Origin of the sequence: Bartonella sp. AP88HLJMH (genome assembly GCF_042195605.1) — a bacterium.
Lineage (GTDB): Bacteria > Pseudomonadota > Alphaproteobacteria > Rhizobiales > Rhizobiaceae > Bartonella.
In genome coordinates this window covers 1-57,671 of the sequence record NZ_JBHIOR010000001.1, presented here as the reverse complement: position 1 = coordinate 57,671, position 57,671 = coordinate 1, and the positions used below count along the sequence as shown (strand labels likewise).

Genomic DNA, 57,671 nt, shown 5'->3' with positions numbered 1-57,671 from the left:
TGCTCTATTCGTTGCCCTCACGTGAAATCATTGCTGATTCTGTAGAGTATATGGTTAATGCACACTGTGCAGATGCACTTGTTTGTATTTCTAATTGTGACAAAATTACACCTGGTATGTTAATGGCTGCTTTACGGTTGAATATTCCGACAATCTTTGTTTCAGGCGGTCCTATGGAAGCAGGTAAGATTAAATGGAAGGATCAAGATCTAACGGTTGATTTGGTCGATGCCATGGTTGCAGCAGCTTCAGAACAAAATTCAGAAGAAGAAGTTGCTGAAATGGAGCGTGCTGCTTGTCCTACATGTGGTTCTTGTTCAGGAATGTTTACGGCCAATTCTATGAATTGCTTAACGGAAGCATTGGGGCTTTCTCTTCCCGGAAATGGATCAATGTTAGCAACACATGCAGATCGACGAATGCTTTTTGAAGAAGCTGGAAAACAGATTGTTGCATTGGTTAAACGTTATTATGAAGAAGATGATGAAACAGTTTTGCCGCGCTCTATTGCTTCACGCAAGGCTTTTGAAAATGCAATGACCGTTGATATTGCCATGGGGGGATCAACCAATACAGTACTGCATCTTTTAGCTGCAGCGCAAGAAGGTGAGGTGGATTTTACCATGACGGATATTGATCATCTTTCACGTTGTGTTCCTGTTTTATGTAAGGTTGCTCCTGCTGTTGCAAATGTACATATGGAAGATGTTCATCGCGCTGGTGGTATTATGGGGCTTTTAGGTGAACTGGATGCGGCAGGACTCATTGATACATCAACTTATACGGTTCACGCAAAAACAATGAAAGAAGCTCTTTACCGCTGGGATGTAAAGCAAACTAATGAGCCAACAGTTCATGCATTTTATCGTGCCGCTCCAGGTGGTATTCCAACACAGACAGCTTTTAGTCAATCTTGTCGCTATGAGACCCTTGACCTTGATCGTGAAAAAGGTGTGATTCGCGATAGGGAACACGCATATTCACAAGATGGAGGATTGGCAGTTCTTTATGGGAATCTTGCAAAAGATGGCTGCATTGTAAAAACAGCAGGCGTTGATCAATCAATTTTAACTTTTAAAGGTCCGGCAAGAATTTTTGAAAGCCAAGATTCAGCTGTTTCAGCTATATTAACTGATAAGATTAAAACAGGTGAAATTGTTTTAATCCGTTATGAAGGCCCACGTGGTGGACCTGGAATGCAAGAAATGCTTTATCCAACGAGTTATCTCAAATCTAAAGGATTAGGCAAGGTTTGTGCACTTGTTACAGATGGACGTTTTTCAGGGGGAAGTTCAGGGCTCTCAATAGGACATATTTCACCAGAAGCTGCTGAAGGAGGAGAAATTGCGTTGGTGGAAGAGGGGGATATCATAGAAATTGATATTCCAAATCGTAGAATTCATATGTTGGTGGATGACGTTGAGATGAAGCAGCGCCGTTCTAAGATGGAAGCAAAAGGAAAAGGCGCTTGGCAACCGATTGAGAAGCGTCAGCGTAAAGTTTCAAAGGCTCTCAAAGCCTATGCAGCGATGACCACATCTGCTGCAAAGGGTGCAGTACGTAATATTTGATGAGTTGAATAGAGATAGTGCTCTGATTTTTTGCATCTTTTGCACGATATTCTAAGCTAATTATTTTATGAGTTTATGAACTTTTATCAGAATATTTCGAGTCATGATGAGTATGATTAAAAAGCTATCAATACAACTAAAAACTGCGGTAGATTGCTTATTTTAGCAGCTATGTAAGACAGATACAGTATAATTACTTTTCATATCATATTCCAATCTTATATGAGATTATGATTTCTTATTACTCATAATTTATGAAAGATATTTATTGTACTGGTGGCATTATCTTGTTGTACCGTAAAAACACTGTCATTTAGAGCTGTGATATACGGCATCTTCCTTAAATATTAAGTGTGTTTTTAGTGTGTGGTGAATATTCTTAGACTTGTTTGTAAAGCTTTGAGTTTAAGAGAAGCGCATGATTAGGAAGTCAAGGAAAATCCGTTAGAAGCTGGACTATTTGCAGACTTTATTCGAATGAAAATCCTTATCCATTAAGGTGTGGGAAGGAGTTGAAGGATGTTTATGAAAATAAAGTACAGCTGTGATATATCTGATTATATGTTTCATATGAAAACAGTAAAAGAGCTCTTTATAACTTAAAATGTGAAGAAAATACGAGACCCATTATCTATGAATTTATTATGCAAAATGGGATGGTATTCCAACACTGACAGTTTTAAACTAAAAATATTGCTATGATAACAATAATATTGATCGTGAAAAAGCACAATTCATTAAATATGGCGTATTTGCAAGGTGGAGGAGATTTCATGACAATCTTTACAAAAAACGACTATCTTGTAAAAATAGCCGATCTTGACCAATTTTTTGTATAAGAGCTAATATTAATCTAAGGGAATATGAAATATAATGCATAGGGTTTTGCCTATAGGCAATTACACTTATCAAAATATATTATGTAGAAAAGCGATGGGAATACGATAAATAACTGTTTATGCTGTGGTATATCAAAAATGGTTACGTTATCTCCTATTAAGAAGGTTTTTTAATAAAAAATAACATCTGTTTTCTATAAAGGGTTACTCTTTTCAAGCTGTTTGAGGTGGTAAATTGCTTCTAAAGCTTGTTTAGGAGAGAGTTCATCGGGATGAATATTTTTTAAAGCTTCGTGAAGTATACAATGTTTGTTTTTTGCTTCATTGACGGGAGATGTTGCTTTAAGAGAAAAGAGTGGTAAATCATCAATGAGTTTATGTCCTTTTCCAGCCATTTCGCCTTGTTCTAATTGATGGAGTACATCTGTTGCTCGTGTAATAACGGCTGGGGGAAGTCCAGCAAGCTTTGCGACTTGTACACCATAGGAACGGTCAGCGGCTCCTGGTGTGACCTCATGAAGAAAAACTACATCACCATCCCAATTTTTGACTTTCATGGTTACATTATGCAGTCTGTCAAGTTTTTCGGTAAGTGCAGTCATTTCATGAAAATGGGTAGCAAGAATAGCACGACAATGGTTAACTTCATGGAGATATTCAACAGCAGCCCAAGCAATAGAAAGTCCATCAAAGGTTGATGTTCCACGTCCTATTTCATCAAGAATAACAAGGGAATGGTGGCTAGCATGATTGAGAATCGTTGCTGTTTCAACCATTTCCATCATAAAGGTTGAGCGCCCTCGTGCAAGATCATCGGAAGCCCCAACGCGACTAAATAGGCGATCAACGACACCAATATGTGCTGAAGTTGCTGGAACGAAGGACCCCATTTGCGCCATAATAGCAATAAGAGCATTTTGCCGCAAAAAAGTTGATTTTCCTCCCATATTAGGCCCTGTCAACAGCCAGATTGCTGCATATTGCTGATTTTCTTGCACAGAGAGATCACAATTATTGGCAATAAAGGGTTCTGCGGCTTGTTTGCGGAGTGCTTGCTCGACGACAGGATGGCGTCCTGCTGTAATATGAAAGGTAAGTGAAAGATCAATTTTAGGGCGGCAATATCCTTGTTCTTCAGCAAGATGTGCTAGAGCGACAGAGACATCTAAAATGGCAAGTGCTTCAGAGGCTTTACGAATAAAGTCAACTTGTTCGGTAATTTCCTGAACGAGAATATCAAAAATCTCTAGTTCAAGTGTCAATGCGTGATTGGCAGCATGGGCAATACGGCTTTCAAGGTCAGCAAGCTCTGTTGTCGTAAAACGCATAGCGTTTGCCATTGTTTGCCGATGAATAAAACGTGCTTTAGCTTCTGGATTATTTGTAAGAGCAGATGCTTGTGTGCTGGTTACTTCAATGAAATAACCTAGAATATTATTATGCTTTATTTTAAGCGTCTTAATATCTGTTTCTTGGGCATATTGCGCTTGAAGTTCAGCAATGACACGGCGAGATTCATCACGTAAAGCACGCATTTCATCGAGCTCTTTATGATAATTGGAACGAATAAAACCACCATCACGTTTAAGGAGTGGGAGATCATCAGCTAATGCCTGTTCTAAATGAAAGTATAACGCTGTGGGTAATTTTGAGAACACCTGTTGTACATCACTTATTTCTTGAGGCAGAAGCTCATTATCAAGAAGTTGATGCAATTCACGAATGATTTCAAAGCCACGCTGGATTGTCGCCATATCACGGGGACCTCCTCGTCCAAGAGCCAAACGTGAAACGGCGCGGGGCATATCTGGTCCCCCCTTTAAAATAAGCTTTATCGCTTCTGCAAGAGAAGGATTACGTAGAAAAAAATCGATAGAATCCAAACGCGTATCAATAGCTGAAGGAGTGGTGAGGGGAGCAATAAGGCGGTCAATAAGAAGGCGTGATCCTCCTCCTGTTACAGTGCGATCAATAGCTTTTAATAAACTTCCATCCCGTTGACCTGATGTCGTTCGAATAAGTTCAAGGCTTAGTCTGGTTGCGGCATCAATAAAAAGAGTTGCACTTTCATTTTGGCGTTCAGGCTGCATGAGGGGAGGGCGATGCGTGATTTGTGTTTTTTCGATATAACGAATAGCAGCTACAATTGCAGAGAGTTCACAGCGTGAATAATCGGCAACGCCTTCAAGAGTTGAGAGTTTAAAATAATTGCAAATATCGCGTTCAGCGGTGAGTGCATCAAAGAGACAAGCAGGTTGAGGTGAAACGATACGATCAAGAACACTAAAAAGTGACTTGTGAGATTTATCATGAAAAAATGAATCAGAAACAATGATTTCTTGTGGATCCACACGCATAATATCTGCTAAAAGTTTTTCTTGGCGGCTCTCTGTTACACGAAATATGCCTGTTGAGATATCAATCCAAGAAAGAGCAAATTCCTCTCCATCGCTAGTTTTTATACGGGAAAGTGTCATCAAATAATTTGCGCGTGTTGGATCAAGGAGTTTTTCTTCTGTTATTGTTCCAGGTGTTACAAGACGAACAACATCACGCCGAACAACAGATTTTGAGCCACGTTTTTTTGCTTCAGCAGGATCTTCTATTTGTTCACAAACAGCAACTCGGTAACCACAAGCAATCAGTTTTTGTAAATAATCATCTGCAGCATGAACGGGAACACCACACATAGGAATATCTTGTCCTAAATGTTTTCCGCGTGCTGTGAGTGTGATTCCTAAAGCCTGAGCAGCTTCAATCGCATCATTAAAAAATAATTCATAAAAATCCCCCATTCGGTAAAAGAGAAGGGAATCATGATGGACGGCTTTGATTTCTATGTACTGCTCCATCATAGGTGTAAGACGTTCTTGAGAGGAAGCAGATGGGGAGGCAGGCTGTGGAATTAAATTATTTATATGATTGTTTTTTTTATCCATTTGTACGAGGCCTGTTTCCTTTAAGTGAAGTTTTTACTCTTTTTTGTTTACTTCAATATCTATTTATCTCTAAATTGCAACGCATCATCAGATTTGCTAAGGCAAGAATAGCGATTTCTAATATATGAATCAAATTTAATGACTATACGCATTATCAAGCAAAATTTACACTGTTTTTGGAGAAAATAAAGTGAGATGAAAAAGAGCGAGCAAGATCAGAAAATGTCTCAAACTGTTTACAGTGCGAGCGAAAGAGAAGCTCTAGATTTTCATAGTCGTGGTCGACCAGGAAAGCTTGAGATTGTTGCAACAAAGTCTATGGCAACACAGCATGATTTAGCACTTGCTTATTCACCAGGTGTTGCAGTTCCAGTTAAGGCAATTGCTCAAAATCCAGCGCTAGCTTATGATTATACAGCAAAAGGTAATCTTGTTGCTGTTATTTCAAATGGAACCGCTATTTTAGGGTTAGGCAATTTAGGTGCACTTGCCTCTAAGCCGGTCATGGAAGGCAAAGCAGTGCTGTTTAAGCGTTTTGCGGATATTGATTCCATTGATTTAGAAATTGATATAAACGATACAGAAAGTTTTATCAATTTGGTGCGCCATTTAGAACCTTCTTTTGGTGGAATTAATCTTGAAGACATTAAGGCGCCAGAATGCTTTATGATTGAAAGCCGCCTACGCGAGGTGATGAATATACCTGTTTTTCACGATGATCAACACGGTACAGCGATTATTGTTGCTGCGGGTGTTCTCAATGCTTTGACTTTAACAGGGCGTGATATGCAAAATACGCGGTTAGTTTGTAATGGTGCTGGTTCTGCAGGGATTGCTTGTATTGAATTGATTAAAGCGATGGGCTTTCGTTCCGAAAATATCATATTATGTGACACAAAGGGTGTGGTCTATGAAGGCCGCAAAGAGGGAATGAATCAGTGGAAATCTGCGCATGCTATTCAAACAGATAAACGTACGCTTATGGAAGCAATGGAAGGTGCAGATATATTTTTTGGGGTTTCTGCTAAAGGTGCTCTTACTCCTGAAATGGTAAGATCCATGGCACCCCAGCCGATCATTTTTGCTATGGCTAATCCCGATCCAGAAATTACGCCGGAAGAGGTTATGCAAGTGCGTCATGATGCCATTGTCGCAACAGGACGTTCCGATTATCCAAATCAGATTAATAATGTTCTTTGTTTTCCTTATATATTTCGTGGTGCGCTTGATGTGCGTGCAAGAGTTATTAATGAAGACATGAAGATTGCTGCGGCAAAGGCTCTTGCTAATTTAGCGCATGAAGAAGTGCCTGACAGCGTTGCAGAAGCTTATCATGGAAAGCGATTAAAGTTTGGTCCTAACTATATCATCCCTGTTCCTTTTGATCCGCGTTTATTTACGGTTGTTTCAATAGCGGTAGCAAAAGCAGCAATGGAAAGCGGTGTTGCGCAAAAGAACATAAATGATTTAGAGTCCTATGAGCGCGATTTGAATGCGAGACGTGATCCTACTTCCTCGATGATGCGTGGGGTTTATAACCATGTTCGTCAAGCGCCAAAACAAATTGTCTTTGCAGAAGGTGAAGAAGAGCAAGTTATGCGGGCAGCCGTTTCCTATGTTCATCAAAAATTAGGACAAGCAATTTTGGTTGGTCGTGAAGAGCAAGTAAGAGAAGCGGCTGTTATCGCTGGAATTGATCTGGAGCGTGAAGGTATTTCTATTATGAATGCTAAGCTTTCTTGCCGTACAGATGCTTATGCGAATTATCTTTATAAAAAAATGCAGCGTCAAGGTTGGCTGTTGCGTGATTGTCATCGTCGTATCAATAATGATCGCAATTATTTTGCTGCGTGTATGGTGGCACTAGGAGATGCTGATGCAATGGTTACAGGGGTGACACGCAATTATGAAACAGCGTTGATCGATATACGTCGTGCAATTGATGAAAAACCAAAAGAACGATTGATTGGTATTTCAATGGCTATTTGCCGTGGACGAATTGTGTTTATTACGGATACAGCCGTTTATGAAAATCCTAATGCTGAAGAACTTGCAGATATAGCTGAACAAGCAGCTTCATTTGTGCGAGGATTTGGATATCAACCACGGGTAGCATTTTTAGCATTTTCTACATTTGGTTATATGAAAGGGAAGACGACGCAGCAAATTCAGGATGCGATTAATATTTTGCATGAACGCAAAGTTGATTTTGAGTTTGATGGAGAAATGAGTGCTGATGTGGCACTCAATTCCAAATTGATGCAGCAATATCCATTTATGGGATTAACGGAGCCTGCTAACATTTTGGTTATGCCTGGATATCACGCATCTTCCATTGCAAGCAAAATGTTACAAGAACTCGGTGAAGCAACTATCATTGGTCCTATTTTAATTGGATTGGAAAAATCTGTCCAAATTGTACCGTTTAGTGGGAGCGATACAGATGTTGTCAATATTGCAATGCTTGCGGCTTATCATGCCGCAAAAGTCGTCTAAAGGAAAAAAGCCCCTAATATACCAATAATATATCAAGGGGCTTTTTGATAGCAAAAAAAATAAATTTTTTAAGAGGGCTGTATTTGATTGTCTTTTTGCTCTTCAGAAAGACGCTTTTGGAAGAGTGCTGCAAAATCAATAGGATCAATCCACAAAGGTGGAAAACCACCACTTTGAGTAGCATCAGATATAATTTGGCGAGCAAATGGAAATAAAAGACGGGGACATTCAATAAAGACCAGTGGCATAACATGTTCTTGTGGAATGTTTTTAAGGTGAAAAACACCACCGTAAATAAGTTCTACATGAAATAAGGTTTCAGTTTCATCATTGGCTTTGACGGAGAGAGACAAAACGACATCATAATTGTCATCACCAATTGGGTTAGCATTGACGTTAATATTGATATCAATTTGTGGTGATTTTTCACGTGTACGTAATGAACGAGGAGCACCAGGGTTTTCGAATGATAAATCTTTTAAATATTGAGTTAATACAGCAAAAACCGGCTCTCCACCACTGTTATTCATTTCATCTTCGGCCATACGACAAACCTCTTCCATTATAATATGTATATTTATTCTAGATCTAAAGACCAGATTGGTTATCACGCCTTGCAAAAGGTTGCAAGAAATGCGCTCTTTATCTTGAATATTTTTTTAGTTTGTTACAGATTTTTTAGGCATTTCAATGGTTATCATCATTTTTGCGCCATGGAGATTCTGTCGTATCATGAATTGTGTAATCTTCTGCTTTAAGATCAATTATTTTTTCAGAGTTATTTTTTCTTTTAGTATTGGGATTCATTTTGTTTTTTAATGATGCAAAGAAATGCCAAGCAACAGAGCGAATTGGTTTAATAAGAAGTAATATTCCCAAGAGATCAGTGACAAAGCCGGGAAGAATAAGTAAAATTGCACTAAACATGATGAAAGCATCATTAATAATATTATTCTCTAATGTGCGTCCTTGGATAAGTTCATTTTGTATATTTTTTAAAAGGCTAATCCCTTGAATTCGCAATAAAACAACCCCAACTATGGTTGTGAGAATAACCAAACTCAAGGTTGCCAAAATACCAATTTCTTGACCAACAAAGATAAAACCAGCAATCTCGATTAAAAGAATGCAAAGAAAGATAACAACAAAAAAACGAGGATTTATAGAATAAAGTTTTATCACATGAAAGTTTCCTTCTAGATGAGTAGGGGGAGAAATTCTTAAGAGAACTCCGTTTAAATACAAAATCTATAAAAATATTTGAATGATAAGATTCCTTATTTTACATATTTATTGATAAATGGTATTGACTGCAATGTTTATTAGAGACTTAAGCTTTGGAGATTGACAGCGCCTATGGAATTTGACGTTATACTTGTCATAGCTCTTGTTGTTATGGTTGTTATTTTTGTGCAACTCCGTAATGTATTAGGGAAACGAATTGGGTTTGAAAAGCCACCCTTTGATCCTTATTCACGACGTTCTAAAAAACAAGTTGAAGCAGAAACGGCTGATAATATTGTTTCGTTCCCTCATCAGAAAAATTCACAAAAAGACGACTTTAGTGAAATTGATAAAATTTCACCGGAGGGGAGTGTTTTGAATAAAAATTTGCGGGAATTTCATAGAATTGATCCTCATTTTTCTCCTCAACTTTTTATAAAAGGTGCACAAATTGCGTATGAAATGATTGTAACAGCTTTTGCCAAAGGTGATCGCAATAAACTTAAAAGCTTGCTTTGTCAGGATGTTTTTGAGAGCTTTTGTATGGCTATTGAGCAACGAGAAAAAAATAAAGAAAGAATAGAATTCACTTTTGTTGGAATTAATAAGGCCGAATTTGTTGCGGCGGCAATACAAGAAAAAGATGAACTTTTAACGATACGTATTGTCAGTGAGATGATTTCTGTTACTTATAATGAACAGGGCGAGCGTATAGACGGTGATCCTGATGCTATTGTAGAAATCAGGGATATTTGGACTTTTGTTCGCAATAGTTTATCGTCAGATCCCAACTGGAAGCTTTTTGCTACAGAAAATGAAAATTAAAATACTTTTTGTTTTTCTTCCATAAGCATTCAATGATTTATGAGAAATTAAAATGTCCTCAAGTAAATGGAGACAAAAAAGAGATTTATTGGCTCCACAAGATCGTCTTTTATGGGAGATGGTTTGTCGTACGATAACACCGCTTCACGGTAAGATGCTCTCTTCTACTTCAGAAACTATTGCAAATATTAATGATAAAAAACAGCCTGTAACTCAAATCTCCTCATTGTCTCAGGAAAATCAACAACCCTCGACAATTATTAAAAGAGAAAAGAGGTCAGTTACACAAGCACAAAAGATTCATTTCTTTGATCATGTTGCATATCGTAAAATTTCCCAAGGTCGTTGTCCTCTTGAGGCGCGTCTTGATCTCCATGGTTATATGCAGGAAGAAGCTTATTTTTTCTTAAAAAAATTTCTACAATCCTCTCAGCAGAGAGGATTGCGTTATGTCCTTGTGATTACAGGAAAAGGACGATCCGTTGGGAGCGATGGAGCTTTGTATAGATTTGTTCCGTATTGGTTATCAACACCAGCTTTTCGATATTATGTCCACGCGTTTGAGCAAGCAGCACGTCAGCATGGCGGAGAAGGTGCGCTTTATGTTTGGTTGCGCCGTTTTGTGTCGGGAGAAGGAATGTGATGTCATTATGGTCGTTTCAGGTTTAATATTTATTTATACTTATAATTTATTGTTTTCGTATATTTCGTAAGAGCCTTGAATACAATATTCCCTTCTTTATAATTTTTTATAAAGAATTATAAAGATATTATTTTACATTCTACGTATTGCTTCACGCTTTTGTTTATAGCATTCGTTAACGGGGCACATCCCTCACGCAAAACAGAACGACATTGAATTGAATATATCCACAGGCTTGTTTTAAAGAAACATCTTTCAACGCTCTCAAGCTTATTTTGCGACAGTATCCGTGAAGGGTATAATGATAAATCCATGAAGCACCCCCCCTATCTTTATGCTTAGTAAAAGAGTAAGCTGGCATCATCATACACTTTGCCATCTCCCAATGTTGCAACAACCCTTTAAGTCTTTGGTATTTTAAAGCGTTTATACAGAGGTATGCTTTTCTTTAAGTGTTTTTACTCTCCGCAGTTCTCATCTCGCTCGTGACGCCCAAACGAAAGATTTTGATCGATTCAATATAAGAGGATTTAAAATGAGAGAGATATAGATGGATCTCATTCAGGTTGCAAAGCGATAAATTATTTTTATAAACCACAGCATTACTCTATTAAACACAGGAAGAATAAAAACATGAGAAATTGAGAACTGTATTACTCAAAAGACATTGCTATGGATAGTGTTAACAGCAGTACAACTAAATTAAAGAGAATCGTGAAAATAAACAAGAATATAACTTTACAACACATAGCTGCGCAGTAGCATCAAAAGATACAGTTTCGTTGAATAATTTCATGAAGAAATTTTTTCATTCATTAAAAGCTCCATCAAATTTCGTTCTCATAATAATTCGATAATTAAAATTTAATAACGAAGCGCAGAAGACGTAAAATACGAGATTCAATTGAGGATATTACACTCTTATCCGACGTCTTTCAGATATTGGTTGAAATGCTAGCTTAGCATGAAAGGCACAATAGGGGCTACTTTCATCAGAATCTGCACCACAAAAATGAAAATCTGCTGATAATGGATCGCCAACCGGCCATCTACATGTATTTTCACTCAATTGTAGAAGATTAAGTTGACGTGATATAGGCACCACTACATTGGATTTTGTGGACATATCAACTTCTTTTACATCTTCCACTACAAATTCTGTCTTTAAAGCTGTTTCTTCAATACTTACAGATGATGTGTTTATTGGCGATACTGTGGATGTGTTGCGACGCACACGTGGAGATGATGGGCTGCTGCTTCCCACGGGAGTTTTTTGCGCACGCGTGCTTCCTTGTGCTGTCTTACCACGTCCTGGTAACTTTAATCGATGTACTTTGCCGATGACTGCATTTCTGCTGACCCCACCTAATTGAGCAGCAATTTGACTTGCACTTAACCCTTCACTCCAAAGCTTTTTAAGAAGCTCAACGCGTTCACATGTCCAACCCATACCAGCACTCCATTCCGATTACGTCACTAAGATGCTCTCCCCCGTTGCATCTTCAAATGTTTAAATAATGTTTTCATTACGCTGAATGAAAGAACTTTACACTCTAAACGAGCATAAGAAAATCATCCAGCCTGTGGACTTACAAATCAAAACACATCATCTTGCTTATTATATTGTAAATTACAATATGCACTCACTCTATGACAAGAGTCTTTACCTCTTGAAGAGTTTATTTAGAATGTTTTCCCCAACTTGCAAATCAATCATAGGTTAAACTTTCACTTTTGTTTAAGGCTTTTCCCCAAAATGCTTATTTGTAGAACCTTCATTGACTTTTTTTCAATTGGTGTAATGATCTATTCTATAGGTGTAATCACTAATCGTAATGAAATGTTGAAAGCACCGTAACGAAATGTACCATGCTGTTTTATTTGTAGTGTTGCTTTGTATATATATTGAAAAGGTTAAAATATAAAGGGAATTATGATGGATGCTGTCTCTATACAACCACTTTATGAATGCTTCGCACGACGAAATTTGCATTTTGAACAGGGGCATGGTGTATGGCTTATTTCCGATAAAGGAGAACATTATCTTGATTTCACATCTGGCATTGCTGTTAATGCATTAGGGTATTCACATCCAAAATTGGTTGATACGCTCAAAATGCAAGCTGAAAAACTTTGGCATGTTTCTAATATTTTTCAATCTCCTGAACAAGCATCTCTTGCCACGCGGCTTTGTGCAAATAGTTTTGCGGATAAGGTTTTTTTCTGCAATTCAGGTACTGAAGCATTGGAGTGCGCATTCAAAACGGCACGTCATTATTACTATGCTGCTGGTCATTCAGAACGCATTGAAATAATTACTTTTGAAGGGGCATTTCATGGACGTACACTTGCAGCACTTGCTGCGACTGGGCATGAAAAATATCTTGAAGGCTTTGGACCTAAAGCTGGTGGATTTATTCAAGTACCTTTTTGTGATGAAATCGCTTTGTGTAACGCTATTAATAAAAATACCGCCGCTATTCTTATTGAACCTATTCAAGGAGAAGGAGGAATACGAACGGTTCCTCATGAATATTTAAGATTTTTGCGCAAAATATGCGATGATAATGGTCTGTTATTGATTTTAGATGAAGTCCAAACGGGTATAGGACGAACAGGAAAGCTTTTTGCTTATGAATGGAGTGATGTCACGCCTGATATTCTTACCCTCGCAAAAGGATTAGGAGGGGGATTTCCATTAGGCGCTTGCCTTGCAACGGATAAAGTTGCAAAAAGCATGACACTTGGGACACATGGTTCAACCTTTGGAGGAAATCTTCTTGGAATGGCTGTAGGAAATAGTGTTCTTGATATTTTGTTAGAGCCAAGTTTTCTCAACCATGTTCAGCGCATGGGGGATAAACTAAAAAGTGGACTTTTGCATATTCTCAATATCTATCCTGATATTATCTATGCAGTTCAGGGGATGGGGCTAATGTTGGGTATTCAGTGTGTTGTGTCTTCAAATCTTGTCGTTAATGCTTTAGAAAATGAACATCTCTTAAGTGTTGCTGCCAACAACAACGTTGTGCGCTTATTGCCTCCTCTTATCATTAGAGAAGAAGAAATAGATGAAAGTTTGCATCGTATTGAAAAAGCAATAGCTTATCTTTCGCAAGTAAACAAAGAAAGACAAATATCACACACATGACAAATGCTCTTCGTCATTTCACGGACTTATCCATTTTAACGCCAGCAATAGCACGCGCACTGATCGATTATGCGAAGATCCTTAAAGCATCTTTTAAAGCAGGAAAAGGTTCAAAACCTTTTATAGGTAAAACACTTGCGATGATTTTTGAAAAACCATCCACACGAACCCGTATTTCATTCGATATCAGTATGCGCCAGCTTGGCGGAGATACAATCATGCTCACGGGTTCAGAGATGCAGCTTGGTCACAGTGAAACTATAGCTGATACGGCTCGTGTTTTATCTCGTTTTGTGGATATCGTGATATTACGAACAACAAAACATCAACGTATGCTCGAATTGGCACAATATGCACAAATTCCTGTCATTAATGCCCTTACAGATGATACACATCCTTGCCAAATTCTAGCAGATATATTAACCTATGAGGAGCATCGGGGGCCTATTTCTGGTAAAATATTTGCGTGGATGGGGGATGGTAATAATGTACTCCATTCCTTAATTGAAGCTGCTGCTCTTTTTGATTTTCATTTGCGTATTGCTACTCCAAAGGGAAGTGAGCCACAGGAAAAATTTATCCATTGGGCACGTGAACGAGGAGCGCATCTTACACTAACCCATAATCCCCAAAAAGCAGCTCAAGATGCTGATTGTATTATGACCGACACATGGGTCTCCATGGGACAAGAATTTCGTGCTCGCAGTCGTTCTACTTTTCAGCCTTATCAAGTCAATGAATCTCTCATGAAATTAGCAAAATCTGATGCTCTTTTTATGCATTGTCTTCCCGCTCATCGCGGTGAAGAAGTTGTTGATTCTGTGATTGATGGACCGCACTCCGTTGTTTTCGATGAGGCTGAAAATCGTCTTCATGTTCAAAAAGCAATTCTTTCTTGGTGTTTACAAGATGCGTTTTTCTCTCCACAATAGCCTCCCTACAACAAATTATATAAAAAAGGCAAAGCTATGAGTGAACAAGCTAAAGATGAAGCCTCTCTCAACAACAACTTCTTGCATGAAGATGATAGTGTTATTCCCTTTCAAGTTGAAGAACTTGATATCCGTGGACGTGCCGTACAACTTGGGGAAACTTTAAATTCTATTCTTAACAGACATCAATATCCTGAACCGGTTTCTTATCTTCTAGCAGAAGCTTTACTTTTAACGGTTCTGCTTGGAACTTCTCTAAAACTTACGGGAAAATTTATTCTACAAACCCATTCCGATGGACCGGTTAATATGTTGGTGTGCGATTTTTCGCCTCCTTCCAGTTTACGTGGATACGCTCGTTTTGATAAAGAACAGCTGAAACAAGCCATAGACAATGGTCAAACCTCTTCAGAAACACTTTTAGGAAAAGGCACTTTAGCCTTCACCATTGATCAAGGTTCCCATATGCAACCCTATCAAGGGATAGTTGCATTAGATGGATCAAATTTACAAGAAGCTTCTCGTATTTATTTTGATCAATCAGAACAAATTCCTACCGATATCCGTCTGGCTGTTGCTATATTAATTAATCGTGACCAACAAGGAAAACCGCAGAAAAGCTGGCGAGCTGGAGGTATTTTGATCCAACTTTTACCCCAAGAATCGTCTCATCATAAAATAGAAGCCCTTCATCAAAAGCGAGAAGAAACGAAAACTCATACCCAATTGGATAACCAATGGCAGGAATCTAAAATACTCATGAAAACGATTGAAAGTTCAGAATTAACAGATCCCCAAGTCGGTAGTAAACAGCTCTTGTTCCGTCTTTTTCATGAACAAGGTGTTAGAGTTTTTAATCCTTTTTCTCTTGTCGATCAATGTTCTTGTTCACACGAAAAAATTAAAGGAATCCTAGAAGGTTTTTCTATTGATGAACGCAATAAAATGGTTAAAAATAAATATATTTCAGTCACATGTGAGTTTTGCTCAAAAACATATTGTTTTACACCGCAAGAATTTTTAGAAGAAAAAACATAATCAAATATTTTTCATAAAAAATGATGATTGCAACAAAAGCCTATTTTATTTGCGTTATAAAAGTTTACGCATAAGCTCGTATGAACTTCTAGAATATTTCTTGTCTTAGAGTTTTTTAATGTATACGAGTGATCTTTCTGTTGAAATCAGTAATCACGTCATAGAGTGCTTAAAAAAGAGTTCTCTGTAAAATATATTTTCTCCTCTCGAAAAAGCTTCTTTTATACTTTTTACATCTCAAAAGTTTATTTCTTACAATGAATTCTTTTATAATGTTCATTGATAGATTGATTATGTATTCATAACTTATCTTCTCTGTTAAATGAGACTTTTTGATTTTAGTCATATTTTCTTACTCGAATTTATCTTATTAAGAGTCAAAAAAGCTCATTAGTTATAATCATAAGAGAAATTATCGATAGAATAAGAATGTATAGACTCAATATGGACTTTATAGAGTCTATTACGAACAGATAGTGTAATGGGAATAAATGTAACAATGACGCTGCGAAGGAACGGGTTTGTTATTTTATAAAAAAGATGAGAATAGTGGTGAAGTCCCCTCATAACAATGTGCATTTTAGATAAAAAGCGAAGACAAAATACTATATGACTTTGAAAATAATAGTTGGTTGCTGTCACTAATCTAACGATGGTTCTATAGCAATATTGTTTTTGTCCAAGTAATCAAAAATAAAGCTCCCAAACAGATATTTCTTTACACATGTTTTTGAATCAATAATGGTAATGCTCTTGTAAAATTTTTCTAAGAAGAATGATGGTCCGTATAAATAAAATAGCATACATAGCATGATAAAACGTTATGTTTTTACAAACCTGCATTATTTTTCTTCTGTCATAATCGCTTGTTCAATTTTTGGTAGAATTTTTTTTTGATAAATTTGCCATGTTAAGGGACCAACATGTTTGGCAATAATGATGCTCTCTTTATTCAAGAGAAAGGTTTCTGGAGGTCCATATATTCCCCAATCAATGGCTGTATATCCTGAATCATCAAAGCCAATAAATTTAAAAGGATTACCAAAACTGTTTAAAAAGCGCAGGGCGTTTGTTTTATTGTCTTTGTAATTAATACCAATCAGATCAAAACGTTTATCTTGTGCAATTTGCATAAGAATAGGATGCTCTTCGCGACAGGGCAAACACCAAGAACCCCAAAAATTGACCAATGTGACACGTCCTTTAAACTGTTTTGAATTGAGATAACTTTCTTTATCAAGAAGAGGAAGATAAATATTGGGAGCAGGTTTTTCAGCTAATGCGTTTGGGAGAAGAGAAGAATCTTGAAGGTGTTTTTTATCCATAAAGTTGAAAAAAAACATCATGAGAAGAAGAAAAAGCACAAATGGTCCAAAAAAAACAAGCAGAACAGGCAAAGATATATTTTTTTTAAGTTTTGGAGGGATGTTTTTCATTATACTTTTCTTTTTGTGACAGCTCTTTTTTGTTTAGCTGTTGGAGAATTTTTTTTTGGTAGAGGGCTTTGCAAAGAATATATCCAATAAGACATAAGAGGGATATTGCAGAAAGCACATAGCTTAAAACAACAATTTGCTCGTGTTTAAGGGTGCTCAGGAAAAAATCAATTTTCTGAGATAGATTTCCTAAAAGTCCGCCGTGGATGCCATTTAGGTCGAGCATGATGAAGCGTCCTGTTGTTGTGCACGACGGGATTTTTTAATCTGAAGTATTCGGATATAATGACGATTGATTTCATTTCGCATAGCCATCAAATAAAGAGCAATAAACATAAAGATGAAACAAAAGAGCATTGTTATAAGGGGCCATAACATAGCATTGTCGATTGTTGATCCTCCAGCACGTAACAATGATGCTGGTTGATGCAATGTATTCCACCAATTAACGGAAAATTTAATAACAGGGATATTAACAAATCCAACAAGTGTAAGAATTGCAGTAGCGCGAGCGGCTTTTACTTGGTTGTCAAAAGCACGCCCAAGCAGGATAATGGAGAGATAGATAAAAAGCAGAATTAAAACTGATGTTAATCGTGCATCCCAGACCCACCATGTTCCCCATGTAGGTCGCCCCCAAAGCGCTCCTGTCATGAGAGCCAAGGCGGTAAAAATTGCCCCAATAGGCGCTCCACATTTAAGTGCTACATCAGCAAGATGATATTTCCAAATCAGATTTCCTAAAGCCGCTGCACTCATCGTTACATAGCAGAATGTAGACAACCACGCAAAGGGTACATGAAGGTACATAATCTTAACAGTAATGCCTTGTTGATAGTCATCAGGGGAATGCATCACTAGAATAAGCCCTAAGATAAGGAAACACAATGTTATGCCGGCCAACCAAGGTAAGACGACTCTGCTTATTTTCATGAAAAGGGTGAAACTTGCAGGGAGTAACCTGATTTTATATGTACGAGATAGTTCATTCATAAAATTCATAATAGGCAGAGTTTTGCTATGCGGCAATCATCTTTTATTATTCTGATAAAAGTTTAAGCGTTATCGCAGCAACAAAAGAGCTAAAGAGACTCAAAAGAAGTGAAAAAGCGCCAAGAAGAGCTAGGGATGTGAGAAAAGAGGCATTTGGGTTTGTTGGAGCTGTAGCAGCTGAAACACCAAAAATCATAATTGGAATGATCCATGGCAAGATAATGATGAAAATAAGAAGGGTACTTTGCAACAATGAGGTTGCCAGTGCTGCTCCTATAGCACCAATAAAAATAATAGCTGGTGTTCCGCATAAAAGGGTAAGTATTGTTGTAAAAGTTATTACTACATCTAAATGGAGCATGAGGGCTAAAATAGGTGTGGCAAAAATAAGAGGCAGCATTGTTCCTACCCAATGGGCAAGACATTTTGTAAAGACAATTAGTGTAAAACTTTGTCTTTTTCCTGAAAGGATAAATTGGTCGAGATTACCATCATCGCGATCGATTTGGAAAAGTTTGTTCAGATTGAGGAGTCCTGCAAGAAGGGCTCCAAACCACAATATACCTGGTCCTATTTGTGCAAGAGTTTTGGGATCTGGTCCAATGGCAAAGGGGGTTATGACAACAACAGCGATAAAAAACAATAATCCTGTTAGTGAAGTGGCTTGTAGCGCTAATAATAGTTTAAGATCACGCCAGAACAGTGCTTTCATTTTATTCTCTCCTAGAGAGGTAAAAATTTTTCCAGAGCGATTTTATGGTTTTCTGGAATGCCTATGGAATTATGAGTTGCAGCGATAATCATACCACCTTGATTGAGATGACGCTGGAAAATACGAGCAAGGAGTTTTTGAGCATGGTTATCAAGCCCAGATATTGGTTCATCTAAAATCCAAAGAGGACGATAGGAGAGCAAAAGGCGGGCAATAGCTACGCGTCTTTGTTGTCCAGTTGACAGAGCGTTAAAGGGTAAATGTTCAAGGTTAGAAAGACCAATATCGGCAAGAGCTTCATGCGCAAAACGTAAATGTTGACCGTAAAAATCTGCCCAAAATTGCAAATTATCAATGACAGATAAGAGAGGTTTCATAGCATTTTGAGGACCAAGATAATGACAAGCAGTTGCAACAGGGTATATTTGATCATGGTCTTTAAGTATTATATGACCTTCAGCAGCCTCAAGAAGACCGACAATGATTCGGAGTAATGTAGACTTTCCGATACCATTAGGACCGGTGATTGTCATAAGTTGCTGTGAAAATAAACAAAAAGAAAGACCTTGAAACAGAATTTCCTCGTTTCTGTAAGCGGCTAAATCTTTGCCTGATAACACCATGTGATTGCCTATTTTATTTTTATTTTCATATTCTTTATTGCATTATAGAATAAAAAACACATTTTTTATGCAATTGTACCTAGAATAGTTCTAGAAATAGTTCTATAAGGGATACCTTACATCAATATCTGGTGTAAAATGGTTTCTGGCGCTGATTTCCGCATTATGCCTAGAGGGTGGAGGGGGAAATGGATGGCGGAGGTAATTGCGTCTGCGCTCAAGCTGCGACCTTGACTCGTAGTTTGTGTTGTTCATTCCTGGAAATTGGGTGGTTATAGTATGAGGGTGGACAGTCATGACTCAAATTGATAGCTTTAATTGTCGTAGAGTATTAAATGTTGGTGGCAAAGAATATACTTATTATAGCTTGATTGAAGCGGAGAAGAACGGACTTGAAGGTGTTTCTCGTTTACCGTTTTCGATGAAAGTTATTCTCGAAAATTTATTGCGATTCGAAGATGGTCGCACAGTTAAAAAAGAGGATATCTTCAATGTTGCTAAGTGGTTAAACGACAAAGGGAGCGCTGGGGCAGAAATTGCTTACCGTCCTGCACGTGTTCTTATGCAGGATTTTACAGGTGTTCCAGCAGTTGTTGATCTTTCTGCAATGCGTGATGCTATGGTTAAACTTGGCGGTAACGCTGAAAAAATCAATCCTCTCATTCCCGTTGATCTCATCATTGATCACTCAGTTATTGTTGATGCTTTTGGCAATTCCATGGCTTTTAAGGAAAACGTTGAGCATGAATATGAACGCAATGGTGAACGCTATCGTTTCCTTAAATGGGGGCAACAAGCCTTTCAAAATTTTCGCGTTGTTCCTCCAGGAACAGGGATTTGTCATCAGGTTAACTTAGAATATTTAGCACAATGTGTATGGATGAAGAATGAAGAGGGCTGTGAGACGATTTATCCTGACACCTGTGTGGGAACTGATTCGCATACGACTATGGTAAATGGTTTAGGGGTTTTAGGTTGGGGTGTGGGTGGTATTGAAGCAGAAGCAGCAATGTTAGGTCAACCTGTTTCTATGTTGTTACCTGAAGTGATTGGTTTTCGTCTAACAGGTAAACTTAAGGAAGGTGTAACAGCCACCGATCTCGTATTAACGGTGACCCAAATGCTACGTCGGAAGGGTGTTGTCGGTAAATTTGTTGAGTTTTTTGGTCCTGGTTTGGAGCATATGACGCTTGCTGATCGGGCAACGATTGGAAATATGGCACCTGAATATGGAGCAACGTGTGGTTTTTTCCCAATTGATAAGGAGACAGTGCGTTATCTCAATATGACAGGGCGTGATGAAAGTCGGATTGCCTTAGTGGAGGCTTACACCAAAGCACAAGGGATGTGGCATGATGAAATGGTGGCTCATCCCATTTTTAGTGATACAATTGAATTAGATATGGGAACCGTTGTCCCTTCTATGGCTGGTCCTAAACGTCCTGAAGGACGTATTGCATTGGAAAATGTTGGGCAGGGTTTTGAGAAGGCATTGGTCGAAGACTATAAGAAGACTTCTGGACAAGATAAGCGTTATCAGGTTGAGGGTGAAGAATATATGCTTGGTCACGGTGATGTGGTGATCGCTGCGATTACGTCGTGTACGAATACATCGAATCCAAGTGTTCTTATTGCTGCGGGTCTTTTGGCACGAAATGCTGTGGCAAAGGGTCTTAAGAGTAAACCATGGGTAAAAACTTCTCTTGCACCTGGTTCACAAGTCGTTGAAGCTTACCTTCAAAATTCGGGTCTGCAAAAAGATTTAGATGCATTAGGATTTAACTTAGTAGGATTTGGGTGCACAACATGTATTGGTAATTCTGGTCCTTTGCATCCAGCTATTTCCAAAACGATTAATGACAATGGTATAATTGCATCTGCGGTTCTTTCAGGAAATCGTAATTTTGAAGGGCGTGTTTCCCCTGATGTGCAAGCGAATTATTTAGCTTCACCACCGTTAGTTGTTGCACATGCGCTCATCGGGACGGTGTGTAAAGATTTAACCAAGGAGCCTCTAGGTGAAGATTCAAATGGCCACCCCATTTATTTGAGAGATATTTGGCCAACTTCTCAAGAAATACAGGAGTTTATCGAAAAAAATGTCACGCGGAAGGTTTTTGCCGAAAAGTATGCAGATGTTTTTAAGGGAGATGAAAATTGGCAAAAAGTTCAGATTCCTAGGGGTTCTACCTATTCTTGGGATGAGCAATCCACCTATGTACGCAATCCACCTTATTTCGATGATATGCAGAAAACACCTGATATCTTACCAGATATTAAAGATGCACGGATTTTAGGTTTATTTGGTGATAAAATCACGACGGATCATATTTCTCCTGCTGGTTCTATTAAAGCAGCTTCTCCTGCCGGAAAATATTTAATGGATCATGGTGTTAAAGTGGCTGATTTTAATCAGTATGGAACGCGCCGTGGGAATCATGAAGTTATGGTGCGTGGGACCTTTGCCAATATTCGCATTCGTAATTTCATGTTAGGGGAAAATGGTCGAGAAGGAGGTTATACGGTTCATTATCCGTCAGCGGTAGAACAAACCATTTACGATGCAGCAATGGCGTATAAACAAGAAGGTATTCCACTCGTTGTTTTTGCAGGTATTGAATATGGTAATGGATCATCCCGCGATTGGGCTGCCAAGGGGACCAATCTTCTTGGTGTCAAAGCAGTGATTGTGCAGTCTTTTGAAAGGATTCATCGCTCTAATCTTGTTGGTATGGGCATTGTCCCTTTTGTTTTTGAGGAGGGGCTAAGTTGGAAATCTTTAGGCTTAAAGGGAGATGAAAAGGTGACAATTGAAGGGATTCATAACTTGAAACCTCGTCAAAAGACTGTAGCGAAAATTACTTTTTCTGATGGTACGGTAAAAACCGTTCCATTATTATGCCGTGTTGATACTGAAGATGAGCTAGATTATTTGCATCATGGTGGAATTTTGCAATATGTCTTGCGTAAGTTAGCCGTTTAAATTCTTTTGTTTGTTAAGGAATATCTATTATTAAGCTATAAAGTTGCGGATCAAAGAGTTTGGCTTCGTTTTTTTATGGCTATCTTTGAAAATCTAATTGACGTTAGCTTTAGGATTGCGCTATAATCCACACGGTTATAGGCAGCTTTATAGTTTTGCTTGGGTTGGATTTATTTATATTGGTAGAGTTGTTGTTGAGACTCATTTTACCAAGGTGTTGAAAGAGAGATTATATTTATGGCGAATACACCTTCTGCTCGAAAAGCGGTGCGCAAGGTTGCGGCGCGCACACAGGTTAATAAGGCCCGCCGTTCACGCGTTCGTACTTTTATACGTAAGTTTGATGATGCTTTAGCGGGTGGCGATAAGGCATCTGCAGAGATTGCATTTAAGAATTTTGAGCCTGAAATTATGCGTGCAGTTTCTAAAGGGGTTTTTCATAAAAATGCTGCTGCGAGGAAAGTATCGCGTTTAGCTAAACGTTTGAAGGCTCTCAGCGTTTAAGCTTTTTCTCCTTTAATTGAGAACAAAGCCAGTATCCATGAGGATGCTGGCTTTTTGTTTATTATTTCAAAAAGTTTCTATTGAAAATAAGAATCGATAATGATTCTCCACTTGAAAAAGGAGAGAAAGTTTATAGAGGGAGGTATGGTTATCCACAAGCTTTGTGGATTTGTACAGAGTCTTTTTTGTCAAGCATTTTATTTTTTTTTTTAAATCTGAAGAGATTCTTTAATTATTGGTAAATTTAGAGAAAAAAAATGAATTGAATCAATATTTTTTTTCAGTCCTCATTAATATAAGCATTTTTTTCGGGTTTTTTGATTTTATTTTGACCTCTTGCATTTTACCTCTGCTGTTTTGTATGGTTCTTATGAAGACTAAGAAGCATGAAGGGGTCACATCAGCGCATTATTCTGTATTTTGTTGAATACAAGATGTTTTGATTTAGGCTTTTCGAAACTTTTGTGTTGGAGAGGTTTTCTGACGGTTTTTTAGTTTTCTTAATGGATATGTTTACCATTTTAGAAGGGTGGGTCATATCATGAGTGCAAGTAAATCTTATTGGTCATCTTTGTTAGTAGGGTTGTGATGAGGCTATCCTAGGGGAGGGTGAGTAATCTTATTTGGGGTAGGGCGTTTTGCCTTCGCTAGATTTATTTTAGTTGTTTGGCAGGACAAAATTTTATTTTTATCAGGATGGAAGATGGTGGATAAATTGAACTCTAAAGCTAGTTCCTTTAAAAGGGTTTCGGTAAATATCCTGTCGGCAGAGAACATAATAAAGAATAGGATGACGGAAAGTGATGAGAACGTTTGTAGAAATGCTTCTATAGGGCATTCTATTGTTTCAGAGGAGGAAAGTGCGGCGGCTTTTATACGTGTTATGGCGCAATTAAAGGTGCAGGTTGGTGTTGAGGCTTATACCAGTTGGTTTGGACGTGTGAAGCTTGCTGAATATAGTCATACTCTTGTAAAGCTTTCTGTTCCTACTGCTTTTTTACGTTCATGGATTAATAATCACTATGGTTCTCTTTTGACTCATTTATGGAAACAAGAGAATTCAGCAATTCTTCGTGTTGAAGTTATTGTTCGTGGTATGGAACGCGTTTCAAGAGATGTCGTTTGTAAAAGAAGTGTTCCTCCTGTTGTGCTAGAGGAGCAGGCGACTTCATCTTTTGTTGAAAGTTGCGCAGAGCATTCAGTTAAGAATTCTCAAACGGGAGTTTTTGGATCTCCACTTGATTCTCGCTATACTTTTGAAAGTTTTGTTGAGGGGGCTTCTAATCGTGTTGCTTTAGCAGCTGCGCGTTCCATTGCAGAGGGGCATAAAAGTGCCTTACGTTTTAATCCTCTTTTTATTCACGCATCTGTTGGCTTAGGAAAAACACATTTGCTTCAAGCGATTGCTGCTTCTGCATTGAAGCGTTTAACGTCTGCGCGCGTTATTTATTTAACTGCTGAATATTTTATGTGGCGTTTTGCAACAGCTATTCGTGATAATGATGCTCTTTCTTTTAAAGAACAGCTTCGTGATATCGACCTTTTGATTATTGATGATATGCAGTTTTTGCAGGGTAAGTCGATACAACACGAGTTTTGCCATTTGCTTAATATGTTGCTTGATAGTGCAAAACAGGTTGTTGTCGCTGCAGATCGTCCACCAGCAGAATTAGAATCGCTTGATCTTCGCGTTCGCTCTCGTCTTCAGGGAGGGGTAGCTCTTGAAATTGAAGCACCAGATTATGAAATGCGTTTGCAAATGTTGCGCCAGCGGTTGAAGGTGGCACAACAAGATGATGGCATGGTATCAATTTCTGATGATATCTTGGAATATATTGCGAAAACGGTTTTAGGGTCGGGGCGTGATATTGAAGGTGCGTTTAATCAGCTCTTGTTTCGTCAATCTTTTGAGTCTGATTTATCTTTAGAGCGGATTGATGAGTTATTAGGTCATTTGACACGTCCTGGTGAACCTAAGCGTATTCGGATTGAAGAAATTCAGCGTACGGTAGCACGCCATTATAATGTTTCTAAACAGGATTTGTTATCTAATCGTCGAACACGTACGGTTGTGAAGCCACGGCAAGTTGCAATGTATTTAGCAAAAGTATTAACTCCTCGCTCATTACCAGAAATTGGGCGCCGTTTTGGTGGGCGTGATCATACAACAGTTTTACACGCTGTGCGTAAAATTGAAGATTTGGTTTGTGGTGATCAGACCTTGGCTAAGGAACTTGAGTTGCTTAAGCGGTTGATTGGAGAACAGGCTGTATAGTGTTTATCGTTTCTTTCTTTGGAGAGACTTTAAAGAATTTAATGAAAAGATTTATTTTTTCTTATGCAGGAGTGACTTGCCATTTTAAGAGAGGTTTAATAAACTCTAGCAGGCGATTCTCTAAAGGGATCTATTCTTTAATTCTAAGGAATTCTTATAGTTTTTAGTAAATCATACGGGGCTTTTATGCGTATTACAGTTGATCGCAGTCAATTTCTCAAGTCTCTTGGTCGGGTTCACCGTGTGGTAGAGCGCCGTAATACTGTTCCTATTTTATCGAATGTGTTGATTGATGCAGAAAATGGCCGTGTACAGTTAAAAGCAACAGACCTTGATTTAGAGGTTATGGAATCTTTTGCAGTTAATGTTAAACAAGCTGGAGCAACAACTGTTCCGGCACATTTGCTCTATGATATCATTCGAAAACTTCCTGATAGCAATGAAGTTGTATTATCCCTCGATGAGAATCAAGCAGGTACAATGTCCGTTGTTTCGGGTTGTGCACATTTTCAGCTTCAATGTCTTCCGAAGGCAGACTTTCCAGAGTCGCTTCCTGGGCAATTTGGTTATCGTTTTTCTTTATCGGCATCAGGCTTAAAACATTTACTTGATTGTACACAATTTGCCATTTCTACTGAAGAAACCCGTTATTATCTTAATGGTATTTATTTCCATATTATTAATGATGGTGTTTTGAAATTGCGTTTGGTTGCAACTGATGGTCATCGTTTGGCACAAGTTGAGATGGAAGCTCCTTCGGGAGTTGAGGGAATGCCTGGTGTTATTGTTCCCCGTAAAGCTGTAGGAGAATTGCAAAAACTTCTTTCAGAAGAAAATGATAGCGATGTATGTATAGAGCTTTCGGAGACAAAAATTCGTTTTTCTATAGGCTCTGTGATTTTTACATCAAAATTAATTGATGGAACATTTCCAGATTATCAACGTGTTATCCCTCTTGGAAATGATAAAGAATTAATTGTTAATAGGCAGGACTTTTCTTCTGCAGTTGATCGTGTTTCAACGATTTCAAGTGATCGGGGGCGTGCAGTTAAATTAACGATTGAGCATGGACAGTTAAGGCTTGTTGTTAATAGCCCAGATTCGGGCAGTGCAGAAGATCAATTATCAGTAACTTATGCATCTGAACCGCTTGAGATAGGATTTAATTCACGTTATCTTTTGGATATTGCTGGGCAGCTTTCAAGTGATGAGATGGTTTTTATGTTGGCTGAGGCTGGAGCACCAGCTCTGATTCGTGATAATGATGATGCGGATGTGCTCTATGTACTGATGCCTATTCGCGTTTAGGGGCCGTTGTTTTGCAATGCATGGCCAGTCATGTGCACAAAGTGGCAGTGAGGCAGCTGAAGCTTTTACGTTATCGCAATTATTCTTTTTTCAATATTCATTTTTCTGGTCAGCATGTGGTTTTTACTGGCCATAATGGTGCTGGTAAGACGAATCTTTTAGAGGCGTTATCTTTTCTTTCTCCTGGTCGTGGTTTGCGGCGTGCTGTTTATTCTGACGTTAGTTTTGTAGATGGTGGTGGTGGAGGATTTGTTGTATTTGCGCGTCTTGAATGCGCTCTTTATGGTGAAGTAAAGATTGGTACAGCTTTTGAGGTTAGCGATAACAGTCGAAAGGTCCATATTAATGGTGTGAATGAGTCGAGTGATTGCCTAACAGATTATTGTCATATTAGTGTCCTAACACCGTCTATGGATGGTCTTTTTACAGGTCCTTCACTTGAGCGCCGTAGTTTTTTGGACCGTATGGTTTTGGCGATTGATCCCTTGCATAGGCGCCGCATAGCCGATTATGATAGAGCTATGCGCGCACGTAATCGTTTGTTTTTAGATGGAAATGAAGATTGTGCTTGGTTTGATGCTTTAGAAAAGCAAATGGCAGAATTGGCGACAGCTATTTCTGCGGCGCGTGTTGATGTTATTCGTCTTTTAAATGACATGTTTACACAAATGCCCTCACAGATACCTTTTCCACGAGCTTTTTTGCAAATTGATGGTTTTTTAGAAACAGCTCTTAGTGAAATATCAGCAACTGAAGTTGAAGAACAATTTTGTGATCGATTGCGGCATAATCGCGCAATGGATCGTGCTGCTGGTCGGACGTTAGAAGGACCACATCGTGCAGATTTGCAGGTTTTTTATGCTGATAAAAATAGAGCAGCAACATCTTGTTCAACAGGTGAACAAAAAGCGCTGCTAACAGGTTTAGTTTTGTGTCATGCACGTCTAACAGGTATGATGTCGGAAAGATCTCCCATTCTTCTTCTTGATGAAATGGCTGCCCATCTTGATTCGCATCGACGTGCTGCTCTATTTGATATTCTTGATGATTTAGCTGTACAAACATTTATGACAGGAACAGATCGTCTTTTATTTGATGACTTAAAAGGACGCGCAGAATTCTTTGAGATTAAGGATGGAGCTTTATTGCCGTAAAAACATGCTAAATATTTTTTTAATAAGTGATAGGTCTGAAAGAAAAGGCTTGCTATGTCAGAGATAATAACGATTTTAAATGGTCCTAATTTAAATTTTCTAGGTCAACGTGAGCCAGAAATTTATGGAACTGAAACTCTAGAAGATATTGAAAAAAGATGCAGAGAATGGGCAAAAAAAAATGATATTATAATAAATTTTTATCAAAGTAACTATGAAGGGCAATTAGTGGCATGGATACAAGAAGCAATAGAGGCAAGTTCTGGATTGATCATTAACCCAGCGGCTTACAGTCATACATCTGTTGCACTTCTTGATGCCCTAAAAATGTTTTCAGGGCTGAAAGTAGAAGTTCATTTATCTCATATTTATCAGCGTGAAGCTTTTCGTCACCATTCTTATACATCTGCAGGTGTAGACGCTATCATAATTGGGTGTGGAGGTGATGGATATCGGTTTGCACTTGAGTATATTGCAAAACAATTAAGCAAAACAATTAAATTGTGATAGGTAAAGAGTAAGCGTTTAATAAGAGTAATATAGGCATTTAATTCTCTTGATAATTATTTTCAAATCTGTACAATGTGAGGTATATATTTATGACAGTTTTTAGTGCGTATGACGGGGGTAAATAGAGATGAAAAGCTTTGTTAGACAATTAGAAATGCTTGTGATTTTAGGGGGAGCACTGCTTTTGTCTGGTTGTAAAATTGATGTTATGCAGCCATCAGGTTATGTTGCACGTCAACAGCTCATTTTGATCGTTGTTTGTGTGGTGGTGATGCTTTGTATTGTTATCCCAGTTATGGTGAGTGTGGTATTTTTAGCTATAAAATATCGTGCATCGAATATGAAAGCGGACTATTCTCCTGATTGGGCACATTCAAATAAAATTGAAGCATTGATGTGGGGTATTCCAGTTGTAATTGTAATGGTTTTAGGTTCATTAACAGCTTATTATACCTATAAGCTTGAACCTACAAATCCTCTTCCAGTGGAAGTTGTAGGTGAAGGAAAGCCATTACAGATTGATGCTGTTGCTCTTGATTGGAAATGGCTTTTTATTTATCCTGAATACGGTGTTGCATCGATTAATGAGATTTATGCGCCTGAAGGACGTCAAGTTTTATTGCAATTGACGTCAGAGAATTCTGTCAATGCTTTTTGGGTTCCCAAATTGGGTACAGTTCTTTACGCTATGCCGCAGATGAATGCTAAGTTGCATTTGGTCGCTGAAGAGCAAGGAGTATTCAAAGGAGCCTCAGCAAATTATAGTGGTGATGGTTTTTCGGGTATGCGGTTTAAGTGGCATTCTGTGTCTTTGCAGGATTTTGAGGATTGGATTGTAAAAGCTCGGGCTAATGGTCGAGTACTTGATCGTTCATCTTATCGTCAACTTTCTATTGCGCCTCGTATGGGTGATATTGCTGCGAAGGAAAAAGATGCTGAAGTTCGTTATTTTGCACCTGTTGAGAAGCGGCTTTACTATCGTGTTGTTAATCGATGTGTCGATGAAAAGACGGTATGTAATGAAGATTTAATGAAACGTGCTGCTGCTCAGACGCTATGGGGTGCACTATGTTCAGTATTTGATCCTGATGTTATTTAACAGAGTCAATAAAGTAAAGAGCCCTTTTAACAAAGGTTTCTTTTAAACTTGAATTTCATTTGAAATGGGTTGAGAAATGTTTGGAAGACTTACAGATCCTACGGCAGGTGCTTTTCATGCGCTTGCACATGAACCGATCGTTTTGTATACATGTATTGCGATTGTTTTGGTTGGTTTAATTGCTGTTATTGCTCTAACAGTACTTGGGTGGTGGGGGATTCTATGGCGAAATTGGATTACAACGGTTGACCATAAACGCATAGGTATTATGTACATCGTTCTTGGAATTATTATGCTTGTTCGCGGTTTTGCGGACGCACTTATGATGCGAACGCATCAAGCTTTAGCTCTTGGGAGTGAAACAGCAGGTTATTTGCCCCCTGAGCATTTTGATCAAATTTTTTCGGCGCATGGTACGATCATGATTTTTTTCATGGCCACGCCTATTTTATTTGGTCTTTTTAATTATCTTATACCACTTCAAATTGGTGCGCGTGATGTTGCTTTTCCCTTTGCAAATAATCTAGGTTTTTGGATTACGGCTGCAGGGGCGATATTGATTAACATATCCCTAGGTGTTGGGAATTTTGGTCGTGGTGGTTGGTTGATGTATCCACCTTTTACAGAATTGCAAACGAGTCCAGATACAGGGGTAGATTATTATTTATGGTCACTTCAGCTTTCTGGTATTGCAACAACAATGGGATCAGTGAATTTTATTGCAACGATGATTAAAATGCGTGCTCCTGGAATGACAATGATGAGAATGCCTATTTTTTGTTGGAGTGCTTTTGTCAGCAATGTTCTTATTGTAGTCATTTATCCTGTTTTGGCTGTAGCATTTGCACTCTTGGCATGTGATCGTTATTTGAACATGAATTTCTTTACCAATGTTGGTGGCGGAAATCCGATGGTATGGATTAACTATGTTTGGGTTTTTGGTCATCCTGAGGTTTATGTTTTGGTTGTTCCTGCTTTTGGAATTGTTTCTGAAGTTGTATCAACTTTTTCTTCAAAACGCCTCTTTGGTTATACTTCAATGATATGGGCCATGTTGGTTATTTTGATTCTTTCGCTTCTTGTTTGGGGCCATCATTTCTTCACAATGGGTGGGGGTGAAGCTGTAAATACCTTCTTTAGTATTGCTACGATGATTATTGCAGTTCCAACCGGTGTAAAAGTTTTTAATTGGCTGCTTACGATGTATAGAGGTCGGATTCGCTTTGAGCCTCCTATGCTTTGGTGCATGGGTATGATCTTTACATTTGTTGGTGGCGGATTAACAGGTGTTTTATTATCTATTGTTCCTGCTGATTGGCAGTTTCATAATTCGCTCTTTTTGATAGCACATTTCCATCATACAATTATTGGAGGTGTGGTTTTTGCGTACTTAGCGGGGATTGCATTTTGGTTTCCAAAAGTTTTTGGTTATAAACCAAATCGCATACTAGGTATTACATCTTTTTGGTGTTGGTTTATTGGTTTTTACCTTGCCTTTTTCCCCGTTTATGCGCTTGGTTTAATGGGGGCGACGCGTCGTCTTCAGCATTACATGGAACCTAGTTGGCAGCCGATGTTTATTATTGCTGCATTGGGTGCTTGTATTATCTTACTTGGTATCCTTTGTTTTGTGCTACAGGTTGTTTTGGCGATTTGGTACGGTATTAAGCATAAAGGGCACTTACCGGTAACATTAAATGATTCTTGGGGTGATGCACGTACACTTGAATGGTTTACCTCTTCACCGCCTCCTTCTTATAATTTTGCCCTCCTTCCAAAGATACAGTCTGATGATGCTTATTGGAATATGAAGAAAAGTGGTTATCAACGGCCAACAAGTGGATTTACAAAAATTCATATGCCATCGAATACATCGGCTGGAATTATTGCTGGCTTCTTCTCATTAGTTGTTGGTTTTGCGCTTGTTTGGCATATTTGGTGGCTTGTTGCGGTTGGACTGGTTGGTTTTATTGCAACGCTTGTGTGTCATTCATTAACAGGTGATCATCATGGTTACTATATTCCAGCTGAAGAAGTGCAAAAAACTGAAGATGCCTTTACGGCTGTTCTTAAAGAACAAGGAGTGACAGTATGAGTGCTGTAACAATGAATAACGCGAGTACTATAGATGAACTTCACCACGATAGTAGCTCGGTAATGACGTTTGGTTTTTGGGTCTATATTCTTTCAGACTTAATCCTGTTTTCGACACTGTTTTCAAGTTTTGCTGTATTTTCTGCTTCTTATGGTGGTGGTAAAGCGGGCAGTGAGTTTATAGATTTAAAGTTTGTTTTGGTTGAGACTGCTTTCTTGTTGTTTTCATCCGTCACTTATGGCTTTGCAATGGTACAAGCACATAAAAATAACATCAGTGGTGTGCGTTTATGGATGGCTGTTACCTTTGTATTGGGGTGTTGCTTCATTGGTATGGAACTTTACGAATTTCATGAACTTTTGAGTGAGGTTTTTTATTTCGATCCAAATGCTTATGCGGGTATTGATCCTGCAACAGGTTTACAGCTTTTTGGACGGGAAATTCTCTCTGCTTATTGGTCAGCATTTTTTGCTTTGGTTGGCACTCATGGACTTCACGTAAGTGTTGGCCTTCTTTGGATGGTTGTGATGTTTTTTCATCTTCGTCGTAATGGCTTGGATCAGAACAATAAAACACGTTTAGCATGTCTTTCCATTTTTTGGCATTTACTTGATATTGTATGGATTGGTGTTTTCACCATGGTTTATCTATTAGGAGCGTTGTGATGAGCGTGCAAAATGAAACACATGGTCCCAGTACTGGTTCCTATTTGGTTGGTTTTATTCTGGCTGTATTTTTCACTTTGGGTTCTTTTATTCCTGTGATGTATGGAATGATGGAAAGTTGGGCAGTTAGTACAAAGGTTGCGTATCTTATTGGGATGGCGATTATTCAGATTATAGTACAAATTGTTTTCTTTTTGCACTTGAATTCTGGTCCAGACGCCAAGTGGAATTTAAGCGCGTTGTGGTTTGCTGCTATTTGCGTTTTTGTTATTATTGGGGGAACTTGGTGGGCTATTTCTCATTTGAATTATAATATGATGGGTGGTTCAGGACGTGTTATTGAACCGGAAATATCAAGTAGAGATGATTCTTCAGTGTCTGAGCAGTTATCAAACAAAGATATATCCGTAAGAAAACAGCCAGAAAAGATACAGGGCTCAGAGGTTTCGATGGAGCAAGGTGCAAGTACGCAAACTCCTGTAGATCAAGCACCTAGTTCAGAAATGCCTATGGGGCAGGGTCTAAGTACGCAAACTCCTGTAGATCAAGCACCTGGTTCAGAAATGCCTATGGGGCAGGGTCTAAGTACGCAAACTCCTGTAGATCAAGCACCTGGTTCAGAAATGCCTATGGGGCAGGGTCTAAGTACGCAAACTCCTGTAGATCAAGCACCTGGTTCAGAAATGCCTATGGGGCAGGGTCTAAGTACGCAAACTCCTGTAGATCAAGCACCTGGTTCAGAAATGCCCATGGGGCAGGGTCTAAGTACGCAAACTCCTGTAGATCAAGCACCTGGTTCAGAAATGCCTATGGGGCAGGGTCTAAGTACGCAAACTCCTGTAGATCAAGCACCTGTTTCAGAAATGCCTATGGGGCAGGGTCTAAGTACGCAAACTCCTGTAGATCAAGCACCTGGTTCAGAAATGCCCATGGAGCAAGGTCCAAATACGCAGTTTCCTGTGGAGTAGTTGTTAGAAATATCTACGGAGCTGATGCGGCATGTATCAGCTTCGTAGAAGAAATTTGTAGGATATAAAGCAGGAGATAAGTACAAGATATCAGTGGAATGAGTATCATTATTTTGAATATACTTTTAATTTAAAAGAGAAAGTCCGTGGGGTATTTAGTATAGCATTAAAATTATTTGTAATAATAATATGCAATTGAAATCAAAAATTTAGAGAATAATCAGAAAATTTAATGAAAACCGTTGCAATGACAGTTATAGGTGCTGGTTCTTTTGGTACTGCATTAGCGATAGCTCTTGCCCGTAATGGTCATAATGTTTTACTTTGGGGATATAGTCCTCAACATATCAAAGAATTACAGGAACAACGTTGTAATCAAGTATATTTACCCGATGTTCGATTTCCTGAAAATTTATTACTTGAAGCTTCCCTTGAAACTGCAATAACGGCAAGTCACAATATATTAATCGCTGTTCCAAGCCATGTATTTCATCAAGTTTTGTATAATATTCAGCCTTATTTAGATCAGCATTCACGCGTTATTTGGGCTACAAAAGGTTTAGAACATGGTACTGGACGTTTCTTACAAGAGGTTGCTCGTGAGATTTTAGGTGAAAAAATTCCTTTAGCTGTTTTTTCTGGACCAACTTTTGCGCAAGAACTAGCTATTGGTTGGCCTACTGCAATGACGATAGCAGCTTCTGATGTTGAGTTTGGTAAAGAATTGCAGCAACTTTTTCATTGTGACAAAAGTTTTAGAGTTTATAAAAGTTCAGATATGATTGGTGTTCAATTAGGGGGGGCAGTCAAAAATGTTATTGCTATTGGTGCAGGAATATCAGATGGCATAGGTTTTGGGGCAAATGCACGAATAGCTCTTATCACACGAGGACTAGCTGAAATCAGTCGTTTAGGGGGGGCTATGGGTGCTGAGCTTTCCACATTTATGGGAATGACAGGCTTAGGTGATCTGGTTTTGACATGTACTGATAATCAGTCGCGTAATCGCCGTTTTGGAATACTTCTTGGTAAAGGAATAGATATAAAAGAAGCAGAAAAACAAATTGGTCAGGTTGTGGAAGGATACTTAAATACCAAGGAAGTATATACGTTGGCGCAGCGTATTGGGGTAGAAATGCCCATTGTAGAACAAATTTATCAAATTCTCTATTGTGGTAAAAATATAACTGAAGCAGCAAACACATTACTAAGCCGCGCCCTCAAGGACGAAATTCAATGATATCCTGTTTTTTAATAATTCCAATCGTAAAAAATAGAAACATGTTATGATAGACATATAAAATAGATTTTATTGATGGTTGTATAAGGCGGTCATATTCCAGAAAATTATAGATTCATATCATTCGATTCTTTATGAAACATGGCTGAAATATAAAAGTTTTGGCTTTTGTCTCAGAGCTATCTCTTTGAAGATAAATTATCGTTTCCACTTACACATGTTTATGTAATGTAATGAACAAGATATTTTTATTGTCTCTTAAATTCATCTCACAATGATATTTGCAAACAGAATAGTACAAGACTCATTAGGTAGAAGCATCTTATTTATGTAACGTATAAGCTAAGAATATCGGGGCAGGGATATTGTGAATCTCTGTTTTTGTAATTCTTTAAAACAAGAAGACAATCTAATTTGGGAAGAAGATGAAATTTTAAAGCTGAAAATCTGTTCCCATTTCTACAATCATTTTTAAATTCAGTTTTACGCTATCTAAAGCAATATCTTTTAAATAATGGAGATTATCTCACACCTTTATTTTTCTCATTTTCTAATGAAAGCATTTCTCTGACGTGTCAGGTAAAATAGAACGTCCAAAAAAACACGATTGCTGTTATATATTCACGTGCTTGTTTTAAAGAGACCTCTCTTAAAACTCCTAAGTCCAATTTGCGACGGTGACCGTGAATAGTGTAACCGATAAAGCTATTGTGCACATCCCCATCTTTATGTTTATGAAGGAGGAAGACGAGCATCATTACACCCCCAAATGTTGTGAGACAGCTCTTGGCACTTGAAGCTGTTCAGTAGAGATATTTAAGCCTTTTATTTTCTCACATGTCAATTCTGTTTTTTATATGCAAGAAATGATTTTTGGAATTATAACTTTGAAAGTCTAAGATTGAAAAAATGTTATTGTACTTGTTTGTGGCTGTCATTTAAACTGAAAAATAATGTGATTATAAAGATAAAAAATTGATTTATATAAATGATTCATTTTATTTTTGTATTGAGTTAATTAAAAATATATGTTTGCTTGTCACAAGCGGGTTAGTATGTGGATAAAAATTATTAAAGATACTTCTAATGAATCATCTCAAGTGTCAAGGGTTGTTTCAATATTAGAACATGGCAAGTAAAATGACGGTGTCGGTTTGTCATCTGTATAAACATTAAAATGGTGGTAAAAAAAGGATTTTATGTACTTCACAAGGATTTTTTATACGTTCTACAGGTAGCATTGTGAAATGGAATGGCGTGCATTGAGAGATATCTTTAAAAAATGCATGAAGGAGCAACAGCTATAGTGTTTTTGGGTGTTCTATTTTACCTGACATATCAGAGAAACGCTTTCATTAAAGAACGAGAAAAATAAAGGTGTGAGGTAAAGAGTAATCTCCATTATTAAAAAAACATTGATGTAGATGCTTTTAAAATCGTAAAGTCTCATTAAAGAATAATAGTAAGATTAATGATTGATTTCTTTACGCCTTCATATTCATCCTAAATTAGATTGTATTTGCGTTTCAAGAATAAATCAAACGGTAGGAATATTTTTTTCAATTTGCTACACAAAAGCTGAAACTAAGGGTTTTAATAATTCTCTAATCTCTGTTTCAAACTGCGGTGGCATGAGGGTTGGATATTGATTTATAAGCAATGGCAAAAGCGTATGCTTTAGTAAGGTAAATAACGTCATAAAATACAAAATTTATCAACCATGGATTGAAGAAATATTCCGGCTTTTATAAAATATTTTGCGAAACAAGGCATCGTACATCTGATTTTGTATTGACTTATTCTTACAAACATTTGCACATATTCCTTACGTCATATTATTATAAGTCAATATACTATTATATAGCTGAGAAAGTACTCAATACCCGATTAAAGCACTATGTACATGATTGATTTTCTTTTTTAGTGCAATGAAATAAATTTTATTCTTCTTGGGAATCGTCACTTTTTTTCAGTTCTTCAAGTATTGGCATAGACATGATGTTATAGCCTGAATCAACATAATGGATTTCACCTGTAACACCTGATGATAAGTCAGAGAGTAGATAAAGAGCAGATTTTCCAATTTCATGAATATCTACGGTACGCCGTAATGGGGCATTACGGCGTTGATGTGAAAATATTGCCCGTGCAGCTGCAATACCATTACCTGCTAAAGTTCTAACAGGACCAGCGGAAATCGCATTGACACGAATATTTTGAGGACCAAAGTCCGCTGCTAAATAACGTACCATAGCTTCTAAAGCTGCTTTAGCAACACCCATGATGTTATAATTAGGCACAACTTGCTGTGAAGCACCATAGGTAAGAGTTAAAAGTGTTCCTCCATTGGGCATAAGCTTACCCGCGCGCTGGGCAATTTCAGTAAAGGAATAAGCTGAAATAACCATCGTGCGTTGAAAGTTTTCACGTGTTGTAACATCAACGTAACGCCCTTTTAGCTGAGTTTTATCTGAAAAACCAATGGCATGGACAATAAAATCAATTGTTTTCCATTCTTTTTCAAGTTGCTCAAAGACGTAATCAATATTTTCACTTTTTTCAACGTCACACTCTAGCACTAATTTGCAGCCAAGTTTATCTGCTAGGGGATGAACACGTTTTCCAAAAGCATTTCCTTGATAAGTCAACGCTAATTCCGCTCCTGCTTGTGCGAGCTGACAGGCAATGCCCCAAGCAATTGAATGGTCATTCGCAATTCCCATAATAAGGCCGCGTTTGCCCTCCATCAAACCTTTCATATTATTCTCCGTAAGACCGTACTTTTTTCAATTACTAAGAGCTTTTGTTTATACATAACGTTGGAAAACAAGCGTTGCATTGGTACCGCCAAAGCCAAAAGTATTCGACAATACGGTATTCAGTTGTTGATGATCACGTCGTTCACGAACGATTGGCATATCAGCAAAAGCTGGATCAAGTTCTTCAATATGGGCACTTTCACAAATAAAATTATGATTCATCATTAACAATGTATAGATTGCTTCGTGAACACCTGCTGCTCCCAAGGAATGTCCTGTTAGAGACTTGGTAGCGGAAATGGGGGGGCATTGATCACCTGCTCCAAAGACACGACGGATAGCTTCTATCTCAGGAGGATCACCAACAGGAGTTGCTGTCGCATGGGGATTGATATAATCAATTTTATTATCGACTGTTGCAAGGGCCATGCGCATGCATCGTTCTGCTCCCTCTCCTGATGGGGCAACCATATCATGTCCATCGGATGTCGCACCGTATCCAACGATTTCTCCGTAGATTTTTGCACCACGTGCTTTAGCAAGTTCTAAATCTTCAAGGACTAAAACGCCAGCACCTCCAGCAATGACAAAACCATCACGATTAACATCATAAGCACGTGAAGCTTTGTGAGGAATGTCATTATATCTGCTGGACATAGCGCCCATGGCATCGAATAAAACAGATAGTGTCCAATCCAAATCTTCGCAGCCACCGGCAAAGATGCGCTTCTGTTTACCATATTGTATCATTTCGTAAGCATTACCAATACAATGATTGGAGGTAGCACAAGCTGAAGAGATTGAATAATTGATCCCCTTTATTTTAAAGAAAGTTGCTAATGTTGCAGATGCTGTGGAACTCATCGCTTTAGGGACAACAAAAGGTCCAACACGTTTTGGACCTTTTTGGCGTGTAATGTCAGCAGCTTCTACGATTGAATGTGTTGAAGCACCTCCAGAACCCATAATAATACCCGTGTGTTCGTTCGATACTTCATGCGGTTCTAGACCCGCATCAGCAATTGCTTGATCCATGGCGATGTGATTCCATGCTGTTCCACGTCCATGAAAACGTAGAGCACGTCGATCTACGAGTTCTTCTATATTAATATCGGGCTTGCCATAAACTCTGCTACGAAAGCCTAATTCAGCATATTGAGGTGCGTAAGAAATTCCGGATTTTGCTTCACGTAAACTGGTTAAAACAGCTCCAGGGTTATTTCCAATTGCGGAGACAATTCCCATTCCGGTTACAACAACTCGACGCATTCATACCTCCTCGTTCCATACAGAATAGTGAAAAGTTCTTTCTGACGGAAATAACGTTCAATCTTCTTTGAATAAAGCAACGCGTAAATCGTTCGCTTTATAAATAGTCTCTCCATCTGCTTTTAGCCACCCATCAGCTATTCCTAAGACTAAATTTCCACGTCGAATACGCTTAAAATCTATTTCATATTCAAGAATTTTGGTTTGTGGAGTTACCATCCCTGATAACTTTACTTCACCTGTTGATATTGCTCTTCCTTTGCCTGGTTCGCCTAGCCAACCAAGAAAAAAACCTGTTAATTGCCACATACCATCCAGTCCGAGACATCCTGGCATGACGGGATCGCCTATAAAGTGACAATTAAAGAACCACATGTCTGGTGTAATGTCAAATTCGGCGCGAACCATTCCTTTATTGTATTTACCATCAGTTTCACTAATTTGAGTGATTCGATGAATCATTAACATTGGCGGTGCTGGCAATTGCGCATTACCTCTACCAAACATTTCGCCGCGAGCGCAGCTTAGAAGCTCTTCATAAGTGTAGCGAGACTTTTGTTCAGCCATTGTTACTCCATTTATTTGCATATATCTTTATTTCTGCGCTTTTCCCAACCTACTTTTAGAGCAAATTTTAAAGAGAGGGAAATGATTTTATATCATTTTTAATGACAAAAGCCTTTTTTTATGTATTCTACATAGGTAATTATTTAAAAATGGAATACAAGATTACACCATACTATTCCCATTTTTTTGTATTTTGATCTTATTTAGCAGGAATATATTTGGGTTTGTAATTATGTCAGTGAGTGCAGACAATTTAGATATGAATGAAGAGCAGCAGTTCACAAAAGAGTGTGGAAAAATTGTGCAATATTATTCCATTTCTATGTTAGAAAAACATTTGCGTCAAAATGGTCTGCGTCCAACACGTCAGCGGTTGGAGCTTGCACATATGATTTTTTCTCAAGGAAATCGTCATATTACTGCTGAAGAGCTCTATGAGGAAGCGGTGAGGGCAGGTGTACCTGTATCTTTAGCAACGGTTTATAATACGCTTCATCAATTTACGGAAGCGGGATTATTACGGATTATTGCCGTAGAAGGTTCAAAAACTTGGTTTGATACCAATACCTCTGATCACTACCATTTTTATATAGAAGGTGAAAATCGTATTCTTGATATTCCTTATAATTTGGAAGAAGCTCCCATTATTAGAAATTTGCCTAAGCCACCAGAAGGTATGGAAATTTCACATGTTGATTTAATCGTGCGATTGAAACCAAAAAATCAATCTTGTGATAGGCAGTGAGGATATTTAATGAGGAATAAAAATTAAACTTGTTGAGTTTGAGTATTCACCAACCTTTTACTTTTTCATCAGGATAGATTCCCCATAACTGGGGTTGCTGAAGCCATCCGCGCGTATTATTAATGTTTAGTTCGCACCATTGTCCATCACATTGGCGGATGTTACCAATGACGTTAGGTTCTACTTCCGCCACAAGTTCTGCGTTGTCGGTGGGGTTTTTTCGTAGCATCAGCCTTTTTGTTTTATCTTTTTGCCATGGAATAGTTATAGCAGTTCGCTTTCCCGATAAAAGCGATTGATACACCCATCCCTCATCGCCTTCTGCATCACGAATTTTGCGCCATTGATCATATTCTTGAATGATTTCAATAGGTAAGCCCTTCTTTTTGTAGGTGAAAATGATAGAATAGTTGCTTCCTGGTCCGACGCGTACATTAACGCTGGTGGGTTTAATCGAAGCAAATCGCGGAAGTGGTAAACCACTGGGCCCTAAATTTTGATTAAATGTTTGTGCATGCAACAAATGAGGTGAACCCAATACAATGACTGTTGCTATTAAGATACATGATATGAGTATTGAAACGCGAAACCAACGAGAATTTTGCACACCGAACTCCTTTATTTCGTCATATATTGGAAATTTAAAATCTGAAAGATAAGACTGGAAACTGATAAAAAGTATGACACATTGCTCGTTAAAGAGATCTAAACGATGAAAAAATTGCTACAAAAATATCAAAATAAGGAAAACAAAAGGTTTGTATTTCTTAGTGCTTATCTTGTTTATGAGGGGGTAGATATAAATAAACATTAGATTTTTATGTAGCTGTAAGCGTGATAAAACAGTAAAGTATATTGGAGCCATAGGCAGTTTTTGTACAGGAAATTAGGGCTAAAGTATTGCATCTCTTTTCTGAGTTTGTTTCTCAAAGTAAAAGTGCATGTATGCATACTATGAACAAAGAGCTGTTCAGAAAGGGATTATTGTGTGGCTTGAAAAGAAGTTTTGAATGAACAAAATAATACGATAAATAAAACATTTAAGCGTAAAAATATGAGCAACATTATAGAGTAGATTGATATATGAAGGGCTAATTTTAACAGGACACTTTTTCGTGATAATTCATTTATAAAATTTTCTACACTCTAATCTTATGCCATGATAATGCTTATCCGTATGGTAGATAAGCTGGCTCCATCGTTCTATTTACCAGCTTTCAATGTTATGCAGTTCCTATTATTTATAGTGTTTATAAGAAGCATTTTTGTTTTGTAATCAGACCTAGGATGATCGAAAGATGTAGAATATTTAATGACAAAAAAGAAATTCATCATGAAATTTGCACATAAGAAGCAGTTATTTAAGAGATATCCAGAAGGAGAAAATTATAGCAAAAAGTGATAATAAAACACCCCGCACTCAATTTACATAGGAAAAAGTCGCTTAAATATCTCAAGTGTAGTTTGTTATCTATTTTTAAAATATAAGAGTGAAATAAAAACCACCTCTATGATAGAAACCTTATTATTTTCAAATAACTAACATATTAGATAACATTGTACATAAAAACCTACACAAGCAATTCATCGCAATTGCCTATGAAGATAAAATTTTCTAGTAGCTTACTATCTATTGCTTATGCAATTATATAATATCATAAAGCACATTACTTTACCGCAACAGTCCGTCCGTTACTAACAAAACCTTCTCTTTGTGCACGCTTACGAGCAAGCTTACGTGTACGACGAATAGCCTCAGCTTTTTCACGAGCACGCTTCTCAGATGGCTTCTCATAATAACTACGCATTTTCATTTCACGGAAGATACCTTCACGCTGCATCTTTTTTTTCAACGCGCGGAGCGCTTGATCAACATTATTATCACGAACGAGTACTTGCACTATTTATCCTGCTTTTTTCAGTGTCACAAATAATAGGAAAACCTACGTCCTTTTAAAGGCATATCCAAAAGGACAAAAACTTATATCATATAAATAAGACATTTGTCTATATCGCTTTTAAAAATTCTATTTTTTTTGTAATAAAATGCTTTTTATAATGAATGATAGATTTCATGATTATAAACTTATGAAAGTCCTTGTATTTGATCATTTTCGTCAAGATGAATTTTTTCCGCCGTGGGATAATGGGGTAGTCCCGGCATGGTCATAACATCTCCACAAATGACAACAATAAAGCCGGCTCCCGCACAGAGACGAACTTCTCGTATGGGAATTTCAAAATCAACAGGAGCTCCGTATTGCTTGGGATCAGAAGAAAAAGAATAAGGTGTTTTGGCCATACAAATAGGGTAGACGCCAAAACCTTCTTTTTCCCAAGTTTCAAGTTGTTTGAGAATAGGGGCTGAGATGATGGCGCCACGTCCACCGTATAGCTTTGTTATAATACAATTAATTTTTTGAACGAGTGGAATATCATCTTGATAGAGAACTTTAAAATCAGAATCGTGCTTTTCAATCAAGGTAACGAGTTCTTGTGCAAGTTCTATAGCGCCTTTTCCACCTTGTTCCCAATGCTTACAGATAATAGCTTTGTGTCCAGTTGTTGCAACTATTTTTTGTAATGTTTTTATTTCAGCATCGCTATCGCTGTCAAAATGATTGATAGCCACAACACAAGGAATACCGTAGTGCTTCATATTTTTTATGTGTCGTAAAAGATTGGCAGCTCCTTTTTCTAAAGCGGTGATATTTTCTTCTGTCAGGTTATTTTTATCCAGACCACCATTCATTTTTAATGCACGAATAGTTGCGACGATCACTGTAGCATTTGGTACAATACCTGCTTGCCTACATTTGATATTGAAGAACTTTTCTGCTCCAAGATCTGCTCCAAACCCTGCTTCTGTGACAACATAATCAGCAAGTTTTAAAGCAGTTTTTGTTGCTATAACTGAATTGCAACCATGAGCAATGTTGGCAAAAGGTCCTCCATGAACGAGAACAGGATTATTTTCAATTGTCTGTACGAGATTGGGTTGTATAGCATCTTTGAGAAGAACTGCCATTGCACCTTCCGCATTGAGATCAGCAACGGTGATGGGCGTTTTATCATAACGATAAGCAACAATAATTTTTTTGAGTCTTTGTGTAAGGTTTTCTAAATTTTCAGAGAGACAAAGAAGCGCCATAATTTCTGATGCAACAGTAATATCAAAACCTGTTTGACGTGGAAAACCATTTGTTATGCCCCCCAATGAAATGACAATATCGCGCAATACACGGTCATTCATATCAAGAACGCGTTTCCAAACAATGCGACGTGGATCAATGTTTAGAGTATTTCCCCAATAAAGATGATTATCTATCATTGCGGCAAGAAGATTATGAGCAGCTGTAATAGCATGAAAATCACCGGTAAAATGTAAATTAAGGTCATCCATTGGAATGACTTGCGCATAACCACCACCAGCAGCACCACCTTTTACACCAAAACAGGGACCTAAAGATGGTTCTCTCAAGGTAGCTATTGTTTTTTTACCAATAAGATTAAGAGCATCACTTAGTCCAACTGTTGTTGTTGTTTTGCCTTCTCCGGCAGGTGTGGGATTGATAGCTGTGACAAGGATAAGTTTACCATCTGGATTTTTATTAAGCGATTTTATGTATTCAGAAGAAATTTTAGCTTTATCATGACCATAGGGAATGAGATTTTCATGTGAAATACCAATTTTTTGTGCAATTTCAATAATATGTTGCTTTTTAGCAGTGCGAGCAATTTCAATATCAGTTTTAGGCATGGAAAAATTCTTTAAATTCAGCTTTTATTAATGTTTGAGATCTGTACTCCATGGATTAATTAGAAAAATTCATAGAGAACAGAAAAATATTAAGATATCATAGAAATCGATGATATGCCATGCAAGAGATAATGCTAAAGAAGCACAAGAAGAGTTTTATTGTTTTTTAGGAAAAAGAATCTTTTTGCTTTTAAGCAGTAAAAATACGTTTAATTCAATTAAAAATATTGCGAAAAGAAGCTTTGGTTTGCAACAAATGCTGATGACATTAATGGATACCATAAGTGTTTCATAGTAGTACGTTTGAGAAGTAGTTTATTTATTCTTTCCAACAACACACTGAAAAAGTTTCACATGGTGGTAAACCGGAATTTATGGCGGCACATCTGAAGTCCCTCTTAAGATGGGACTGCTAGGAATAAAATATCCAGAAACATCCAGTTATGGAACAATTAGAAATAAGCACGTAAAAAATTACCTAACTGAGTAGAGAGTATAATCCGGAAGAGACCAAAAACAAGCGCATAGATTGATAAAAGAAAACAACAACATACGCTACTCATGCAATCGCTACGATTATAAGCTAATAAAAGCACCTTAGAGCTGAATTGAAGGACTCATAACATCTTATTCTAGCAAAATGGCTAAAGAAACGACTCACAACAGAATGAAATAACAAAATACAAAGATAGGTAAAAATAAATCACAAAATAAAGAATTTAAAAAGTCTGACTTTATAAGAAGATATTGATAGATGGCGCACCCGAAGAGATTCGAACTCCTGACCCCCAGATTCGTAGTCTGGTGCTCTATCCAGCTGAGCTACGGGTGCATACATTTCAATTTTTTACATTGTCTAAGACAAAGGGTTCCTAATCGTTTCATTAAAGAAATGCAAGTGAAACTTGAGTCGTCATAAAAAAAATCTCTCTTTTTTTATGATATATTTTAAAAAAGGATATAATATATTATGGCTTCAGTTGGTTTTGATATGAACATTTTTTTGTCATGACCATACAAAGCAATATGAACGATAGTTAACTTGACGTTTTAATCTATGAAAGATAGTCAAGCAGAGATGAGATGTGTTTTTTGCGGTGGGGGTAAGATATATACACCCGCTGTTGGGTTTTTGTGTAAAACGCCGATATTACTGTTGAAAACTATTTCAGATGAACATGACACAGCAAGGGCGGATGTATGGCGTTATTAAAAAAGAGCTTTCCATTAGTGTTTTTAATCGTTGTTTTAACGGTTACTTATTGGGCTGGAAAAAAGAGTGCAGACCAACCCATTTCTATGGTGGATAAAACAAGAGTATCGGATAAAGCTTCAAATGAAAAAATGGGAAGGCCACCGGTAAATGTTGTCGTTGATCTTGTAAAAGTTCAAGATCTTTATGAACAACTTAACGTTCTTGGGAGTGGAAAAGCTCTTGCAGAAGTCGAGCTTACCCCTTTATCCTCAGGTGTTATTGATAAGCTTTTTGTATCAGCGGGTACAAAAGTACAAGCTGATGATGTGATTGCAAAGCTTGATTCTAAAAAAGAAGAAATAGCGGCTGCAAAAGCAAAAGTGCAACGTGATAACAATGCGTTGACGCTTTCGCGTATTCTTAAATTACGCGCCAGCAATACAGCAACGGAAGTTCAAGAAATTATGGCACGCTTAGAGTTGGATAACGCAAATTTAGTTTTGCGTAATGCTGAATTAGATCTCGATCGGCGAACAATTCGAGCACCGATTCCTGGAGTTGTTGGTATTTTGCCCGTTGATGCGGGGAATAACGTGACCCTTAATACTGTAATAGGCCGTATTGAGAATAGAGAACGTATTTTGGTCGATATATGGGCCCCTGAACGATATGTGTCGCGCATCCATAAAGGAGATGAGGTAACGGCAACGTTAATCGCGCAGCCAGATAGATCTTTTGTTGGTCATATTTATGCGATTGATAATATCGTTGATCCAGAAAGTCGCACACTTCATGTTCAGGTTGAAATCAATAATGAAAAAGATACGCTCATGTCTGGTATGTCCTTTTCTGTTTCCTTGCAGTTTCATGGTGGTTCTTTTCCTGTCGTTAATCCTCTTGCAGTTCAATGGAATAGTAAAGGGTCATTCGTTTGGCGTGTGAGAGAAGGAAAAGTAGAGTCTATTCCCGTAACAATTATTCAGCATAAAGCCGATCATGTTTTCGTGAAAGCTCCCCTAGAAAATGGTGATCAAGTTGTCATTCAAGGGGTGCAAATGCTTTATCCAGGAAGTAAAGTAACTATTGATGATCCAAAGTCTCATCAACAGCAATTATCAGTAGGTTATGGAACGGATATACAATGAGCCAAGAATTGAGCACAAAACAGCCTATGTCAAAGGTGGAGCAAGGTGGTCTCATTACCTTATTTATTCGCAGACCGGTTTTTACTCTTGTTTTGAATGCTATGATCATTATTGCAGGATTTGCAGCATGGTTAAATGTTGATGTAAGAGAATTACCCGATGTTGATACTCCTGTAACAACGATTGTGACGATGTTTTCTGGTGCATCGGCAGAAACAATTGATCGTGAAGTTACAAAAGTTATAGAAGATGCTGTTTCTCGTGTTTCAGGTGTTAAGACGATTTCTTCAACGTCTTCTTTTGGACGCTCCCGTGTGAAGATTAACTTTAATGTCGGTGTTGATTTGAATGTTGCAGCATCTGATATTCGTGATGCTCTCTCTCGTGTTACCTATTCTTTACCGAAAGATGCGGATTCGCCTTTGATTATTAAAGCAGATTCGAATGCTGCTGCCATGATGTATTTGGTTGTGACGTCACCAACAATGAGTGTTGATGATTTAACCACGATTGTAAACGATCAGATTGTTGATGCTATTTCTGCTGTTGATGGTGTTGGTGATGTACAGGTCGATAGTGCTCGCACAAAGATTTTTCAGATTGATATAGATCAAGCAAAACTTGCAAGTTATGGATTAACTGTAGCAGATATTTCACGTGTTCTTGCTGATATGACAACAGATGTGCCAGTAGGGTCATTACGCAATTCTAAGCAAACTTTAGTTGTACGTGCTACTGCACGTTTAACAACACCAGAATCTTTTGAACAAGTTGTTTTAAAGCCTCATGTGCATCTTGGTGATGTTGCGCATGTTACTTTATCGCCGGATATAGAAACAGTTATTCTTCGTATCAATGGAAAGACAGGTATTGGATTAGGTATCGTGCGTAAAGCACAATCCAACACTCTTAATATTTCTGAAGGTGTGAGAGCCGTTGTTGATAATCTCAAAAGTATTGTTCCTTCTTCTGTAAATATAGACGTTATTAATGACGATGCAATTTTTATTAAAAGCGCTCTTCATGAGGTTGAAGTTGCGTTGGTCATTGCTATTTTGAGCGTTATCTTGGTCATTTTTCTTTTTCTCAGAGACATTCGTGTAACGCTGATACCTGCTTTATCTCTTCCTGTCGCTTTGATTGGTACCATTGCGGCTATTTATCTTGTAGGGTTTTCATTGAATATTCTCACATTTTTAGGACTTGTTTTAGCAACAGGGCTTGTTGTGGATGATGCCATTGTTGTTCTTGAGAATATTGTTCGGTGGCGCAATATGGGATTAGGTTCCAGAGCAGCAGCGGTGATAGGAACACGTGAAGTGTTTTTTGCTGTTTTAGCAACAACATTGACATTAGTGGCTGTGTTTGTTCCTATTTCCTTTCTTCCTGGGCAAGTTGGAGGTCTTTTTAGAGAATTTGGTTTTGTTTTGGCAATTTCTATTTTGCTTTCTTCAGTTGTTGCCTTAACGCTTTGTCCAATGTTGGCTTCGCGTTTTCTCAAAGAACATATTGAGGAAAAAGAGGAAAAGTCCCATCATTTTGCTTTTTTATATAAATTAGGTACTTTTTTTCATAAGGCATATACTTACAGTTTGCATAAGTGTTTAGAAAAGCCTTGGGCTGTTGTTTTTGCTTCACTTATTTTTGCGGGTCTTTGTGTTGGAGGCTATACGAAGCTACAACAGGAATTAACGCCAGCAGAAGACAGAGCTGTGATCTTTTTGGTTATTAATGGACCACAAGGTATTTCAACACAATATTTGAACGAGCAAATAGAGCAAATTGAAGCAAGTCTACAGCCATTACGTGATGCAGGGGAGATTGCTAACAGTTACTCTATTGCGGGTGCTGGCGGTTCACCCAATACTGCTTTTTTGATTTTATTGCTTTCATCTTGGGATAAACGTTTACGGAGTCAGCAAGAAATCGTGAAAGATATTAATGCAAAGGTTAAACAGTTTCCCGCAGTTTTTGTGTTTGCTGCGCAGGGAAATTCTCTAGGTGTGAGCGGAACTGGGCAAGGGTTGCAATTTGCAATTCTTGGCAATGATTATGCAATATTACAACCCATTGCTGATAAGCTGGTAAGTGCTTTACAAGATGATCCGCGTTTTATTCGCCCACGCCTTACTGTTGATGCAACACAACCGCAATTTTTTATTGAAATCAATCGAAAAAAAGCCTCCGATTTAGGGATTGATATCACCAATTTGGGCGATACATTACAAACAATGTTGGATGGTAAAAAGATTGGTTCCATTAACGTGGATGATCATTCTTACGATGTTAAATTGATATCGCGTACAAATTCTATGAAGAGTCCTAGCGATTTAGAAAATATTTTTTTAAAAACCAAAGACAATCGATATGTTCCTTTATCGGTTATTGCGCGTTTACATGAAAAAGCTATTGCTCCTCAATTAAAACGGGAAAAACGCATGAGTGCTGTTATTTTAAGCGCAAATCTTGCTCCAGATATCGCTTTAGGGGAAGCTTACCAAACTGTACAGAAAATTGCTTCTCCTTTGTTATCGAAAGGAACTTACTTGGTTCCCTTAGGGGAAGCCGAAACGCTTAACGAAACATCTTCCAATTTTATGATTGTTTTTGGCATTGCCTTTTTGATTATTTTATTGATTTTGGCTGCTCAGTTTGAAAGCTTTATTTCAGGATTCATTATCATGGCCACTGTCCCATTAGGGATTGGTTGTGCTGTAATTGCTATGCTATTAAGTGGTGTGAGTCTTAATATTTACAGCCAAATTGGATTAATTTTGTTAATTGGTGTTATGGCAAAAAATGGTATTCTCATTGTTGAATTTGCAGATCAATTACGTGATCAGGGAAGAAGCGTGCGTGAAGCCGTAGAAGAAGCAGCAAACATTCGCCTTCGTCCAGTTTGTATGACAATGATTTGTGCCATTTTAGGAGGTATTCCTTTGGTTTTGGCCAAAGGTGCTGGCGCAGAAGCTCGTATAGCCTTAGGTTGGGTTATCGTTGGTGGCTTAGGTTTAGCAACTATTTTTACGCTTTATGTCACACCGGTTGTTTATCTTTTTTTAGGGCGTTTTATAAGACCAAAAGCAGAAGAAGATTTACGTTTAACAAAAGAACTCAATCAAGTTAAATGATGTATATGATAGAAAAGATTTGAAAGTTTATTCTTGTAAAAATATCATTTTCGGATCTTATCCTTTTATTTTGTATATTCCTTCATTTTTATGTGAGCAGTGAAAATAGCGAGCAATAAAGGAGGTGTTTTCTGCTTTGTTATTGTTTGGGCATAGATTTCATTATCAATAACCGTATAGGATAAGCTTATGGGAGATAGCTTTTCGATTCGAAATGAAATGGCTTTTGAAGCCACATTAAAAGCTTTAAGAAACCATGCCGCAAAGGATGGGGTCTATGATATTCGTCGGCATTTTGTAGAAGATGAACAGCGTTTTTCCCATTTTTCCCTCAGACTTGATGATCTTCTTTTCGATTTTTCAAAATGTGGTGTGACATTTAAAACATTGCAACTTCTAGATGATTTAGCGGTCGCAGCAGATGTGTTAGGCCGGCGTGATGCAATGTTTTCTGGTAAGGCGATTAATACAACTGAAAAACGCTCAGTTCTTCATATTGCATTACGTTTACCTGCTGATGAAATTTTCATGTTGGATGGTCATAATCTTATTCGCGATATTCAAGACGTCCTTGAAGATATGGAAAGATTTTCTGAAAAGGTGCGTGATGGAAGCTATAAGGGAAGCAGTGGCGAGAGAATAAGTGATATTGTCAATATTGGTATTGGTGGTTCTGATCTTGGTCCTGCAATGGTCACATATGCTTTAAAACCTTATCATGATGGTCCACAGTGTCATTTTGTTTCGAATGCTGACAGTGCCCATATTTCTGATACTCTCTCTATTTTGAATCCAGCAACAACGCTGTTTGTCATTGCTTCTAAAACTTTTACAACGGCTGAAACAATGGTCAATGCTCAAGTTGCACGTCAGTGGATTTGTTCACATTTAGGAGAAGAAGCCGTTTGTACGCATTTTGTTGCTGTTTCAAGTGCGCTTGATAAAGTGGCAGAATTTGGCATAGATTCCACAAGAGTTTTTAAATTTTGGAATTGGGTTGGAGGACGTTATTCAATTTGGTCAGCCATTGGACTTGTTGTTATGTTTGCAATAGGTGGTGGAAATTTTCGCCAATTTCTCAATGGTGCTTTGCAAATGGATCAACATTTTAAAACTATGCCTTTGCATAAAAATATTCCTATTCGTTTTGCTCTTTTAGGATTCTGGCATCGTGTTATTTGTGGTTATTCATCACGTTCGATCATTCCTTATGCACAGCGTTTAATACATTTTCCAGCTTATTTACAACAGCTTGATATGGAATCAAATGGTAAACAAGTCTCGCTGGATGGAAAACCATTAAGTTTTTCAAGTGGTCCAATTGTTTGGGGGGATTCAGGAACAAATAGTCAACATGCTTTTTTTCAGCTTCTGCATCAAGGAACAGATATTATTCCTGTAGAATTTATTTTATTTATAAAAGGGCATGAGAAAAAATTACATTCTATGTATGAGATGTTGCTAGCAAACGGTTTAGCACAATCAAAAGCCTTGATGAAGGGGCGTAGTCTTGAAGATGCTCGGCATATCTTGATAAAAAATGGAGTTGATGAGGGTGAAGCAGACCATTTAGCACGTCATAGAAGTTTTAAAGGAAACCGTCCCAGCATTACGCTGGTTCAAGATTCATTAACACCTTTTGCACTCGGTCGTCTTATTGCGCTTTATGAACATCGCACTTTTGTTGAAGGGATTTTAATGAATATTAATTCATTTGATCAATGGGGTGTTGAACTTGGTAAAGAATTAGCAAACGAGTTACTACCAATTCTTCGTGGAGAAAGTAAAGCGGATAATCGTGATAGTTCAACATTAGGGTTGCTAGCACATATTCAAGCAAGACGTGCAAAATAATATAATTTTACAGTAGGTTTTGTACTAACTAAGCAAAAGTAGAATGAGAGAGAAATATGAGATAATTCTTTAATTTTACTATGCCTTCTCTTATTATCTGGATTAGATTTATGTAACAGAAAATCAAAAAAGTGCAAAAATTGTAAAAATGAGAATTTATTCGCAAAAACGATAAAGACCTTTGAGAGGTCTTTGAAGACCCTTTGAGCTCCCCCTTAAAATCCTTCGAAAAAAATAAATTGGTACAAAACCTAGTGGCAAAATATACAAAACCCGCTGGCAAGCTACAACAGTTTTAATAATATCGCTTTATAAACTGTGGCGGAGAGAGAGGGATTTGAACCCCCGATAGAGTTGCCCCTATGCCGCATTTCGAGTGCGGTGCTTTCAACCACTCAGCCATCTCTCCATAATAAAGTGAAACAAAAATCGGCACTATTTGAGTGTATAAGGGGTAGATAACCTTCAATTGTTTTTGGTACAACCTTTTTTTCTTTTTTATGGGACTTTATTGACAGAGAATAGAAATTCCTTCATATATACAAAATATAAGCGTGGGGAAATCTGCGCATATTTGTGTTGAAGAAGGTTTTATCCTTCTTTGGGATCTATTACGACTGATAAAAAGCAGCCTATTTTCCCTTATTTCAAGGCAGAAATTAAATAAGAGCTGGAGTGAACGGAAGGATAAAAAATGTTCGCAGTCATTAAAACTGGTGGTAAGCAATACCGCATTGTTGCTAATCAAGTGGTAAAAGTTGAAAAAGTTAGTGGAAATGCGGGTGATGTTGTTGAATTCAATGACATATTAATGGTTGGGCAAGAAGGTAATGCGGTTATTGGTATCCCTGTCGTTGCTGATGCATTGGTGACAGCTGAGATTTTAGAACAGGCACGTGGGCGCAAGGTTATCGCATTTAAGAAGCGCCGTCGTCAAAATTCTAAACGCACGCGTGGCCATCGTCAAGAATTTACGAGGCTTCGTGTTTTAGAAATATTAATGGGTGGTTCAAAACCTAAAAAAGTTGCTGCAAAACCGATAAAAGAAGAAGCAATTACACCAAAAGAAACAAAAGCTGCTGCTTCTGTTGAGAAGACGGCTAAAAAAACAGTTGAAAAAAAGACTGCGCCGCAGAAGAAAGCGTCTGTAGCATCAAAGAGTAAGAAAGATTAAAGGAGAGCGTCTATGGCACATAAAAAAGCTGGTGGTTCCTCGCGTAATGGTCGTGATTCAGAATCGAAACGTCTAGGCGTTAAAAAATTTGGTGGTGAAACCGTTATTGCCGGAAATATTATTATTCGCCAGCGTGGTACACGTTGGCATCCTGGTAACAATGTTGGTATTGGAAAAGATCATACGCTTTTTGCATTATCAAATGGAAAGGTTTCTTTTCAACGCAAAGCGGGTAATCGTTCCTATGTTTCAGTCATTCCTATGCTGGAGGCAGCAGAGTAATCTGTAACACTCTCTAGAAATCAACAGGATTTCATTGAATTATAGTTGTGGTTTTATAAGTATTAAAAGGGAAAGATAGAGTCTTATCTTTCCCTTTTTGCGTTGGTACTATAATAAATGTAGAAGATATACGAAAAAGGTAGAATTGAGGAAATGGCTTTTCTCAATGAGGGAAAAAGTTTCTGCGCTGTTATGTTAGTATTTAGTACTGAACATATTGATATTATGATAGAGTTTGTTGATAAGTTTCTGTATAATAATAGTGAGGAGAGACTTTCTTTTTATGTATGAAGAAGCGTCGAGTAATTTCTTATAAGAGAAGCAGTTTGTTTTCAGAAAATTATGAGAAATTTAATGAGAGCATTATTGATGTAATCATTTTGATAAAGATGGATCTTTTTATCGGCATTGTGGTATTGATGAGTTGTCATACTGTTTTTAGGTGGTAGTGTGGATAGGTGGGGCTATTCATTTAAAAAGACATAGGGATAAAAAATCCATAAAAAGGTAGTCAAAACTACTTTGAAAGTGACGTGCATTAAGGAATTTTCGGTAAATCGAGAGTGAAATTATATTTTTAAGGAGGACGGTGTTTAAAGATATAAAAATAACCAACGTGCAATCAGCGCCCTTCAAGAATATTTTTTCTGATTTCACTATTATTGTGTATTGTTGAAAATAAACAAGCATAAGAGCTAGAGTTAAGGCAATAATTGCGTTTCATTTTTTACTTTATTTATCTTATTTGTAGAGTTTTTCTTGATTTTAGTTGTTGGTGATGGTGCTTGGAGGGTGTCGTACTTTGCAAATGTGCGACAGAGGGCATTGTGTATTTACGATATTGATTGAAGTAAAGGTGTGGCTTAAAATATATAAATATTATATATCGAGGGTTTGATATCATAAGATGGGCAGCACGGAATTTTAAAGATGATAAGTTGCATGGAGCAATTTGTAATTATGTAATGAATTTATAAAGAGGGATAATAGGTTAAATAAACTTTGAGGAATCAATCAAAATATTAGCTGAAGTTACGGATGATTGGGAAGGATGCTTTCTTGTAGGAAAAATAATGAAAAGTTATGTTGGATAACTTAGGATCAACTTAGGATAATAAGAGCATTTTGAAAGCATAGTTTTTCAGGTGATTGGTGCTGTAAAAAACGGGGTTTTGTCTTTGTAAAGTAAAAGAGTAAGAGGCAGACTTGTTTATGATGGTTTTAAGCACTTAGGTGGATAATAATATCTAATTGTTTTATCGGTTATATTGAGGTATTTAAGCACCTCACTTAGCTATATTCTGTAAAATATAAAGAGAGCTGTGGTGGTATTTATAGCTTGTATTTTGGGAAATGCAGCTTTGAAAAGGAATGTATCAGAGATATTGGTGTTCAAATGTGAGGCAATTTGAATTCATGATGAGATATGAGAAAGCAGAAGCAATGAATGTAGATTTTGCTGATGGTGAAATCTTGTCTATAAGATCTGTACAACTTGCAGCTGCTTTTGATCATAAAAATGATGCAATTTATGCTGCTGCTGAATTGCTTGTGCAGGTTGGTGCAGTTGATAAGTGTTATCTGGCAAGCATGCTTGAACGTGAAGAAACAACCAATACTTGGCTTGGAAATGGTATAGCCATTCCTCATGGTATGGCTGAAAATCGTGATTTAATTATCAAGGATGCTGTTGCTGTTATACAGGTTCCTGCTGGTGTTGAGTGGCAGGATGGCAAGAAAGCATATTTGGTTATTGCCATTGCAGCGTGTCCAGATCGCTATAGAGAAATTTGTAAAAAATTGACGTCTCTTTTATTTGATAAAAAACAGCTTGAAGTACTTGCAACAACTATGGACAAACAACAAATTGTTACAACTTTGTTTGACCAAAATATGAAGATAGAAAAAACTTTTATTGGTGACCTTTCTGTGTGTCAGGAATGGACTTTAGATTATCCAAGTGGTCTTCATGCACGACCAGCTTCTCTTTGGGTTGATTTTGCGAAAAAGGCTCAAAGTTCCATCAGAGTTCGCCATGGTCAATATACCGTTGAAATGAAAAATTTGGTTGGTTTATTGCAATTAGGAGTAAAAAACGGTGATGTTCTGATTTTTTCTACAGATGCTGCAGAAGGAGCACAACTTCTCAATGATGCCATTGCTATTGCAAAAAAAGTGAGTATTAGTGAAAAATGTCTGATGAGAGCAATGGAATCTCAAACAAAGGCTTTTCATGGTTGGTATCCACGCTCTATGCAAAAAGGCATTTCTGGTGTTGGAGCGAGTTCAGGATTAGCATTTGGTAAGATTTTTGTTTTAAGGCAAAATGATATTTCCATAATAGATCAGCCAATTGATTTTGCAGTTGGTGCAGCATGTCTTGAAAATGCTCTTACAAAAACAAAACATAAAATGGCATCTGTGATTTCTGATATTACAGTGCGTATGGGAGCAGATTCTGCTGCGATTTTTTCTGCGCAAATGGTTTTGCTTGAAGATGAAAATTTAATAGCTCAAGCTTGTCGTTTTATAGCGGAAGGTCATGGTGTCGCTTGGTCTTGGGATAGAGCGGTTCGTCAATTTTCAGATATGTTTTTTAAGGTAGATAATCCTTTGTTAGCAGCACGTGCTGTTAATTTAGTTGATGTTGGTCGACGTGTTTTAGGTGAAATCAATCCATCCTATAGATCGTTCTTTTTAAATGATATTCCACATGGTGTAATTCTGGTTACAAATGACCTTTCTCCTTCTGATGTAGCACAACTTGATTGTACAAGGGTAAAAGGATTAGCAACAGCATGGGGAGGTCCATTATCTCATACAGCTATTTTGGCGCGTACTCTTGGTATTCCAATGGTTGTTGCTGCAGGTGATGATATTTTAGCAATTCAGTCTGATATTCAGGCTATTATTGATGGCGATAACGGGTTTATTTACCTTAATCCTACGCTTGAAGACGTTGAAGATGCTCAAAAGCATATTGATACTGTTGCGCAAAAACGTGTCAGTGAAATAAATGCATGTAGGTTACCAGCGCAAACGACAGATGGTCAAAGAATTCGTATCATGGCTAATGTCAACTACGCAAATCAGGTTCCTGTTGCGCTTGATTTAGGGGCTGAAGGTGTTGGACTCATGCGCACGGAATTTTTGTTTTTAGAGAATCCATATATTCCGGATGAAGAGCTACAATTTAATATATATCGGGCGATGATTACAGCTGTAGGAGATAAGCCATTAATTATTCGTGCACTTGATATTGGTGGAGATAAACAGGTTACGCATTTACATTTATCTAAAGAGGACAATCCTTTTTTAGGTGTTCGAGGAACGCGGCTTTTGTTACGTCGACGTGATCTTTTGGTGCCTCAATTACGTGCTTTATATCGAGCGGCAAAAGAGGGTGGAGATCTATGGATTGTGTTTCCGATGGTCATGTCTGTTTCAGAGATTGTCGCTATAAAAAAGATTGCAGAGGAAATCCGCAACGATGTTGGTGCACCAAAATTAAAACTTGGTATTATGATCGAAGTTCCAGCAGCGGCCATTATGGCAGATGTATTAAGCGCCCATGTTGATTTTTTTTCAATTGGAACCAATGACCTAACACAGTATACAATGGCTGTTGATCGGCAAAATCCGTACCTTGTGTCTGAAGCTGATAGCCTTGATCCAGCAGTTTTGCGTATGATTTATCAGACTATTCAGGGAGCTGCACAACATAAGTGTTGGGTGAGTGTATGTGGTGGTATGGCTGGAGATCCTTTTGGTGCAATGATTTTGACTGGATTGGGAATTAATGAGCTTTCTATGATATCTTGCGATATTTCTCCAGTAAAGGCGTGTTTACAGACTCATAGTTTTGAAGATATGAAAATTTTAGCACAAAAAGCATTACAATGTGAAACTGCACGAGCTGTACGTGCTCTAAGCAAGGATATAAGGTAATAAAGAACATTAAGGGGAAAGAACGAGCTCATTTTGCAGACTAATCAGATTTTTAGTGCTGTAAAACATTAATACAGTATATTAATTTATAATGGTAATTTATCGTTTTACATAATGAGAACCCTGAATATTGTAGGGTTTTTTCGTTTTAAATTTCTCTATATTTAATTAATAAAAATTACTCTTTTATACATTACAAGGAGGAGTAATGTATGGATAAAAACACTCTAAGAAAGAATAAATTCCTTTTATGCATTCTCTCAAATAGCAATAGATATTGTAACATTAGGCGAAAAATAGCGTGATAGTACTTGGCTTTTACTTTTTATTTAAGGAAAGATGATGTTATCCAATAGATTTTATACCATTCATAGATACCGTATGAGGTAGATGTGGCAAGCTTTAAGAGATGTTTTTTTTACAAACGTGTGGATGGGAAAGAAAATAGTATTTTTAGAGTATTCTGTTTTGTGATGAGACCATATCACGCTTAAAGAATGCGATAATCAAAAGTATAAAGTAATACGTAATTTTTTTAAGTAATGGAGACTACTTTAGATATTTTGAAAACTGTAAAGCTGAATTTAAAAATATATGGTAAAAATGAAAACAGGTTTGCATTTTTATGATTTTGTATTTGATCAAAATGAGACTATTTTTTCATTTTAGAAAATAAAATATATTCATACATATTAAATTAAAAATGCAAAGTTTTTTCTGAATTTTATTTTCTTTAGTATCAACTAAATATAGAAGTGTGAAATTGAATAGAGGATTTAGAATAGGGCTTATTATGTAATCCTATGAAAGAGAAAACTGATACCATCACACTATTTTACAGCTCTCAATGTTGCAAAAATTCGTGCTATTTAAGAAAATGCATAAGAGCCGCTTATCCTCTCTTAAAATGTTCTTCCCCCACATACCATCCCTTCCTATGACGTATAAGTAAGTGATTTTAATTATTTGGTTGTGTAAAACTATGGGCTGTATGCTAATTTTAAGAGAAGTATTTTTTTTGTGAAGCAGAAAGTGCGTAAATGAGCATGAAAGTTTATAACTGGTGACAATCTTTTTATTCTCATTATTGTATTCTACAAACCTATCCACGAAAAAAGTTTTTTCTTAAAAAGAAGGGATGTGCTTGTTATTCAACAGATAAAAGCTCTTACTTTAATAAATGAATTTGTTTTTTGGGTTTTGAATGTATAGTTTAGACTTGCACGTTATTTCTTTCTGGGTATAGTGCGAACTTCTGGAGAGGTGGCCGAGTGGTTGAAGGCGCACGCCTGGAACGCGTGTATATGGGAAACCATATCGAGGGTTCGAATCCCTCTCTCTCCGCCATACAATTTTCTCCTATGTATAACGTATTGATTCTTTGTAATCTTTTTAAAGGTTCGGGAGCGTTAACAAAAGTTCGGGAATAGGATTTTCCAACATACCGTTACAAAGCTCATCTTTTTCCTCCAACATTCTCTAATAATTTTTTGAATTTTTTGAAATCCACTGTTTTAAATGTGCAAAGACATTCTCTATCGGCTCCATGAGACGAGCAAAATTAAGAAACCATTTTCTAAAGAATTTCGCGCGTCTCAGAGTATGTTTAGAGTCGGATA

At 37.6% G+C, this 57,671-nt stretch carries 40 protein-coding genes and 3 tRNA genes (1 of these 43 running past the window's edge); 26 read left to right on the top strand and 17 right to left on the bottom strand.

Annotated elements, in window-relative coordinates; translation table 11 throughout:
* Window positions 1–1,571: the 3' portion of a dihydroxy-acid dehydratase gene (gene ilvD / locus ACFIMA_RS00215; protein ID WP_375611414.1), read on the top strand. Its footprint begins 268 nt before the window's first position; only the last 1,571 of its 1,839 coding nucleotides appear in the window; its start codon lies beyond the left edge, outside the window; the stop codon is at window positions 1,569–1,571.
* Window positions 1,572–2,604: 1,033 nt separating this feature from the next.
* On the opposite strand, the gene mutS is transcribed toward ilvD, so the two are convergent.
* The gene (gene mutS / locus ACFIMA_RS00210) at window positions 2,605–5,349 is read right to left on the bottom strand and encodes a DNA mismatch repair protein MutS (RefSeq protein WP_375693001.1); all 2,745 of its coding nucleotides are present in this window, start codon (window positions 5,347–5,349) and stop codon (window positions 2,605–2,607) included.
* Between the two features lie 195 nt (window positions 5,350–5,544).
* Between mutS and ACFIMA_RS00205 the strand changes: the two genes are divergently transcribed.
* Window positions 5,545–7,845, top strand: coding sequence for an NADP-dependent malic enzyme (locus ACFIMA_RS00205; protein WP_375632152.1), 2,301 nt, complete (start codon window positions 5,545–5,547; stop codon window positions 7,843–7,845).
* Between the two features lie 68 nt (window positions 7,846–7,913).
* Here ACFIMA_RS00205 and secB read toward each other — a convergent pair whose 3' ends face one another.
* Together secB and ACFIMA_RS00195 are read right to left on the bottom strand one after the other, a co-directional pair.
* Window positions 7,914–8,390 (bottom strand): protein-export chaperone SecB, encoded by a 477-nt coding sequence (secB, locus tag ACFIMA_RS00200; protein WP_375632153.1) that lies wholly within the window; start codon window positions 8,388–8,390, stop codon window positions 7,914–7,916.
* A 142-nt stretch (window positions 8,391–8,532) separates the two neighbouring features.
* A complete protein-coding gene (locus ACFIMA_RS00195; RefSeq protein WP_375632154.1) occupies window positions 8,533–9,027 on the bottom strand; it encodes an FxsA family protein in 495 nt (164 codons plus the stop codon).
* Between the two features lie 174 nt (window positions 9,028–9,201).
* Here ACFIMA_RS00195 and ACFIMA_RS00190 point away from each other — a divergent pair, with 174 nt between their 5' ends.
* Both ACFIMA_RS00190 and ACFIMA_RS00185 read left to right on the top strand, forming a co-directional pair.
* Entirely contained in the window at window positions 9,202–9,894 is a 693-nt protein-coding gene (locus ACFIMA_RS00190; protein WP_375693002.1) for a Tim44/TimA family putative adaptor protein, read from the top strand.
* A gap of 52 nt (window positions 9,895–9,946) precedes the next feature.
* The gene (locus ACFIMA_RS00185; RefSeq protein ID WP_375693003.1) at window positions 9,947–10,537 is read left to right on the top strand and encodes a Smr/MutS family protein; all 591 of its coding nucleotides are present in this window, start codon (window positions 9,947–9,949) and stop codon (window positions 10,535–10,537) included.
* A 913-nt stretch (window positions 10,538–11,450) separates the two neighbouring features.
* On the opposite strand, the gene ACFIMA_RS00180 is transcribed toward ACFIMA_RS00185, so the two are convergent.
* Window positions 11,451–11,987, bottom strand: coding sequence for a GcrA family cell cycle regulator (locus ACFIMA_RS00180; protein ID WP_273790264.1), 537 nt, complete (start codon window positions 11,985–11,987; stop codon window positions 11,451–11,453).
* 486 nt (window positions 11,988–12,473) lie between these two features.
* Here ACFIMA_RS00180 and ACFIMA_RS00175 point away from each other — a divergent pair, with 486 nt between their 5' ends.
* Genes ACFIMA_RS00175 through ACFIMA_RS00165 form a run of 3 tightly spaced genes read left to right on the top strand, consistent with a single transcriptional unit; the run spans window position 12,474 to window position 15,658 of the window.
* Complete coding sequence (locus ACFIMA_RS00175) at window positions 12,474–13,688, top strand: aspartate aminotransferase family protein (protein ID WP_375693011.1); 1,215 nt, start codon at window positions 12,474–12,476, stop codon at window positions 13,686–13,688.
* Entirely contained in the window at window positions 13,685–14,620 is a 936-nt protein-coding gene (gene argF, locus ACFIMA_RS00170; protein ID WP_375630517.1) for an ornithine carbamoyltransferase, read from the top strand. Before ACFIMA_RS00175 ends, argF begins: the two co-directional genes overlap by 4 nt.
* 36 nt (window positions 14,621–14,656) lie before the next feature.
* Complete coding sequence (locus tag ACFIMA_RS00165; RefSeq protein WP_375693004.1) at window positions 14,657–15,658, top strand: Hsp33 family molecular chaperone; 1,002 nt, start codon at window positions 14,657–14,659, stop codon at window positions 15,656–15,658.
* 842 nt (window positions 15,659–16,500) lie between these two features.
* Here ACFIMA_RS00165 and ACFIMA_RS00160 read toward each other — a convergent pair.
* From ACFIMA_RS00160 to ccmA, 5 genes are read right to left on the bottom strand one after another with little or no spacing between them, the layout of a single operon-like run.
* Entirely contained in the window at window positions 16,501–17,094 is a 594-nt protein-coding gene (locus tag ACFIMA_RS00160; RefSeq protein ID WP_375652405.1) for a DsbE family thiol:disulfide interchange protein, read from the bottom strand.
* Window positions 17,069–17,320 carry a hypothetical protein gene (locus tag ACFIMA_RS00155; protein ID WP_375612828.1) on the bottom strand — a complete coding sequence of 84 codons (252 nt, stop codon included), beginning with the start codon at window positions 17,318–17,320 and terminating at the stop codon, window positions 17,069–17,071. Before ACFIMA_RS00155 ends, ACFIMA_RS00160 begins: the two co-directional genes overlap by 26 nt.
* Complete coding sequence (locus ACFIMA_RS00150; RefSeq protein WP_375693005.1) at window positions 17,308–18,087, bottom strand: heme ABC transporter permease; 780 nt, start codon at window positions 18,085–18,087, stop codon at window positions 17,308–17,310. Before ACFIMA_RS00150 ends, ACFIMA_RS00155 begins: the two co-directional genes overlap by 13 nt.
* A 46-nt stretch (window positions 18,088–18,133) precedes the next feature.
* The gene (gene ccmB / locus ACFIMA_RS00145; RefSeq protein WP_375693006.1) at window positions 18,134–18,799 is read right to left on the bottom strand and encodes a heme exporter protein CcmB; all 666 of its coding nucleotides are present in this window, start codon (window positions 18,797–18,799) and stop codon (window positions 18,134–18,136) included.
* Between the two features lie 11 nt (window positions 18,800–18,810).
* Window positions 18,811–19,422 carry a heme ABC exporter ATP-binding protein CcmA gene (gene ccmA, locus ACFIMA_RS00140; RefSeq protein ID WP_375611428.1) on the bottom strand — a complete coding sequence of 204 codons (612 nt, stop codon included), beginning with the start codon at window positions 19,420–19,422 and terminating at the stop codon, window positions 18,811–18,813.
* 295 nt (window positions 19,423–19,717) lie between these two features.
* On the opposite strand from ccmA, the gene acnA reads away from it, so the two are divergent.
* From acnA to gpsA, 11 genes are all read left to right on the top strand, one after another.
* Window positions 19,718–22,405, top strand: a complete 2,688-nt coding sequence (acnA, locus tag ACFIMA_RS00135) for an aconitate hydratase AcnA (RefSeq protein WP_375677678.1) — start codon at window positions 19,718–19,720, stop codon at window positions 22,403–22,405.
* A 237-nt stretch (window positions 22,406–22,642) separates the two neighbouring features.
* On the top strand, window positions 22,643–22,909 hold the full coding sequence (rpsT, locus tag ACFIMA_RS00130) for a 30S ribosomal protein S20 (RefSeq protein WP_273790272.1): 267 nt from the start codon (window positions 22,643–22,645) through the stop codon (window positions 22,907–22,909).
* A 703-nt stretch (window positions 22,910–23,612) separates the two neighbouring features.
* A complete protein-coding gene (gene dnaA, locus ACFIMA_RS00125; RefSeq protein ID WP_375611430.1) occupies window positions 23,613–25,184 on the top strand; it encodes a chromosomal replication initiator protein DnaA in 1,572 nt (523 codons plus the stop codon).
* A 186-nt stretch (window positions 25,185–25,370) separates the two neighbouring features.
* Entirely contained in the window at window positions 25,371–26,492 is a 1,122-nt protein-coding gene (gene dnaN, locus ACFIMA_RS00120; RefSeq protein ID WP_375606188.1) for a DNA polymerase III subunit beta, read from the top strand.
* A 20-nt stretch (window positions 26,493–26,512) separates the two neighbouring features.
* Complete coding sequence (gene recF / locus ACFIMA_RS00115) at window positions 26,513–27,646, top strand: DNA replication/repair protein RecF (protein WP_375611469.1); 1,134 nt, start codon at window positions 26,513–26,515, stop codon at window positions 27,644–27,646.
* A 54-nt stretch (window positions 27,647–27,700) separates the two neighbouring features.
* On the top strand, window positions 27,701–28,153 hold the full coding sequence (aroQ, locus tag ACFIMA_RS00110) for a type II 3-dehydroquinate dehydratase (protein WP_375652407.1): 453 nt from the start codon (window positions 27,701–27,703) through the stop codon (window positions 28,151–28,153).
* A gap of 130 nt (window positions 28,154–28,283) precedes the next feature.
* Window positions 28,284–29,255, top strand: coding sequence for a ubiquinol oxidase subunit II (cyoA, locus tag ACFIMA_RS00105; protein WP_375611432.1), 972 nt, complete (start codon window positions 28,284–28,286; stop codon window positions 29,253–29,255).
* Window positions 29,256–29,331: 76 nt separating this feature from the next.
* Window positions 29,332–31,350 (top strand): cytochrome o ubiquinol oxidase subunit I, encoded by a 2,019-nt coding sequence (gene cyoB / locus ACFIMA_RS00100; RefSeq protein WP_375611433.1) that lies wholly within the window; start codon window positions 29,332–29,334, stop codon window positions 31,348–31,350.
* Window positions 31,347–32,015 carry a cytochrome (ubi)quinol oxidase subunit III gene (locus ACFIMA_RS00095; RefSeq protein ID WP_375611434.1) on the top strand — a complete coding sequence of 223 codons (669 nt, stop codon included), beginning with the start codon at window positions 31,347–31,349 and terminating at the stop codon, window positions 32,013–32,015. Before cyoB ends, ACFIMA_RS00095 begins: the two co-directional genes overlap by 4 nt.
* Window positions 32,015–32,983, top strand: coding sequence for a cytochrome o ubiquinol oxidase subunit IV (cyoD, locus tag ACFIMA_RS00090; RefSeq protein ID WP_375693726.1), 969 nt, complete (start codon window positions 32,015–32,017; stop codon window positions 32,981–32,983). Before ACFIMA_RS00095 ends, cyoD begins: the two co-directional genes overlap by 1 nt.
* 232 nt (window positions 32,984–33,215) lie before the next feature.
* A complete protein-coding gene (gene gpsA, locus ACFIMA_RS00085; protein WP_375629261.1) occupies window positions 33,216–34,223 on the top strand; it encodes an NAD(P)H-dependent glycerol-3-phosphate dehydrogenase in 1,008 nt (335 codons plus the stop codon).
* 1,940 nt (window positions 34,224–36,163) lie between these two features.
* Here the strand turns inward: gpsA and fabI are convergent.
* Genes fabI through fabA form a run of 3 tightly spaced genes read right to left on the bottom strand, consistent with a single transcriptional unit; the run spans window position 36,164 to window position 38,818 of the window.
* Entirely contained in the window at window positions 36,164–36,982 is an 819-nt protein-coding gene (gene fabI / locus ACFIMA_RS00080) for an enoyl-ACP reductase FabI (protein ID WP_375610038.1), read from the bottom strand.
* A gap of 48 nt (window positions 36,983–37,030) precedes the next feature.
* The gene (gene fabB / locus ACFIMA_RS00075; RefSeq protein WP_375628420.1) at window positions 37,031–38,251 is read right to left on the bottom strand and encodes a beta-ketoacyl-ACP synthase I; all 1,221 of its coding nucleotides are present in this window, start codon (window positions 38,249–38,251) and stop codon (window positions 37,031–37,033) included.
* Between the two features lie 57 nt (window positions 38,252–38,308).
* Window positions 38,309–38,818 (bottom strand): 3-hydroxyacyl-[acyl-carrier-protein] dehydratase FabA, encoded by a 510-nt coding sequence (gene fabA, locus ACFIMA_RS00070; protein WP_375612836.1) that lies wholly within the window; start codon window positions 38,816–38,818, stop codon window positions 38,309–38,311.
* 232 nt (window positions 38,819–39,050) lie between these two features.
* Between fabA and irrA the strand changes: the two genes are divergently transcribed.
* Window positions 39,051–39,563, top strand: a complete 513-nt coding sequence (gene irrA / locus ACFIMA_RS00065; protein WP_375612837.1) for an iron response transcriptional regulator IrrA — start codon at window positions 39,051–39,053, stop codon at window positions 39,561–39,563.
* A gap of 46 nt (window positions 39,564–39,609) precedes the next feature.
* On the opposite strand, the gene ACFIMA_RS00060 is transcribed toward irrA, so the two are convergent.
* From ACFIMA_RS00060 to ACFIMA_RS00045, 4 genes are all read right to left on the bottom strand, one after another.
* A complete protein-coding gene (locus tag ACFIMA_RS00060; protein ID WP_375652410.1) occupies window positions 39,610–40,170 on the bottom strand; it encodes an SH3 domain-containing protein in 561 nt (186 codons plus the stop codon).
* A gap of 1,060 nt (window positions 40,171–41,230) precedes the next feature.
* Window positions 41,231–41,464 (bottom strand): 30S ribosomal protein S21, encoded by a 234-nt coding sequence (gene rpsU, locus ACFIMA_RS00055; RefSeq protein WP_012754552.1) that lies wholly within the window; start codon window positions 41,462–41,464, stop codon window positions 41,231–41,233.
* A gap of 185 nt (window positions 41,465–41,649) precedes the next feature.
* The gene (locus tag ACFIMA_RS00050; protein WP_375632165.1) at window positions 41,650–43,323 is read right to left on the bottom strand and encodes a formate--tetrahydrofolate ligase; all 1,674 of its coding nucleotides are present in this window, start codon (window positions 43,321–43,323) and stop codon (window positions 41,650–41,652) included.
* Between the two features lie 755 nt (window positions 43,324–44,078).
* Window positions 44,079–44,155 (bottom strand) — tRNA-Arg (locus ACFIMA_RS00045).
* A gap of 368 nt (window positions 44,156–44,523) precedes the next feature.
* On the opposite strand from ACFIMA_RS00045, the gene ACFIMA_RS00040 reads away from it, so the two are divergent.
* The 3 genes from ACFIMA_RS00040 to pgi all read left to right on the top strand — a co-directional run bounded on the left by ACFIMA_RS00040 (window position 44,524) and on the right by pgi (window position 50,648).
* A complete protein-coding gene (locus ACFIMA_RS00040) occupies window positions 44,524–45,663 on the top strand; it encodes an efflux RND transporter periplasmic adaptor subunit (RefSeq protein WP_375612839.1) in 1,140 nt (379 codons plus the stop codon).
* Window positions 45,660–48,794, top strand: a complete 3,135-nt coding sequence (locus ACFIMA_RS00035; RefSeq protein ID WP_375632166.1) for an efflux RND transporter permease subunit — start codon at window positions 45,660–45,662, stop codon at window positions 48,792–48,794. Before ACFIMA_RS00040 ends, ACFIMA_RS00035 begins: the two co-directional genes overlap by 4 nt.
* A 189-nt stretch (window positions 48,795–48,983) precedes the next feature.
* The gene (gene pgi / locus ACFIMA_RS00030; RefSeq protein WP_375612841.1) at window positions 48,984–50,648 is read left to right on the top strand and encodes a glucose-6-phosphate isomerase; all 1,665 of its coding nucleotides are present in this window, start codon (window positions 48,984–48,986) and stop codon (window positions 50,646–50,648) included.
* 319 nt (window positions 50,649–50,967) lie between these two features.
* On the opposite strand, the gene ACFIMA_RS00025 is transcribed toward pgi, so the two are convergent.
* Window positions 50,968–51,057, bottom strand: a tRNA-Ser gene (locus tag ACFIMA_RS00025).
* A 285-nt stretch (window positions 51,058–51,342) separates the two neighbouring features.
* Here ACFIMA_RS00025 and rplU point away from each other — a divergent pair.
* The 4 genes from rplU (at window position 51,343) to ACFIMA_RS00005 (ending at window position 57,399) form a co-directional block, all read left to right on the top strand.
* Window positions 51,343–51,822 (top strand): 50S ribosomal protein L21, encoded by a 480-nt coding sequence (rplU, locus tag ACFIMA_RS00020; protein WP_375693008.1) that lies wholly within the window; start codon window positions 51,343–51,345, stop codon window positions 51,820–51,822.
* 12 nt (window positions 51,823–51,834) lie between these two features.
* Window positions 51,835–52,104, top strand: a complete 270-nt coding sequence (rpmA, locus tag ACFIMA_RS00015; protein ID WP_100130483.1) for a 50S ribosomal protein L27 — start codon at window positions 51,835–51,837, stop codon at window positions 52,102–52,104.
* A 1,416-nt stretch (window positions 52,105–53,520) separates the two neighbouring features.
* The gene (ptsP, locus tag ACFIMA_RS00010) at window positions 53,521–56,052 is read left to right on the top strand and encodes a phosphoenolpyruvate--protein phosphotransferase (protein ID WP_375652413.1); all 2,532 of its coding nucleotides are present in this window, start codon (window positions 53,521–53,523) and stop codon (window positions 56,050–56,052) included.
* Between the two features lie 1,257 nt (window positions 56,053–57,309).
* Window positions 57,310–57,399, top strand: a tRNA-Ser gene (locus ACFIMA_RS00005).
* The last annotated feature ends 272 nt before the right edge of the window (window positions 57,400–57,671 follow it).

Coding starts and splice junctions, on each gene's coding strand:
- mutS (WP_375693001.1), bottom strand. CDS start 5,349: ATGGATAAAAAAAACAATCATATAAATAATTTAATTCCACAGCCTGCC.
- ACFIMA_RS00205 (WP_375632152.1), top strand. CDS start 5,545: ATGAAAAAGAGCGAGCAAGATCAGAAAATGTCTCAAACTGTTTACAGT.
- secB (WP_375632153.1), bottom strand. CDS start 8,390: ATGGCCGAAGATGAAATGAATAACAGTGGTGGAGAGCCGGTTTTTGCT.
- ACFIMA_RS00190 (WP_375693002.1), top strand. CDS start 9,202: ATGGAATTTGACGTTATACTTGTCATAGCTCTTGTTGTTATGGTTGTT.
- ACFIMA_RS00185 (WP_375693003.1), top strand. CDS start 9,947: ATGTCCTCAAGTAAATGGAGACAAAAAAGAGATTTATTGGCTCCACAA.
- ACFIMA_RS00180 (WP_273790264.1), bottom strand. CDS start 11,987: ATGGGTTGGACATGTGAACGCGTTGAGCTTCTTAAAAAGCTTTGGAGT.
- ACFIMA_RS00175 (WP_375693011.1), top strand. CDS start 12,474: ATGGATGCTGTCTCTATACAACCACTTTATGAATGCTTCGCACGACGA.
- argF (WP_375630517.1), top strand. CDS start 13,685: ATGACAAATGCTCTTCGTCATTTCACGGACTTATCCATTTTAACGCCA.
- ACFIMA_RS00165 (WP_375693004.1), top strand. CDS start 14,657: ATGAGTGAACAAGCTAAAGATGAAGCCTCTCTCAACAACAACTTCTTG.
- ACFIMA_RS00160 (WP_375652405.1), bottom strand. CDS start 17,094: ATGAAAAACATCCCTCCAAAACTTAAAAAAAATATATCTTTGCCTGTT.
- ACFIMA_RS00155 (WP_375612828.1), bottom strand. CDS start 17,320: ATGCTCGACCTAAATGGCATCCACGGCGGACTTTTAGGAAATCTATCT.
- ACFIMA_RS00150 (WP_375693005.1), bottom strand. CDS start 18,087: ATGAATGAACTATCTCGTACATATAAAATCAGGTTACTCCCTGCAAGT.
- ccmB (WP_375693006.1), bottom strand. CDS start 18,799: ATGAAAGCACTGTTCTGGCGTGATCTTAAACTATTATTAGCGCTACAA.
- ccmA (WP_375611428.1), bottom strand. CDS start 19,422: ATGGTGTTATCAGGCAAAGATTTAGCCGCTTACAGAAACGAGGAAATT.
- acnA (WP_375677678.1), top strand. CDS start 19,718: ATGACTCAAATTGATAGCTTTAATTGTCGTAGAGTATTAAATGTTGGT.
- rpsT (WP_273790272.1), top strand. CDS start 22,643: ATGGCGAATACACCTTCTGCTCGAAAAGCGGTGCGCAAGGTTGCGGCG.
- dnaA (WP_375611430.1), top strand. CDS start 23,613: ATGGTGGATAAATTGAACTCTAAAGCTAGTTCCTTTAAAAGGGTTTCG.
- dnaN (WP_375606188.1), top strand. CDS start 25,371: ATGCGTATTACAGTTGATCGCAGTCAATTTCTCAAGTCTCTTGGTCGG.
- recF (WP_375611469.1), top strand. CDS start 26,513: ATGGCCAGTCATGTGCACAAAGTGGCAGTGAGGCAGCTGAAGCTTTTA.
- aroQ (WP_375652407.1), top strand. CDS start 27,701: ATGTCAGAGATAATAACGATTTTAAATGGTCCTAATTTAAATTTTCTA.
- cyoA (WP_375611432.1), top strand. CDS start 28,284: ATGAAAAGCTTTGTTAGACAATTAGAAATGCTTGTGATTTTAGGGGGA.
- cyoB (WP_375611433.1), top strand. CDS start 29,332: ATGTTTGGAAGACTTACAGATCCTACGGCAGGTGCTTTTCATGCGCTT.
- ACFIMA_RS00095 (WP_375611434.1), top strand. CDS start 31,347: ATGAGTGCTGTAACAATGAATAACGCGAGTACTATAGATGAACTTCAC.
- cyoD (WP_375693726.1), top strand. CDS start 32,015: ATGAGCGTGCAAAATGAAACACATGGTCCCAGTACTGGTTCCTATTTG.
- gpsA (WP_375629261.1), top strand. CDS start 33,216: ATGAAAACCGTTGCAATGACAGTTATAGGTGCTGGTTCTTTTGGTACT.
- fabI (WP_375610038.1), bottom strand. CDS start 36,982: ATGAAAGGTTTGATGGAGGGCAAACGCGGCCTTATTATGGGAATTGCG.
- fabB (WP_375628420.1), bottom strand. CDS start 38,251: ATGCGTCGAGTTGTTGTAACCGGAATGGGAATTGTCTCCGCAATTGGA.
- fabA (WP_375612836.1), bottom strand. CDS start 38,818: ATGGCTGAACAAAAGTCTCGCTACACTTATGAAGAGCTTCTAAGCTGC.
- irrA (WP_375612837.1), top strand. CDS start 39,051: ATGTCAGTGAGTGCAGACAATTTAGATATGAATGAAGAGCAGCAGTTC.
- ACFIMA_RS00050 (WP_375632165.1), bottom strand. CDS start 43,323: ATGCCTAAAACTGATATTGAAATTGCTCGCACTGCTAAAAAGCAACAT.
- ACFIMA_RS00040 (WP_375612839.1), top strand. CDS start 44,524: ATGGCGTTATTAAAAAAGAGCTTTCCATTAGTGTTTTTAATCGTTGTT.
- ACFIMA_RS00035 (WP_375632166.1), top strand. CDS start 45,660: ATGAGCCAAGAATTGAGCACAAAACAGCCTATGTCAAAGGTGGAGCAA.
- pgi (WP_375612841.1), top strand. CDS start 48,984: ATGGGAGATAGCTTTTCGATTCGAAATGAAATGGCTTTTGAAGCCACA.
- rplU (WP_375693008.1), top strand. CDS start 51,343: ATGTTCGCAGTCATTAAAACTGGTGGTAAGCAATACCGCATTGTTGCT.
- rpmA (WP_100130483.1), top strand. CDS start 51,835: ATGGCACATAAAAAAGCTGGTGGTTCCTCGCGTAATGGTCGTGATTCA.
- ptsP (WP_375652413.1), top strand. CDS start 53,521: ATGATGAGATATGAGAAAGCAGAAGCAATGAATGTAGATTTTGCTGAT.